Origin of the sequence: Actinophytocola xanthii (assembly GCF_001921205.1) — a bacterium.
Taxonomy (GTDB): Bacteria; Actinomycetota; Actinomycetes; order Mycobacteriales; family Pseudonocardiaceae; genus Actinophytocola; species Actinophytocola xanthii.
Genome location: NZ_MSIE01000043.1, coordinates 1 through 57,177, shown reverse-complemented (window position 1 = coordinate 57,177; position 57,177 = coordinate 1). Strand labels below are relative to the sequence as shown.

The 57,177-nt window shown below is 70.8% G+C and carries 52 protein-coding genes, 1 tRNA gene and 1 riboswitch (1 of these 54 only partly in view); of the genes, 21 read left to right on the top strand and 32 right to left on the bottom strand.

Annotated elements, in window-relative coordinates; genetic code table 11:
- Positions 1 to 1,145: the start of a transcription-repair coupling factor gene (gene mfd, locus BU204_RS22680; RefSeq protein WP_075127743.1), read on the bottom strand. It extends 2,407 nt beyond the left edge of the window; only the first 1,145 of its 3,552 coding nucleotides appear in the window; its start codon is at positions 1,143 to 1,145; the stop codon falls past the left edge of the window.
- A gap of 133 nt (positions 1,146 to 1,278) precedes the next feature.
- Entirely contained in the window at positions 1,279 to 2,070 is a 792-nt protein-coding gene (locus tag BU204_RS22675) for an enoyl-CoA hydratase/isomerase family protein (protein WP_233160485.1), read from the bottom strand.
- Between the two features lie 172 nt (positions 2,071 to 2,242).
- Here BU204_RS22675 and BU204_RS22670 point away from each other — a divergent pair, with 172 nt between their 5' ends.
- Complete coding sequence (locus BU204_RS22670; protein ID WP_075127742.1) at positions 2,243 to 3,457, top strand: PQQ-dependent sugar dehydrogenase; 1,215 nt, start codon at positions 2,243 to 2,245, stop codon at positions 3,455 to 3,457.
- Between the two features lie 39 nt (positions 3,458 to 3,496).
- Here the strand turns inward: BU204_RS22670 and BU204_RS22665 are convergent, their stop codons facing one another.
- Both BU204_RS22665 and BU204_RS22660 read right to left on the bottom strand, forming a co-directional pair.
- The gene (locus tag BU204_RS22665; RefSeq protein ID WP_075127741.1) at positions 3,497 to 4,096 is read right to left on the bottom strand and encodes a TetR/AcrR family transcriptional regulator; all 600 of its coding nucleotides are present in this window, start codon (positions 4,094 to 4,096) and stop codon (positions 3,497 to 3,499) included.
- A gap of 92 nt (positions 4,097 to 4,188) precedes the next feature.
- Positions 4,189 to 5,151: an acyl-CoA desaturase gene (locus BU204_RS22660; protein WP_075127740.1), complete on the bottom strand. Its 963-nt coding sequence runs from the start codon at positions 5,149 to 5,151 to the stop codon at positions 4,189 to 4,191.
- A gap of 234 nt (positions 5,152 to 5,385) precedes the next feature.
- Here BU204_RS22660 and BU204_RS22655 point away from each other — a divergent pair.
- The 7 genes from BU204_RS22655 to BU204_RS41980 all read left to right on the top strand — a co-directional run bounded on the left by BU204_RS22655 (position 5,386) and on the right by BU204_RS41980 (position 12,627).
- Positions 5,386 to 5,456, top strand: a tRNA-Gln gene (locus BU204_RS22655).
- A gap of 50 nt (positions 5,457 to 5,506) precedes the next feature.
- Positions 5,507 to 7,210 (top strand): GGDEF domain-containing protein, encoded by a 1,704-nt coding sequence (locus tag BU204_RS22650; protein ID WP_075127739.1) that lies wholly within the window; start codon positions 5,507 to 5,509, stop codon positions 7,208 to 7,210.
- A 54-nt stretch (positions 7,211 to 7,264) separates the two neighbouring features.
- A complete protein-coding gene (glmU, locus tag BU204_RS22645; RefSeq protein ID WP_075127738.1) occupies positions 7,265 to 8,752 on the top strand; it encodes a bifunctional UDP-N-acetylglucosamine diphosphorylase/glucosamine-1-phosphate N-acetyltransferase GlmU in 1,488 nt (495 codons plus the stop codon).
- Positions 8,749 to 9,729 carry a ribose-phosphate diphosphokinase gene (locus BU204_RS22640; RefSeq protein ID WP_075127737.1) on the top strand — a complete coding sequence of 327 codons (981 nt, stop codon included), beginning with the start codon at positions 8,749 to 8,751 and terminating at the stop codon, positions 9,727 to 9,729. Before glmU ends, BU204_RS22640 begins: the two co-directional genes overlap by 4 nt.
- Positions 9,730 to 9,911: 182 nt before the next feature.
- Positions 9,912 to 10,544, top strand: coding sequence for a 50S ribosomal protein L25/general stress protein Ctc (locus tag BU204_RS22635; RefSeq protein ID WP_075127736.1), 633 nt, complete (start codon positions 9,912 to 9,914; stop codon positions 10,542 to 10,544).
- Positions 10,545 to 10,598: 54 nt separating this feature from the next.
- Positions 10,599 to 11,186, top strand: coding sequence for an aminoacyl-tRNA hydrolase (gene pth, locus BU204_RS22630; RefSeq protein WP_075127735.1), 588 nt, complete (start codon positions 10,599 to 10,601; stop codon positions 11,184 to 11,186).
- Between the two features lie 13 nt (positions 11,187 to 11,199).
- Entirely contained in the window at positions 11,200 to 12,627 is a 1,428-nt protein-coding gene (locus BU204_RS41980) for a DivIVA domain-containing protein (protein ID WP_075127734.1), read from the top strand.
- On the opposite strand, the gene BU204_RS22620 is transcribed toward BU204_RS41980, so the two are convergent.
- The 5 genes from BU204_RS22620 to rsmA all read right to left on the bottom strand — a co-directional run bounded on the left by BU204_RS22620 (position 12,599) and on the right by rsmA (position 19,353).
- Positions 12,599 to 14,269: a fatty acyl-AMP ligase gene (locus tag BU204_RS22620; RefSeq protein WP_075127733.1), complete on the bottom strand. Its 1,671-nt coding sequence runs from the start codon at positions 14,267 to 14,269 to the stop codon at positions 12,599 to 12,601. The genes BU204_RS41980 and BU204_RS22620 overlap by 29 nt on opposite strands.
- Positions 14,270 to 14,289: 20 nt before the next feature.
- Complete coding sequence (locus BU204_RS22615) at positions 14,290 to 16,059, bottom strand: ABC-F family ATP-binding cassette domain-containing protein (RefSeq protein ID WP_075127732.1); 1,770 nt, start codon at positions 16,057 to 16,059, stop codon at positions 14,290 to 14,292.
- Between the two features lie 37 nt (positions 16,060 to 16,096).
- Entirely contained in the window at positions 16,097 to 17,059 is a 963-nt protein-coding gene (locus BU204_RS22610) for a 4-(cytidine 5'-diphospho)-2-C-methyl-D-erythritol kinase (RefSeq protein ID WP_075127731.1), read from the bottom strand.
- A gap of 38 nt (positions 17,060 to 17,097) precedes the next feature.
- The gene (locus BU204_RS22605) at positions 17,098 to 18,099 is read right to left on the bottom strand and encodes a methionine ABC transporter ATP-binding protein (RefSeq protein ID WP_075127730.1); all 1,002 of its coding nucleotides are present in this window, start codon (positions 18,097 to 18,099) and stop codon (positions 17,098 to 17,100) included.
- Positions 18,100 to 18,286: 187 nt separating this feature from the next.
- Positions 18,287 to 18,376, bottom strand: a riboswitch (SAM riboswitch).
- A gap of 77 nt (positions 18,377 to 18,453) precedes the next feature.
- A complete protein-coding gene (gene rsmA, locus BU204_RS22600) occupies positions 18,454 to 19,353 on the bottom strand; it encodes a 16S rRNA (adenine(1518)-N(6)/adenine(1519)-N(6))-dimethyltransferase RsmA (RefSeq protein WP_233160479.1) in 900 nt (299 codons plus the stop codon).
- Between the two features lie 78 nt (positions 19,354 to 19,431).
- Between rsmA and BU204_RS22595 the strand changes: the two genes are divergently transcribed.
- Entirely contained in the window at positions 19,432 to 19,851 is a 420-nt protein-coding gene (locus BU204_RS22595) for a helix-turn-helix domain-containing protein (protein ID WP_075127729.1), read from the top strand.
- Positions 19,848 to 20,693, top strand: a complete 846-nt coding sequence (locus tag BU204_RS22590) for an alpha/beta fold hydrolase (protein ID WP_075127728.1) — start codon at positions 19,848 to 19,850, stop codon at positions 20,691 to 20,693. Before BU204_RS22595 ends, BU204_RS22590 begins: the two co-directional genes overlap by 4 nt.
- Before the next feature lie 61 nt (positions 20,694 to 20,754).
- Here BU204_RS22590 and BU204_RS22585 read toward each other — a convergent pair whose 3' ends face one another.
- The 3 genes from BU204_RS22585 to metG form a co-directional block, all read right to left on the bottom strand.
- Positions 20,755 to 22,311, bottom strand: coding sequence for a resuscitation-promoting factor (locus BU204_RS22585; protein WP_075127727.1), 1,557 nt, complete (start codon positions 22,309 to 22,311; stop codon positions 20,755 to 20,757).
- 198 nt (positions 22,312 to 22,509) lie between these two features.
- The gene (locus BU204_RS22580; protein WP_075127792.1) at positions 22,510 to 23,367 is read right to left on the bottom strand and encodes a TatD family hydrolase; all 858 of its coding nucleotides are present in this window, start codon (positions 23,365 to 23,367) and stop codon (positions 22,510 to 22,512) included.
- Positions 23,367 to 25,163, bottom strand: a complete 1,797-nt coding sequence (metG, locus tag BU204_RS22575) for a methionine--tRNA ligase (protein ID WP_075127726.1) — start codon at positions 25,161 to 25,163, stop codon at positions 23,367 to 23,369. Before metG ends, BU204_RS22580 begins: the two co-directional genes overlap by 1 nt.
- Before the next feature lie 58 nt (positions 25,164 to 25,221).
- Here metG and BU204_RS22570 point away from each other — a divergent pair, with 58 nt between their 5' ends.
- Positions 25,222 to 25,827: a PadR family transcriptional regulator gene (locus BU204_RS22570; protein WP_075127725.1), complete on the top strand. Its 606-nt coding sequence runs from the start codon at positions 25,222 to 25,224 to the stop codon at positions 25,825 to 25,827.
- Here the strand turns inward: BU204_RS22570 and BU204_RS22565 are convergent, their stop codons facing one another.
- Both BU204_RS22565 and BU204_RS22560 read right to left on the bottom strand, forming a co-directional pair.
- On the bottom strand, positions 25,828 to 25,986 hold the full coding sequence (locus BU204_RS22565; RefSeq protein ID WP_083661530.1) for a DUF397 domain-containing protein: 159 nt from the start codon (positions 25,984 to 25,986) through the stop codon (positions 25,828 to 25,830). It abuts the gene before it with no gap.
- A 4-nt stretch (positions 25,987 to 25,990) separates the two neighbouring features.
- On the bottom strand, positions 25,991 to 26,806 hold the full coding sequence (locus BU204_RS22560) for a helix-turn-helix domain-containing protein (RefSeq protein ID WP_075127724.1): 816 nt from the start codon (positions 26,804 to 26,806) through the stop codon (positions 25,991 to 25,993).
- 145 nt (positions 26,807 to 26,951) lie between these two features.
- On the opposite strand from BU204_RS22560, the gene BU204_RS22555 reads away from it, so the two are divergent.
- Together BU204_RS22555 and BU204_RS22550 are read left to right on the top strand one after the other, a co-directional pair.
- On the top strand, positions 26,952 to 27,920 hold the full coding sequence (locus BU204_RS22555) for an ATP-binding cassette domain-containing protein (protein WP_075127723.1): 969 nt from the start codon (positions 26,952 to 26,954) through the stop codon (positions 27,918 to 27,920).
- A complete protein-coding gene (locus BU204_RS22550; RefSeq protein ID WP_075127722.1) occupies positions 27,910 to 28,677 on the top strand; it encodes an ABC transporter permease in 768 nt (255 codons plus the stop codon). Before BU204_RS22555 ends, BU204_RS22550 begins: the two co-directional genes overlap by 11 nt.
- A 40-nt stretch (positions 28,678 to 28,717) precedes the next feature.
- On the opposite strand, the gene BU204_RS22545 is transcribed toward BU204_RS22550, so the two are convergent.
- A complete protein-coding gene (locus tag BU204_RS22545; RefSeq protein ID WP_233160475.1) occupies positions 28,718 to 29,701 on the bottom strand; it encodes an aldo/keto reductase in 984 nt (327 codons plus the stop codon).
- A gap of 114 nt (positions 29,702 to 29,815) precedes the next feature.
- Complete coding sequence (gene rsmI, locus BU204_RS22540) at positions 29,816 to 30,655, bottom strand: 16S rRNA (cytidine(1402)-2'-O)-methyltransferase (protein WP_075127721.1); 840 nt, start codon at positions 30,653 to 30,655, stop codon at positions 29,816 to 29,818.
- Positions 30,656 to 30,813: 158 nt separating this feature from the next.
- Between rsmI and BU204_RS22535 the strand changes: the two genes are divergently transcribed.
- Complete coding sequence (locus BU204_RS22535) at positions 30,814 to 32,391, top strand: dolichyl-phosphate-mannose--protein mannosyltransferase (protein WP_075127720.1); 1,578 nt, start codon at positions 30,814 to 30,816, stop codon at positions 32,389 to 32,391.
- A 96-nt stretch (positions 32,392 to 32,487) separates the two neighbouring features.
- On the opposite strand, the gene BU204_RS22530 is transcribed toward BU204_RS22535, so the two are convergent.
- On the bottom strand, positions 32,488 to 34,326 hold the full coding sequence (locus BU204_RS22530) for a serine/threonine-protein kinase (RefSeq protein ID WP_083661529.1): 1,839 nt from the start codon (positions 34,324 to 34,326) through the stop codon (positions 32,488 to 32,490).
- A 208-nt stretch (positions 34,327 to 34,534) separates the two neighbouring features.
- Between BU204_RS22530 and BU204_RS22525 the strand changes: the two genes are divergently transcribed.
- Entirely contained in the window at positions 34,535 to 36,412 is a 1,878-nt protein-coding gene (locus tag BU204_RS22525; protein ID WP_075127719.1) for a propionyl-CoA synthetase, read from the top strand.
- Between the two features lie 17 nt (positions 36,413 to 36,429).
- On the opposite strand, the gene lpdA is transcribed toward BU204_RS22525, so the two are convergent.
- Both lpdA and BU204_RS22515 read right to left on the bottom strand, forming a co-directional pair.
- Entirely contained in the window at positions 36,430 to 37,815 is a 1,386-nt protein-coding gene (gene lpdA / locus BU204_RS22520; RefSeq protein ID WP_075127718.1) for a dihydrolipoyl dehydrogenase, read from the bottom strand.
- A 222-nt stretch (positions 37,816 to 38,037) separates the two neighbouring features.
- Complete coding sequence (locus BU204_RS22515; RefSeq protein WP_198942963.1) at positions 38,038 to 39,024, bottom strand: LLM class flavin-dependent oxidoreductase; 987 nt, start codon at positions 39,022 to 39,024, stop codon at positions 38,038 to 38,040.
- Positions 39,025 to 39,235: 211 nt separating this feature from the next.
- Here BU204_RS22515 and BU204_RS22510 point away from each other — a divergent pair, with 211 nt between their 5' ends.
- The 4 genes from BU204_RS22510 (at position 39,236) to BU204_RS22495 (ending at position 44,002) form a co-directional block, all read left to right on the top strand.
- Entirely contained in the window at positions 39,236 to 40,531 is a 1,296-nt protein-coding gene (locus BU204_RS22510) for an extracellular solute-binding protein (protein WP_075127717.1), read from the top strand.
- A complete protein-coding gene (locus tag BU204_RS22505; protein ID WP_075127716.1) occupies positions 40,531 to 41,508 on the top strand; it encodes a carbohydrate ABC transporter permease in 978 nt (325 codons plus the stop codon). The genes BU204_RS22510 and BU204_RS22505 overlap by 1 nt, the downstream gene beginning before the upstream one ends.
- Positions 41,505 to 42,335 carry a carbohydrate ABC transporter permease gene (locus BU204_RS22500; protein WP_075127715.1) on the top strand — a complete coding sequence of 277 codons (831 nt, stop codon included), beginning with the start codon at positions 41,505 to 41,507 and terminating at the stop codon, positions 42,333 to 42,335. Before BU204_RS22505 ends, BU204_RS22500 begins: the two co-directional genes overlap by 4 nt.
- 71 nt (positions 42,336 to 42,406) lie before the next feature.
- A complete protein-coding gene (locus BU204_RS22495) occupies positions 42,407 to 44,002 on the top strand; it encodes a beta-N-acetylhexosaminidase (RefSeq protein ID WP_075127714.1) in 1,596 nt (531 codons plus the stop codon).
- 47 nt (positions 44,003 to 44,049) lie between these two features.
- Here BU204_RS22495 and BU204_RS22490 read toward each other — a convergent pair whose 3' ends face one another.
- The 12 genes from BU204_RS22490 to BU204_RS22435 form a co-directional block, all read right to left on the bottom strand.
- Positions 44,050 to 45,300 (bottom strand): Gfo/Idh/MocA family protein, encoded by a 1,251-nt coding sequence (locus tag BU204_RS22490; protein ID WP_075127713.1) that lies wholly within the window; start codon positions 45,298 to 45,300, stop codon positions 44,050 to 44,052.
- Positions 45,301 to 46,128, bottom strand: a complete 828-nt coding sequence (locus BU204_RS22485; protein ID WP_075127712.1) for a putative RNA methyltransferase — start codon at positions 46,126 to 46,128, stop codon at positions 45,301 to 45,303.
- A 37-nt stretch (positions 46,129 to 46,165) separates the two neighbouring features.
- Entirely contained in the window at positions 46,166 to 47,164 is a 999-nt protein-coding gene (locus BU204_RS22480; RefSeq protein WP_075127711.1) for a zinc-binding dehydrogenase, read from the bottom strand.
- A gap of 46 nt (positions 47,165 to 47,210) precedes the next feature.
- Positions 47,211 to 47,576 carry a MerR family transcriptional regulator gene (locus BU204_RS22475; RefSeq protein ID WP_075127710.1) on the bottom strand — a complete coding sequence of 122 codons (366 nt, stop codon included), beginning with the start codon at positions 47,574 to 47,576 and terminating at the stop codon, positions 47,211 to 47,213.
- A 29-nt stretch (positions 47,577 to 47,605) separates the two neighbouring features.
- Positions 47,606 to 48,973, bottom strand: coding sequence for a pyridoxal phosphate-dependent decarboxylase family protein (locus BU204_RS22470; RefSeq protein WP_075127788.1), 1,368 nt, complete (start codon positions 48,971 to 48,973; stop codon positions 47,606 to 47,608).
- 27 nt (positions 48,974 to 49,000) lie between these two features.
- Positions 49,001 to 49,435, bottom strand: coding sequence for an SRPBCC family protein (locus BU204_RS22465; protein WP_075127709.1), 435 nt, complete (start codon positions 49,433 to 49,435; stop codon positions 49,001 to 49,003).
- A 34-nt stretch (positions 49,436 to 49,469) separates the two neighbouring features.
- Positions 49,470 to 50,264: a MerR family transcriptional regulator gene (locus BU204_RS22460; RefSeq protein ID WP_075127708.1), complete on the bottom strand. Its 795-nt coding sequence runs from the start codon at positions 50,262 to 50,264 to the stop codon at positions 49,470 to 49,472.
- A gap of 27 nt (positions 50,265 to 50,291) precedes the next feature.
- Positions 50,292 to 51,053 (bottom strand): ABC transporter permease, encoded by a 762-nt coding sequence (locus BU204_RS22455; protein WP_075127707.1) that lies wholly within the window; start codon positions 51,051 to 51,053, stop codon positions 50,292 to 50,294.
- A 9-nt stretch (positions 51,054 to 51,062) separates the two neighbouring features.
- Complete coding sequence (locus BU204_RS22450) at positions 51,063 to 51,896, bottom strand: ABC transporter ATP-binding protein (protein WP_075127706.1); 834 nt, start codon at positions 51,894 to 51,896, stop codon at positions 51,063 to 51,065.
- 249 nt (positions 51,897 to 52,145) lie between these two features.
- Positions 52,146 to 52,586: a VOC family protein gene (locus BU204_RS22445; RefSeq protein WP_075127705.1), complete on the bottom strand. Its 441-nt coding sequence runs from the start codon at positions 52,584 to 52,586 to the stop codon at positions 52,146 to 52,148.
- Between the two features lie 31 nt (positions 52,587 to 52,617).
- Positions 52,618 to 53,652 (bottom strand): nitronate monooxygenase, encoded by a 1,035-nt coding sequence (locus BU204_RS22440; protein WP_408608037.1) that lies wholly within the window; start codon positions 53,650 to 53,652, stop codon positions 52,618 to 52,620.
- A gap of 303 nt (positions 53,653 to 53,955) precedes the next feature.
- Entirely contained in the window at positions 53,956 to 54,663 is a 708-nt protein-coding gene (locus BU204_RS22435) for a methyltransferase domain-containing protein (RefSeq protein WP_075127787.1), read from the bottom strand.
- Between the two features lie 28 nt (positions 54,664 to 54,691).
- On the opposite strand from BU204_RS22435, the gene BU204_RS22430 reads away from it, so the two are divergent.
- Complete coding sequence (locus tag BU204_RS22430) at positions 54,692 to 55,087, top strand: MerR family transcriptional regulator (RefSeq protein ID WP_075127703.1); 396 nt, start codon at positions 54,692 to 54,694, stop codon at positions 55,085 to 55,087.
- Positions 55,088 to 55,097: 10 nt separating this feature from the next.
- On the opposite strand, the gene BU204_RS39265 is transcribed toward BU204_RS22430, so the two are convergent.
- A complete protein-coding gene (locus BU204_RS39265; protein WP_143229659.1) occupies positions 55,098 to 55,307 on the bottom strand; it encodes a hypothetical protein in 210 nt (69 codons plus the stop codon).
- Between the two features lie 292 nt (positions 55,308 to 55,599).
- Here BU204_RS39265 and BU204_RS22425 point away from each other — a divergent pair, with 292 nt between their 5' ends.
- Positions 55,600 to 56,844 carry a hypothetical protein gene (locus BU204_RS22425; protein WP_143229657.1) on the top strand — a complete coding sequence of 415 codons (1,245 nt, stop codon included), beginning with the start codon at positions 55,600 to 55,602 and terminating at the stop codon, positions 56,842 to 56,844.
- Positions 56,845 to 57,177 lie beyond the last annotated feature (333 nt).

Here is a 57,177-nt window from a genome sequence, read left to right as displayed (position 1 = left end):
TCGCCGCGGTAGCCCTCGACCGGCCTGATGTCGAGCTGGACGACGTGCTCGTCCGGAGTGGTGAGCTGGGACAGCGTCCACCACGGGTGCCCGGTCTCGCGGGCGTGCCGCGCGGTCTCGCCCAGCTCCCGGTAGGCCGACGCGCCAAGGTCCAGCGGGCTGCCGCCACCGCCGGCCGCAGCCATCCAGGCGGCCTCGAGGAACTCCTGGCCCGTGCGCACCAGGTCGTGGGCGCGGGTCCGGACCTTCTCCGGGTCGATCACCAGCACGTGCGCGCCGGCCGGGAGGACGTCGGTCAGCAGCTCGAGCTCGCCCTCGCAGAGCACCGGGACGAGGGCCTCCATGCCCTCGGTCGGGATGCCGTCGGCGAGCTTGGCCAGCATCTCCGCGAGGTGGGCGTCGGCGGCGTGCTCGGCCGCCAGCTCGAGCGCCCGTGCCCGGACCTCCTCGGTGAGCAGCAGCTCCCGGCACGGTGGCGCGGTGAACTCGGTGACCTCGCCGGGCAGCGAGCGCTGGTCGGCGACGGCGAAGGCGCGGATCTCGGTGACCTCGTCGCCCCAGAACTCCACCCGGACGGGATGCTCGCTCGTGGGGACGAAGACGTCGAGGATGCCGCCGCGGACGGCGAACTCGCCGCGCTTCTCGACCATGTCGACCCGGGTGTAGGCGAGCTGGACCAGGCGTTCGACCAGCTCCTCGAAGTCGTGCTCGACGCCGACGGCGAGCTGTACCGGGGCCAGCCGGCCCAGCCCCGGCGCCATCGGCTGAATGAGGCTGCGCACGGTCGCGACGACCACGCGCGGGCCGTTCCCGCTCGCCAACCGGTGCAGGATCTCCAGCCGGCGGGCGACCGTGTCCGCCCGCGGGGAGAGCCGTTCGTGGGGCAGGGTCTCCCAGGAGGGGAAGTTCGCGACCCGGTCCCTGCCGAGCAGGTCGGCGAGGGCACCGGTCAGGTCGTCGGCCTCGTGCCCGGTGGCGGTGACGGCCAGCACCGGGGCCTTGGCGGCAATCGCGGCGGCGACCAGCGGACGGGCCGCGGGCGGGCCCTCGAGCTCGAGGGTTGTCGTGCCGACGGCTTCGACGACGGTGGTCAGGGCGGGATCGGGCAGGACGGCTTCGAGCAGACCGGAGAGTGGACCGGACACGGCGTGTGAACCCCTCGGACGAGCGCGGCGACAGACCCCTGCCCGGGACGAGCCACCGGCCGGGGTTCTCGGGGTCGAGCCTACGCGCCGGGACCGACAGGTTTTTTCGCGCGCGACCCGATCGAGGTGCCGCTCAGAAGCGGGGTGTGCGCTTGTCCAGGAAGGCCCGGACACCCTCGGCGTAGTCGGCGCTGGTCACCGAGGCCTCGTACCAGGCCCGGACCTCGTCGTCCTCCTCGTACCGGCCGTCCCGGATCCGGGCGATGATCGTCTTCGACCCGCGCACCGACAGCTGGGCCCGGCTCGCGATCGTCGCGGCCAGCTCGGTCGCTCTCGCGACCACGTCCCGGTCCGGGTGCAGCTCGTTGACCAGGCCGATCCGCAGCGCGGTCGCGGCGTCGAGCAGCTCGGCGGAGAACAGGATCTGGCTGGCCCAGGCCGGCCCGACCACGTCCACGAGCTGCTTGGTCGAGGTGTGGTCGTAGACGATGCCGAGCTTGGCGGGGGTGATGCCGAACCGGGCGTCCTCGGCCGCGATCCGGATGTCGCAGGCCAACGCGATCTCGCAGCCCCCGCCGACACAGAACCCGGTCACGGCGGCGACCGTCGGCTTGCCGAGCCCCGCTATCGAGCGCACCCCGTCGTGCACCGCGGCGCTGTAGCGGCGGGCACTGTCGGCGTCGCCGCGCAGCGAGACGAACTCCCCGATGTCGGCCCCGGCGCTGAAGTGCTCGGCGCCCCGGACGACCAGGGCGCGGGTCGCGTCGTCGGCCTCGACCTGGCCGAGCAGGTCCGGCAGTGCCGCCCACATGGCGTAGCTCATCGCGTTGCGCTTGGCCGGCCGGTCGATGGTCAGCGTGGCGACCGCACTGCCGAGCTCGAGGGACAGGCCGGGGGTCGGAAAGTGGGTGGAAGCCTCGCTCACGCTGATCACAGTAGTGATCGCCGCTCCGAGTGCCGCTCGCAGCGCGGACAAGTCCTCGTCCACCGTGACTGCCGCGCGGCCAGCGCCGAGCGGGCGTGGACAGCTCGGCGTGCGACCGGCGCTGGGAGGACCTGGCCGCGGCGAGCGACGCACGACCAGGCATTCTTGACCCATGGCAAACCGGGCGAGCCTTCTCGTTGTCGCACTGGCCGCGACCGTGACCACCGCGTGTTCGGAGACCTCGGTCGGCGAGGTGCCGTCGCAGAGCGAGCCGAAATCGGCACCGACCACCGCGAGCAGCACGACCGGGACCCCGGGGCTCAAGGTCGAGGAGGTCGCCCGCGGAATGTCGCACGGGTGGGACATCGGGTTCCTGCCCGACGGCAAGGTGCTGGTGACCCAGCGGCCGGCCAAGATCGCGCTGCTGTCCAGCGCCGAGCCGGGCGCGACGGTCAGCGAGGTCAAGGCGGACCTGTCCGACGTGCTGGTCGAGGGCGAGGGCGGCCTGATGGGGATGGTCGTCCACCCCGACTTCGAGCAGACCCGGCGCTTCACGACGTGCCAGACGCACACCGAGAACGGCCAGGCCAACGACGTGCGGCTGGTGACCTGGCGGCTGGCCGAGGACGGGGCGACGGCGCGGCGGGAGCGTGAGCTGCTGACCGGTCTGCCGCTGGGCGGCGGACGGCACTCCGGCTGCCGCCCCACCCTGGCCGAGGACGGGAGCCTGCTGGTCGGCACCGGCGACATCGCCGACGGCTCGCTCCCCCAGGACCGCACCAGCCTCGGTGGCAAGGTGCTGCGCCTGGACCTCGAGACCGGCGAGCCGAAGCCCGACAACCCGTTCATCTCCTCGTCCAACGAGCGGGAGCGGTACGTGCTGTCCTACGGCCACCGCAACATCCAGGGTGTGGCCGTCCGGCCGGGATCGGGCCAGATCTTCACCGCCGAGCACGGCCCGGAGAAGAACGACGAGGTCAACCTGATCCAGGCCGGGCGGAACTACGGGTGGGACCCGTCCCGGGGCGGCACGGTCGGCGGCTACGACGAGAGCGTGCCGATGACCGATCTGGACCGCTTCCCCGACGCCGTCCCCGCGAAGTGGCAGTCCGGCCCGACCACGGAGGCGCTGTGCGCCGCGACGTTCCTCGAGGGCGACGAGTGGGGTTCGCTGGAGGGTGCGCTGGTGGTGACCGCGCTCAAGGGAGCCAAGGTGCTCCTGCTCACCCTGACCGACCAGGGTGACGTGGAGTCGGTGACGATCCCCGAGGAGATCCAGGACCAGTTCGGCCGCCTCCGCGCCGCCCGCATGGGCCCGGGCAACGCCCTCTACGTGACCACCACCAACGGCGAGGACGACAAGCTCCTGCGGATCAGCCCGGCGTGACCCGCTGGGTCGCGGACCAGCCGCGCTGAACCGCCACTACTAGTGGGACTCGCGCAGCTCAGGCTCGCTCTCCAGGTGCCGCAGCCCGTTCCAGGAGAGGTTGACCAGGTGCGCGGCGACCTCCTCCTTGCCGGGCCGTCGCACGTCCAGCCACCACTGGCCGGTGAGCGCGACCATCCCGACCAGGGCCTGGCTGTAGAGCGCGGCCAGCTTCGGGTCGTAGCCGCGCGAGCTGAACTGCACCCCGAGGATGCTCTCCACCTGCGAGGCGATGTCGTTCAGCAGGCTCGAGAACGTTCCCGTCGCCGAGGCCACCGGTGAGGCCCTGACCAGGATGCGGAATCCGTCGGCCGAGCTCTCGACGTAGTCGAGCAGCGCGAACGCGGCCCGCTCCAGCAACAGCCGCGGATGGGCGTTCTCGGCCAGCGCGGAGGTCATCTCGGCCAGCAAGGAGTGCATCTCGCGGTCGACGACGACCGCGTAGACGCCCTCCTTGCCGCCGAAGTGCTCGTAGACCACCGGCTTGGAGACGTTCGCCCGATGCGCGATCTCCTCGACCGACGCCCCGTCGAACCCCTTCTCCGCGAACAGCGACCGCGCCACGTCCAGCAGCTGCTGACGCCGCTCCTCGCCGGTCATGCGGACGCGCGGTACCGGGGTACCGCGTCGCTCCCGCCGCCTGACCGCCACGTGGCCACCCTACGGGCAACCACCGACGGTTCGTGACCCGATTACTCGACGCCGGCGCTGATCTTCGCCAGTCGCTGCGGCGTCGGCCACCGGACGTTGTGCACCCAGCCGAACTTCTCGAACAGCCAGATGATGCGCGCGGACGTGTCGATCTGCCCCTTCTTGACCCCGTGCCGGGCGCACGTCGGGTCCGCGTGGTGCAGGTTGTGCCACGACTCGCCGAAGCTCAGGATCGCCAGCGCCCAGACGTTCGCCGCCTTGTCCCGGCTCACGAACGGCCGGTCGCCGACCATGTGGCAGACCGAGTTGGTCGACCAGGTCACGTGGTGCAGGATCGCGACCCGCACGAAACCGGCCCAGAAGAACGCGGTCAGCGCACCCCACCAGGACCACGTGATCAGCCCGCCGAGCAGCGCGGGCAGCGTGAACGTGAGGATCGTCCAGAGCCAGAACAGGTTGTTCACCCGGACGATGTTCTTGTCGGCCAGCAGGTCGGGTGCGAAGCGCTGCTTGTTGGTCAGGCTGCGGTCGAACACCCAGCCCATGTGCGCGTGCCAGAAGCCCTTGGCGATCGCCAGCGGGCCCGTGCCGAACAGCCACGGCGAGTGCGGGTCGCCCTCGCGATCCGAGAACGCGTGGTGGCGTCGGTGGTCGGCCACCCAGGTGATCGGCGGGCCCTGCACCGCCATGCTCCCGGCGATGGCCAGGAAGATCTTCAACGGTCGCTTGGCCTTGAACGAGCCATGCGTGAAGTACCGGTGGTAGCCGACGGTCACGCCGTGGCCGGTGAAGTAGAAGAAGAACGCCGCCAACCCGACGTCCACCCAGCTCAGACCCCAACCCCAGGCAAGCGGAACAGCCGCTATCAGTGCCGCGAACGGCACCAGGATGAACACGTAGACACCGAGTTGGGTCCACCCGCTGCGGTGGCCCACCGTGATCGGCTTCGGCCCTCTGGGCGAGGCCTGATCTCCACTGGAGGTCTGCTCGAGGGTTGTCGTCATACGCTTGATACTCCTTCTAGCGATGGGTAAGGCGAGCCTCACCTACGCGGTCGTAACCTACGACAGCGTAAGTTCATCTCCTCCCGACGGTCCAGACCCCACGCGAGACACCTCGTTGGTGATCCAGATCACACTCGACCAGCCGTGCTTTGATCCTCTGGGCGGGTACCACTGCCCAGCGGGGGCCATGCATGCCACGATGTCCATTCGTGGGCGGTGTACGAGCGCCCGCGGTCCGCCGTGGTGTAAAGGCAGCACCTCAGATTTTGGTTCTGATGGTCCAGGTTCGATCCCTGGCGGCGGAGCTGCCTCACGGTGAACGGGAGAAACAACAGCACGAAGGTGGCAGCCAGGCGTGGACGGCGGCGAGGTCGACCTACCGGCGTTGGACGATCGATCGGACGCGTGGCTCGTGGGACGAGCCCGGGAACTGCTCGCCATCGCCCAGGTGAGCGAGCGCGGGGTACGGGCCCGGCACACGCACGAGGTCGACCGCCTGCTCGAGGAGGTCCAGCGGCGCGGCGACCCGCGCATGGTCGGCCAACTGCTCCGGGCGGCCGCGGTGATCCGGGTGAACGACGCCGGCGCCGAGGACACGCTGCGGATCATCGACGACTTCCTCACCCACTCCGAGCGCCACGACCTGCTCGTGCTCCAGGCCGACGCCCACGCGCTGCGGGCCAAGTGGCAGCTGCTGTCGGGCTTCGAGGACATGGCGCTCACCGAGGCGGCCGTGGGGCTCGCCATGCTCGACGAGAAGGTCCCGCCGGACGTGCTGTTCGGCCCACGGGTGTGGGACGTGCTGATGGCCTCCACGCTGATGGACCTCGGCCTGGTGCTGATGGAACTCGGCGTGTACGAGGTCGGCGACCAGGTGATGCGCCGGGCACACCGGCACATCCGCCGCGGCGCCGGGCCGCACGACATCGCCGTGCACCTGATCACCGTCTGCCGCATGCAGCTGATCTGGGGCCTGCGCCTCGAGCGGATCGGCGAGGACTCGGCACCCCGGTTCGCCACCGCGGCCGCCATGGCCGCCGACGTGGAGACCCCGTTTCGCGAGTCGCTGTTCCCGCGCCGGGCCGACCTGCCGGCGGCCGATCAGATCGCGGTGGTGGGCGCGGCGCACGCGCTGGCCCAGCCGAGCGAGGCCTACGTCGAGCGGCTGACCGGGCTGCTGGACATCGCCGCACCGCGTGAGGTGATCTTCGTCGCCATCGCGCTCGCCCGCTGCCTCGCCGCGGCCAACCGGTTCCAGGAGTCGGTCGAGGTGCTGGCCGGGGTGCAGAAGCGGCTCGACGACACGGCTGCCGAGCCCTCGCTGCTGCTGTGCCTGATCCGGGAGTTCGCCCGGCTCTCCGGCGCCGACGACGCCGAGCGCACGGCCAGCGCGCTGCGCCACTACGTCGCCGAGCTCGAGACCCAGCTGTGGGGCATGCGGGAGTCCCGGGTCGCCGCGCTGGACACCCGGCGCGAGCACGAGCGGCTGGCCAGGCGGCACGGCACCGTCGCCCGCCAGGCACTTCAGGACCCGCTGACCGGCCTGCCCAACCGCCGCGCCCTCGACGAGCGGCTCGCGGAGCTGTCCGGGGACGGGGGACCGCTCGCCATCGCGCTGGTCGACCTGGACGGGTTCAAGGGCGTGAACGACCGGCTCTCCCACGCCGAGGGCGACGACGTGCTGCGGGTCATCGCCAGCACGGTCCGCGACACCCTGCGCGGCAGCGACATGGTGGCCCGCTACGGGGGCGACGAGTTCATCGTGCTGCTGCCCGGAGCACCGCTGCAGCCGGCGGCCGCGGCGCTGCGCCGCGCGGCGATGGCGGTCGCCGAGCTGCCCGACGACCTCTCCCGCGGTGTGACGTTGTCGGTCGGCGTGGTGTCGCTGCGCGCGGACGAGACGGCGGCCCGCGCGCTCGCCCGCGCGGATGCCGCCATGTACCAGGCGAAACGCAAGGGCGGGAACGATGTCGTCGCCATCGCGACCACGGAGGGTGACGAGCTGATGCCGGCGCCCGGCGACCCCGACCCCGCGTGGATGCTCCCTGAGGCCACGTAGGATCGACTTCCTGAACTCTCAGGACTTGAACGATCACGCCAGAGGAGAAAGCTGATGCTCGAGGGCTCCACCGGGCTCGGCGAAGTCAGCACGATCATCCTCGCCGCCGGCGAGGGCACCAGGATGCGGTCCGCGACACCGAAGGTGCTGCACCGGCTGGCCGGCAGGTCGCTGGTCGAGCACGCCGTGCGGGCCGCGGCCGGTCTGTCCCCGCAACGCATGGCGGTGGTCGTCGGGCACGGCCGGGAGGCCGTGACCGAGCACCTGCACGAGGTCGCCAAGGCCATCGACACCACGATCACCGTCGCCGTGCAGCAGGAGCAGCACGGAACCGGGCACGCGGTGCGGTGCGCGCTGGACGAGCTGCCAAGCGGACTGAGCGGCACGGTCGTCGTCACCTACGGCGACGTCCCGCTGCTCGACACGCTCACCCTCTCCGCGCTGCTCGCCGAGCACGGCTCGGCCGGCAACGCGGTGACCGTCCTGTCCGCGACCGTCACCGACCCGACCGGCTACGGCCGGATCGTGCGCGACGCCGACGGGAGCGTCGCAGGGATCGTGGAGCAGAAGGACGCGACGCCGGAGCAGGCGGCCATCCGCGAGATCAACTCCGGGGTGTACGCGTTCGACGCCGCGGTACTCGCCGACGCGCTGGGCCGGCTGTCCACGGACAACGCCCAGGGCGAGCAGTACCTCACCGACGTGCTGGCCATCGCACGCGGCGACGGGCACCGGGTGGGCTCCTGGACCTGCGGGGACCCGTGGCTGGTCGAGGGCGTGAACGACCGCGTCCAGCTGGCCGCGCTGGGCGCCGAGCTGAACCGGCGGATCCTCGAGCGCTGGATGCGGGCCGGGGTGACGATGGTGGACCCGGCCTCGGTCTGGGTGGACGCCGCGGTGGAGCTCTCCCGCGACGTCGTCCTCGAGCCCGGTGTGCAGCTGCGGGGCGGGACCAGCGTCGGCGAGGGCGCCGTGGTCGGGCCGGACACCACGCTCACCGACGTCACGGTCGGGGCGGGGGCGAGCGTGGTCCGCACCCACGGCCGGGAGTCGGAGATCGGCGAGGGGGCGAGCGTCGGGCCCTTCGCCTACCTGCGACCCGGCTCGCGGCTGGGCGTCGGCTCCAAGATTGGGACGTTCGTCGAGGTGAAGAACTCCGAGGTGGGTGCCGGTTCGAAGGTCCCCCACCTGTCCTATGTGGGCGACGCGACGATCGGCGAGCAGTCCAACATCGGCGCCGCCAGCGTTTTCGTCAACTACGACGGTGTGGCCAAGCACCGCACGGTCGTCGGCTCGCACGTGCGCACCGGCTCGGACAACATGTTCGTGGCGCCGGTCACCGTCGGCGACGGCGCCTACAGCGGAGCCGGCACCGTGCTGCGGAACGACGTACCGCCGGGTGCGCTCGCTGTCTCGGCCGGTGCCCAGCGCAACATCGAGGGCTGGGTGCTGCGCCGGCGCCCGGGAACGGCGGCGGCCGAGGCGGCGCAGCGGGCACTCGGCGAGCAGGACCCCTCCGAACAGGGCCAGGAGGGCGCGTGAACGCCAAGTCCGGGACGCCGAAGAAGAACCTGATGTTCTTTTCCGGCCGGGCCCACCCCGAGCTCGCCGAAGAGGTCGCCAAGCACCTGAACGTCAGCATCACCCCCCAGTCGGCCTACGACTTCGCCAACGGCGAGATCTTCGTCCGGTTCGAGGAGTCGGTCCGGGGGTGCGACGCCTTCGTCATCCAGAGCCACAGCGAGCCCATCAACAAGTGGGTGATGGAGCAGCTGCTGATGGTCGACGCGTTGAAGCGGGCGTCGGCCAAGCGCATCACGGTGATCATGCCGTTCTACCCGTACGCGCGGCAGGACAAGAAGCACAAGGGCCGTGAGCCGATCTCCGCCCGCCTCGTCGCCGACCTGTTCAAGACCGCCGGCGCGGACCGGATCATGACCGTCGACCTGCACACCGCGCAGATCCAGGGCTTCTTCGACGGGCCGGTGGACCACCTGTTCGCCCAGACGCTGCTCTCCCGGTACGTCAAGGAGACCTACGGCAGCGACAACGTCACGGTGGTCTCGCCGGACGCCGGCCGGACGAAGCTGGCCGAGAAGTGGGCCGACGACCTGGGCGGGGTGCCGATCGCGTTCATCCACAAGACCAGGGACCCGTTACGACCCAACGAGGTGGTGGCCAACCGGGTGGTCGGCGAGGTGCGCGACCGGCTGTGCGTGGTGATCGACGACATGGTCGACACCGGCGGCACGATCGCCAAGGCCGTGGACCAGCTGCTGGCCGAGGGCGCGGGCGACGTGGTGGTGGCCGCGTCGCACCCGGTGCTGTCCGGACCTGCGCCGGAGCGGCTGTCCGAGTGTGGGGCGAAGGAGGTCGTGTTCACCAACACGCTCCCGATCCCGGACGAGAAGCGCTTCCCGAAGATGACCGTGCTGTCGATCGCCCCGCTGCTGGCCCGGGCGATCCAGGAGGTCTTCGAGGACGGATCGGTGACCAGTCTGTTCGACGGAAACGCCTGACGAGCCGAAACCCCGGCCCCGGCGCGTACGCCCGCCGGAGGCCAACGTAAACTGCTGAGGTTGCCTCGGCGAGGGCAGGCGTCACGCCTGGCGTGATCGACGCGGCGGCTTGATAGCCGCGCGTACGTCCGTCGCCGCTGGCCGCCGCCGCCCGAGTTAACCCCAGCAAGGAGAGCACCACCGTGTCCGAGGTCCGTCTCGCCGCCGAACCACGTACCGAGTTCGGCAAGGGCGCCGCGCGCCGCACCCGCCGCGACGGCAAGATCCCCGCGGTGCTGTACGGCCACGGCTCCGAGCCCAAGCACCTGGCCCTGCCCGCCATCGAGTTCGCCCGGGTCGTCCGGGAGCACGGTCAGAACGCCGTGCTCACGCTCGACATCGGGAACGGGACCGAGCTCGCGCTGACCAAGACGGTCACCACGCACCCGATCAAGAACTACATCGAGCACGTGGACCTGCTGCTCGTCCAGCGCGGCGAGAAGGTCACCGTGGACGTGCCGGTGGTGATGACCGGTGAGGCGCAGCCCGGCACCCTCGTCACCCAGGACGCCTCGGCGCTGCAGGTGGCGGTCGAGGCGCTGCACATCCCAGAGCAGTTCGAGGTCTCGATCGCGGGCGTCGAGGCCGGCACGCAGATCCTGGCGTCGGACGTCGAGCTGACCGAGGGCGCGGAGCTGCTGACCGACCCCGACACCCTGGTCATCGCGATCAACGTCGCGCCGACGGCCGAGGAGATGGAGGCCGGCGGGGAGGCCCCCGAGGGCGCCACGCCTCCGGTCGGTGGCGAGTCCGACGAGTCCGACAGCGAGAGCTGAGCCACCCGGGCGGCCCCGTGGGGCCGCCCGGTTCGCTTCTGGCGAGGTCCCCACATGCCGGATCCTTCGAACGACGCACCGATGTTGGTGGTCGGCCTCGGGAACCCGGGGCCGCGGTACGCGGCGAACCGCCACAACATCGGCTTCCTGGTAGCCGACGAGCTGGCCGCCCGGATGGGCGGCCGGTTCAAGGCGCACAAGGGTGGCGCGGACGTCCTCGAAGGACGGTTGGAGGGCCGGCGGGTGGCCCTGGCCAAGCCGAGGTCCTATATGAACGTCTCCGGCGGCCCGGTGGCCGGAACGGTCCGGTTCTACAAGGTGACGCCGGAGAACCTGATCGTCGTGCACGACGAGCTGGACCTGCCGTACGGCACCGTCCGGCTGAAGCTGGGCGGCGGCGAGAACGGCCACAACGGACTGCGATCGATCACGAAGTCGCTGGGAACCCGGGACTATCTCCGGGTACGTTTCGGCATAGGCCGCCCGCCGGGACGGATGGATCCGGCAGACTTCGTCCTGCGCGACTTCTCCGCAGCCGAACGCAAGGAGCTGGCGTTCACCATCGACCACTGCGCCGACGCCACCGAGGCGTTGGTGGGCAAGGGTCTGGAAGCGGCGCAGAACCTGTTCCACACACGCTGAGCCGGAGGCGGCCATGCAGCAGCCGGATGAGATCCCGCTGACCCCGATGGTGGTCGACTGTGTCACGTTCGACCGCGCGCCGCTGGGCCGCCGCGGCTACAACGAGGACCAGGTGGACGACTTCCTGGACCGGGTGCAGGCCACCCTGTCCGGCCAGGACAATCTGACGCCGCAGGACGTCCGCAACGTCGTGTTCGACAGCGCCCCGTTGATCCGCCGCGGCTACCACGAGGACCAGGTGGACGACTTCCTGGACCTCGTCGAGGCGGAGCTGGAGCGACGTTCCCGGGTGCGCCCGGCGGTGGCCCCGCGGCCGACGCCGGCGGAGCAGACCAGCCCCATGCTGTGGGCGGTGCCGCCGTCGATCCAGGGCGCGCCCGCCACCACGCCCCCACCCAACGGCCGCCACGCGAACGACCCGAAGCCGGAGCCGGCCAGCGAGACCGCGGTCGTGTCGGCCCCAGAGGCGAGCACCGACACAACTGTCGCGTCGCGAACGGGGGCGCCCGGCGAGGACGCTTCCGCCGACTCCCCCGCTCCCACGGATCACGCAGGCGAGTCCTCCGCAGGCGCAGCGGCCACTTCCCGCGCGGACTCCCCCGGCTCGACACCCACCCCCCGGGAAAGCCCGCCGGCGCCGCCCCTCACGGGGCGCAGCGGTACCGAGCCCACCACCCAGGACACCGAGCCGACCGGTGCACCGGAGACCCCAAGCGCACCCGCCGACGCGGACGCGGACGCCGGCGCCGTCACGCGGTCCCTGGCGCCCGCGCCAAGCCCGCGACCCACCGCCGCCCCCGAACCCACCGCGAGCAACTCCACGCCGTCCACAGGCCCGGACTCCGACCCACCCGCCCCGAGCCCGCAACCCACGGCGACCGCAACCAGCCCTCACACGCCGAGCCCCCCACCCACGGCGACCGCAACCAGCCCTGACTCCCCGAGCCCACAGCCCACGGTCACCGCTGTCCCCACCCCGAGCGCTCCGCCACCCACCGCCGGGACCGACGACGAGGCCGAGTCCAGCCCCACACCACCCGCGGATCCCGGCGCCGAAGCCCTGACCGCCGACACCGCGCCAGCCGGGAAGGACTCGCCGAGCTCGCCGGCGGCCTCACCGCCCAACGACCCCGAACAACAGCGAAAGCCCCTGACCCACACCCCCGCCAGCACGCTCCTCGACGCCTGGCGGGACACCAACGTCCTCGCCCTGCCGCTTCCCCCGGCCCCACCCAGCGAACGCGGCTACCGCCCCGGCGACGTCGAACGCCTCATGACCATGATCGCCTCCGCGATCAGCGACCCCGACGGCCCGACCGCCGAGAACCTCGCCACGCTCAAGCTCACCCGCACCTTCTTCATCGGGCAGGGCTATCACGCGGGCGTGGTCGAGGCCCTTCGGTTGGCCTGGGTCACGGAGCTTCGTCGGCGCGAGTTCTGATCTGGTCGGCGACCTGCTCGCCGGCCGCGGCGCGGCGGAGCTTGCCCGACGGGGTCTTGGGGAGCGTTCCCGGCGGGAGCACGACCACCGCCACCGGCCGGGCGTTGACGGCCTCGAACACCCGCGCGCCGACCTCCTTGCGCACGACCTTCTCCGCCGCCGGGTCACCGGCCAGCCTCGACTCGACGACCACGGCGAACCGCTCGCGCCGCGTTCCGGCGTCCAGACGGACGGCCACCGCGTTTCCGGCGCGCACACCGTCCACAGCGGACGCGGCGCGCTCGATGTCGGTGGGGTAGATGTTCCGGCCGGCGAGGATGATCACGTCCTTGGCCCGGCCGCAGATGACGACCTCACCGTCCACCGTGTACCCCAGGTCCCCGGTGTGCAGCCAGCCCTGGTCGTCCTGGGTGGGCACGGGACCGTCGACGGTGAGGTAGCCCGGCGTCACGGACTCGCCGCGCACGCGGATCTCGCCCACCTCGCGGTCGCCGAGTACCTCGCCCTCCAACGACACGATCGAGACCTCGAAACCCGACAGCGGCGGCCCCAGCAACGCGAACGACCGCGTGGCGGTCGCCGGGTCGACCGGCACGGCGCGGTTCTCCGCCTCCAGCTTCTCGGCGTCCACGTGGTCCAGGCGCAGCCCGATGAACGGCCGGGCGAAGGAGATCGCCAACGTGCCCTCGGCCATTCCGTAGGCCGGGAAAACGCATTCCGCAGGCATCCCGAACCGCGCACCGGCCGAGACGAACGACTCCACGGCCTTCTCGTCGATCGGCTCGGCGCCGTTCAGGGCGATCCGCAGTGTCGACAGGTCGAAGTCCTCGTCGGCGCCCGCCAGCCGGCGGCCGAGGAGGGCATAGGCGAAGTTCGGGGCGGCGGTAATCGTCCCCCGGTAGTTGGAGATCAGCCTGGCCCAGAGCAGCGGCGCGGACAGGAAGTCCACCGGCGTCACCTTGACCAGCTCGATCCCCATCAGCATGGGCGTGGTGTAGAAGCCCACCATGCCCATGTCGTGGAACATCGGCAGCCAGGACACCATGATGTCCTTGTCCTCGTCCAACTCCGCCCGCTCGGCCATCGCGCTGATGTTCGCCAGCAGGTTGCCGTGGGTGATCCGGACCGCCTTCGGGTCGGCCGTCGAGCCGCTGGTGAGCTGGAGCAGCGCCGGCGCGTCCTCCTCCACCTCGACGATCGAGGACAACGGTGTGCCCGAGGCGAGTCCGTCGATGAGCTGGTAGCCGATGCCGTGCTCGTCGAGCAGCGGGGCGAGCTGGTCGAACGGGGCGCCGAGCAGAACCAGCTTCGAACCAATCATATTCAGCACGCGCACGGTGTCCTCGGCCCACACGGCCAGGTCCGACCGCGGCGTCGGCTGGTGCAGCATCGTCACGCTGCCCCCGGCCAGCCAGACTGCCTGCACCGCCGGCCCGATCGCCGCCGGCTGCGCGGCCAGCACCGCGACCGCGTCGTGCCGGGCGAGGCCACCGGTCACCAACGCGCCGGCCATCGCCCGGGCCTGCTCGTGGACCTGCGCCCACGTCGTGTGCAGGGGTTCGGTCGGCTCCCCGGTGGTGACGCCGCGCCGGCGCCCGCCCGTGTTGGCGGTCTCGACCAGCTTGTCGACGAAACGGCTCATAGCCTCAACTCTAGATGGGCCTACTCCGCCGCATCCGCCACCTCGAGCCAGCGCTGTTCCACGGTGGTCTTCTCCGCCAACACCTCGCGCAGCTCGGCGTCCAGCGCGAGCAGCCGCTCGGCGTCGGTCGCCGCCGCGGCGAGCGCCTGGTGCAGCGACTCCTCCTGCTCGGTCAGCGCGTCGAGCCGGCGTTCGAGCCGGGCCAGCTCCTTGCGTGCCGCGCGCTGTTCGGCGGCGACGGAGCGGGTGGCGGGCGCGGCCGTGGCGCGGGGCGCCGGCGCCGGAGCGACCATGGTGTCCCGACGGGCCAGGTACTCCGCGATCCCGCCGGGCAGGTGCGTCACCCTGCCGTCGCCGAGCAGGGCGTAGACCGCGTCGCAGACCCGCTCCACCAGGTACCGGTCGTGCGAGACCACGACCAGGGTGCCCGGCCACGTGTCGAGCAGGTCCTCGAGCTGCTGCAGGGTGTCGATGTCCAGGTCGTTCGTCGGCTCGTCGAGCAGCAGCACGTTCGGCTCGGCCATCAGCAGCCGGGCGAGCTGTAGGCGTCGGCGCTCGCCGCCGGAGAGGTCCGAGACGGGCGTCCACTGCCGCGCCGCCTGGAAGCCGAACCGCTCGGCCAGCTGCGAGGCGGACATTTCCTGCTTGCCGAGCGTGACCCGGCGCGCGACCTCCTCGACGGCCTCCAGCACGCGTTGCGTGCCCGCCAGGTCGTGCAGCTCCTGGCTGAGATACGCCAGCCGCACGGTCTGTCCCTGGATCCGCCGGCCGGACTCCGGCTCCAGCTCGCCGGCGAGCAGCCGCAGCAGCGTCGTCTTGCCCGACCCGTTCACGCCGACCAGGCCGATCCGGTCCCCCGGGCCGACCCGCCAGGTCAGCCGGTCGACCAGGGTGCGGTCGCCGACCGACACCGAGGCGTCCTCCAGCTCCAGCACGGTCCGGCCGAGCCGGCGCTTGGCGAACGCCAGCAGCTCGACCGAGTCACGCGGCGGCGGGACGTCGGAGATCAGCGCCTCGGCGGCCTCGATCCGGTAGCGGGGCTTGGACGTTCGCGCCGGCGGGCCGCGCCGGAGCCAGGCGAGCTCCTTGGCGGCGAGGTTGCGGCGCTTCTCCTCGAGCGTCGCGGCCAACCGGGCGCGCTCTGCCCTGGCGAAGACCCAGTCGGCGTAGCCGCCCTCGTACTGCTCGACCCGCCCGCCGACGACCTCCCAGGTCCTCGTGCAGACGGTGTCGAGGAACCAGCGGTCGTGGGTGACCACCACCAGCGCGGTGCCGCGGCCGGTCAGGTGCTCGGCCAGCCAGCGCACGCCCTCGACGTCGAGGTGGTTGGTCGGCTCGTCGAGGATCAGCAGATCGAGCTCCTGGACGAGCGCGGCGGCGAGCGCCACCCGGCGCCGTTCTCCGCCGGACATCGTCGCGACCGCGCTGTCCACGCCGAGCGCGGTGATGCCGAGCCCGGTGAGGATGGCCCTGGCCCGCGGGTCGGCCGCCCACTCGTGCTCGGCGGTGACGCCGAGCGGGTCGAGCACCGCGTTGCGGACCGTCGAGCCAGCTGGGAGCTCCGTGCGCTGGGTGACGACCGCCTGGCGCAGGTCGCGGCCGCGGCTGACGCGGCCGCCGTCCGGCGGCTCGATGCCGGCGAGGATCTCCAGGAGCGTGGTCTTGCCGCCGCCGTTCAGGCCGACGACGCCGATCCGGTCCCCAACGCCCACGCCGAGCGAGACGGCGTCGAGGAGCGGGCGCATGCCGTAGCTCTTGCCGACCGCTTCGAGGTTGACCAGGTTGACCATGACGGCCTCACCGTACCGGGCGCCTCCGACAGCCCGGTCAGGCGTGCACCTGGGGCGGCGCGCGGTGGGGCTCGTCGTCGTTGACCACGCGGGCGCCCGGGACCGGGCCGTGCACGACGCGGACCGTGCGGCACACCCCGGCTCCGGAGAGCTCCGCCGCGACCCGCACCGCGTCCGCGGCGTCGGCGCAGAGGAACGCGCAGGTAGGCCCGGAGCCGGAGACGAGGCCGGCCAGCGCACCCGCGTCCACCCCGGCCCGCAGCGTCCTGCGCAGCCCCGGCCGCAGGGACACGGCCGCGGCCTGCAGGTCGTTGCCGAGCAGCAGGGCGAGCTGGCGGGCGTCCCCGGCGGCGAGCGCCTCGAGCACGGGCTCGGCGGAGCCAACCCGCGGCGGGTCGCCGGTGTCCCGGAGCCGGTCGAGCTCGGCGTAGACCTTGGGCGTGGCCAGTCCCCCACGGGCGAAGGCGAGAACCCAGTGGAAGGTGTGCCGGGTGAGCACCGGGACGATCCGCTCGCCGCGGCCGGTGCCCAGTGCGGTCCCGCCGTGCAGCATGAACGGCACGTCGCTGCCGAGGGTGGCGGCAACCGAGGCCAGCTCGTCCCGGCTGACCTCCAGCTTCCACAGGTTGGCCAGGCCCACCAGGGTCGCGGCGGCGTCCGCGCTGCCCCCGGCCATGCCACCGGAGACCGGGATGCCCTTGCGGATCAGCACCCGCACCTTGGGCTCGTCGGTGTCCTTGCCCACGTACCGGGAGAGCTCCTCGACAGCGCGCCAGGCGAGGTTGGCCCCGCCGGTCGGCACCGCCGAGGCGCCCTCGCCCTCCACCTCCACGCCGGGCTCGTCCGCGACGGCCACCGTCACCTCGTCGGTCAGCGACAACGACTGGAACACGGTGGACAGCTCGTGGAAGCCGTCCTTGCGCACCTCGCCGACCGCGAGGTGCAGGTTCACCTTGGACGGGACCCGGACGGTCACCGGGCGGGGCACGACAGCCAGCACCTCCCCAGCCTACGGCGCCCGGGCACCCTCCCCGGAAGTCAGGCGGCGCGCGGCCGCGGCACGGGGTGCCGGTGCACGGCCCCGCCGCGCTCGGCAAGCCAGCCCAGCGCCGCCTCCGCCCCCGCCCCGAGCAGGGCGAGGCGGAACCGCGCGACCGGCGTCTCGCCGATCTTGGTGACACCGCCGCCGGTCACCGAGATGTCGGTACCGAAGCGGCTCGCGGCCTCGGGCAGCAACGAGCCGACGGCCGCGAAGCCGACCAGCACGACGTCCGCCACGCCCGCGTAGCCGTCGGGCACCGGCCCGTCGATGGCCGGCAGCACGGCCTTGGCGACCGTGCTCTCCTGGTCGCGGACGAGGTCGAGCAGGCGGCCCGCCTCGAGCAGCCGACCGTTCTCGAGCACCGCGACGTCGTCTGCGATGCGCCGCACGACGCTGGCGTCCTGGGTGGCGACCAGCACCGTCGCGCCGAGCTCGGCGCGGGCGCGGTCGAGCACGGCCAGCACCCCGGCCGCTCCGTCGGCGTCCAGCGAGGCCGTCGGGTCGTCCGCGAGGACCACCGCCGGGTCACCGATCAGGGCCCGGGCGACGGCCACCCGCTGGCGCTGGCCCGGGGACAGCTCGGCCGGGTAGGTGGCCGCCTTGTCGGTCATCCCGATGAGGTCGAGCACCTTGCCCACCCGCTCACGCCGCTGCGGGCCGTCCATGCCGGCCTGTTCCAGCGGCAGCGCGATGTTGCCGGCGGCCGTGCGCTGGCCGAGCAGCGAGTCGCCGGAGGGGACGACGCCGATCCGGGACCGCGCGACGCGCAGGCTGCGCTCGTCCAGCGCACTGGTGTTGCGCCCGTCGAGGCGGAAGACGCCGCTGTCCGGCCGTTCGCGGAGGGACAGGACGCGCGCCAGGGTCGACTTGCCGGCCCCGGCCGGGCCGACGACGCCGGCGATGACGCCCGCCTGGACGTCGAAGGTGACGTCGTCGAGGGCCACGACGGACCCTGACGTACTTCGGAAGGTCTTGCTGAGGTTCTCCAGGGTGATCACGATGTGCTCCAGGGTGTCCAGGCGCGCGCGCCGAACCCGCCCAGCTCGAGAATTGGGCAGATGGTGGTCGGGGGATGTCGGTTGCTCGGAAGATCAGCTAGCTGAGCAGTTGGGACGACAGCCCGTGACAGTGCGCCGGCACTGATCGATGACCCGCCTGGTGGTGAGCATGACCATCGCTCTCACTCCTCCATCGCTCCTGGCGGTAGCACCTGCCCGCGGTGGGTGGTTGCTGCGGCGTCTCAGAGCCAGGTCTCTCGGCCGCTCGGGATGGATTACCTCAGACAGTGAACCTGACCTTCACTGTTGATCGCAACTACCTCACCTGCCAGATTAGGGCGGATATCCGCCAAATCACACGGCTGGCCCATCGGTGGTCGAGGGTTGGTCGAGGGCGACTCCAGCGAGCCGGGCGAAGTCGGCCACGGTGAGCTGCTCGCCACGGGTACTCGGGTCCACCCCGGCACGCTCGAGCAGCGCGCCAGCGCGGGCGGCGGAGCCGGCCCAGCCGGCGAGCGCGGCCCGGAGGGTCTTCCGCCGCTGCGCGAAGGCGGCGTCGACGAGCCGGAACACGTCCTCCCGGCGGCCGGGCGGGGTGTCCCGGCGGGTGAGCAGGACGAGTGCCGAGTCCACGTTGGGCACCGGCCAGAAGACCGTCCGCGGGACCGTGGCCACCCGGCGGGCCTCGGCGTACCAGGCGATCTTCACGCTGGGCACGCCGTACACGCGCGAGCCGGGTGCGGCGGCCATCCGGTCCGCGACCTCGGCCTGGACCATCACCAGCGCCCGGCGCAGGCTCGGCAGCTCGGCCAGCAGGTGCAGCACGACCGGCACGGAGACGTTGTACGGCAGGTTCGCGACCAGGGCGGTCGGCGGTGGCCGCAGCCGGTCGGCCGAGACGCGGACGGCGTCGTCCTGGATGACCTGGAGCCGCTCGGCCAGTGCCGGGGCCCGCTCGGCCGCGGTCTCGGGGAGCCGGCGGGCGAGTACGGGGTCGATCTCGACGGCGAGCACGCGGCGGCAGGCCGGGAGCAGGGCGAGGGTGAGTGAGCCGAGCCCCGGACCGACCTCGAGCACGACGTCGTCCGGGGTCAGCCCAGCCGCGACGACGATGCGGCGGACGGTGTTCGGGTCGTGCACGAAGTTCTGGCCGAGCTTCTTCGTGGGCCGCACGTCGAGCTCGGCGGCCAGTCGACGCACCTCGGCAGGCCCGAGCAGCGACGCGCCGTCGAGGTCAGTCCCGCCCTGTTCCACCCCGCGAGCCTAGTCGGCGCTGCCCGCCGATCTATAATTCCCTAAACAGACGTATATGTCTCTGTGTAAAGTGCGTATGTGACCAAACAGCTCTACTCGACGGAAGAGGTGGCCGAGCAGCTCGGGCTGCACGTGCGCACGGTTCGCGGCTACGTGCGGGACGGTCGGCTGAAGGCGGTTCGGATCGGGAAGCAGTACCGCATCACCCGCGAGGACCTGGAGGCCTTCCTCGGCGCACCCGTCGAGGACCCGCCCGAGGTTCGGCGGCACCGGCACGTCGAGGTGTCGAGCGTCGTCGAGATCACCGCGGTGAGCCCGACGACGGCCCACCGCGTCAGCACCCTGCTCACCGCCATGCGCAACCAGGCCGCCGATCAGCCCCTGCGGGTGCAGGCGGTCTACGACGAGGAAAGGGCCCAGATGAAGATCATGATCTTTGGCGGTCTGACCGACACCACGCAGCTTCTCGAGTACCTGCCGGCGGTGCTCGAGCCATGATCTACAAGACCGAGACCGGGGAGCGGGAGATCCTGCGCCGCTACGAGCAGACCCTGGCGAGCTGGCCCGTCCCGGCCGAGCAGCGTCGGCTGTCCACCCGGGAGGGCGAGACGTTCGTCCTCGTGTGCGGGCCCGAGGAGGCGCCACCCCTCCTGCTCCTGCACGGGTCGGGCACCAACGCGGCGATGTGGCAGGGCGACGTCGCCCTATGGGCCCAGCACTTCCGCGTCCATGCCGTGGACATGATCGGCGAGCCGGGGCTCTCCGCGCCGGCGCGCCCGCCGTTGGACTCCGCCTCCTACGCCGAGTGGCTCGACGACGTCCTGGACGCCCTCGGCCTGGACCGCGTCGCGGTTGTCGGGGCCTCGCTCGGGGGTTGGCTCGCGCTCGACTACGCGACCAGGCGAGTGGACCGGGTGGAGCGGTTGGCCCTGCTCTGCCCCGGCGGCGTGGGCCGCCAGAAGGTCGGGTTCCTCCTCAAGGTCCTGCTGTACAAGCCGTTCGGGCGATGGGGCATGTTCCGCTCGATCAAGGCGGTCGCCGGCGTCGACCCGCGGGCCACGCCGGAGGTCGCCGAGTACCTGGCGCTGACGTTCACCCACTTCCTGCCCCGCCGCGACCGGCTACCCGTGTTCTCCGACGAGGCCCTGCGGAAGCTGACCATGCCGGTACTGGTGATCGTGGGCGGCCGCGACGCCATGTTCGACTCCCACGACACGGCCGAGCGCGTCAGGCGGACCGTGCCGCACGCGACGGTGACCCTGCTGCCCGAGGTCGCGCACTCGATCATCGGCCAGACTCGGCCGATCCTCGAGTTCCTCCGAGGTGGACCGGCGCACTAGCCCTACTCATGCCTCGAGCCCGGACCACGGGGTCCGGGCTCGAGGCATGAGTAGGAAGGCGTTACTGGGGCAGGCCCAGCTGCTGCGAGCAGTGCGGCCAGGCGCCGTAACCGCCGTTGGCGTCGCGGAGCTTGGTGGCGATCGCGATCTGCTGCTCGCGGGTGGCCTGGTGGGCGAACGGGGCGTACTCCTCGCCGCCGTAGGCGTCCCAGGTGGGGTCGCTGAACTGGAGACCGCCGTAGTAGGTGTTGCCGGTGTTGATGGCCCAGTTGCCGCCGGACTCGCACTGTGCGAGGGCGTCCCACACACCGGCGTCGCTGACCGGCGGGGTCTCGGGCTCCGGGGGCTCCTTGGTGCCGATCCGGACGATCTTCGGCTTGGCCTTCTTGGTGATCTTGGAGCCGATCTCCTCGCGGGCGATCTCGACGCCGTTCTTGACCGTGATCCGGTAGGTCACCATGCGCTCGCCGGCGGCCCCCGGGTCGAGCACGACCTCGGTGCCCTCCTCGGCGTTGGGGTCCTCGACCTCCTGGACCGGCGGCTCGACCGCCTCGGTCTTGTTCACCACGGTGACGCCGTTGCGGGTGATCCGCACCTCAGCGCCGTTGGTGATCTTGAGGTTGGCGCCGGGGGTGATCGTGTCGTCCTTGCCCAGCGTGAGCTTGAGCTCCGCGAGCAGTTCCTGGACGGTGACCGCGTTGGTCTTCATCGCCTTGGGGGCGTTGCCGCCGTCGAACAGCGTGATGTTCTTGACGGTCTTGATCTCCATGGCCAGGCCGTTGAGCGGTACGGCCTTGCTCATGTCGTGGGACATCCACGCGCCGTCGGCGGAGAAGTTGATCGCCTTGAGGGCGTCCTCGACGGTGGTCGCGCGGACCCAGAAGTCCTTCTTCTCGCCGTCGATGGTCAGGTGCAGCTGCCGGCCGCGCTGCAGCACGATCGTGCTGCCGTCGTCGACGCTGGCGTTGGGCGAGGGGGACAGGGCGTCATGCGAGCCGACGTCCAGGCCCTGGTCCTCCAGCACCTCACCGACCGTGTCGGCGTAGGTGTTGACCTGCTGGGTCTTGCCGTCCACGGCGACCGTGACCGACTTGTTCATCGCGATCGCGGCGGCGCCACCGCCGATCAGCGACACCAGGATCGAGGCGAGCGTCGCCTTGAGGACGTTCTTCTTCCACCGCTTGACGCCGGTGACGAGGCCGGGGTCCTCCTCCTCGTCCTCGGGCGGCAGGGCCCGAACGCGGGGCATGCCGGGCACGGAGGACAGGTCGTCCGGGATGACCGGCAGGACCGTGGTCTCGGCGTTGATCAGCCGAATGAGCTCGTCGACATCGACGTTGGCGATCGCCATGAGCTCCTCGGCCTGCGCACCGAGGGCGACCCGCACATCGTCCGGGGTGATCGCGAGCGACCCGGAGTAGGCGTTCTCGTCGACGTCGGGCAGCTGGCCGTAGGCCGGGCTGCCCTGGTCGTAGAAGCTGGGGAACTCCGAGCGCCAGGCACGGAAGTCCTCGTCGATAACCGCTGTCGCGGGTCCGCCCGGCACGGCGACCGGGGTGAACCAGTCGGTGTCAGCGAAGCCGGCGTCGTCGTGGGCGCCGGATCTGTATCCGCTCACAGGGTCGATACCTCCACCAGAAAGGCCATAGGACTAACCCGACTACTGCGCATCGCGGGCTCTCCGGGACCGCTTCGTCCCAGCTACGGTCACGGGACAGTAACGGTGAAGGGCGGGTTGTGCAAACACATCCGTGAGTGTCGTGACATCGATCACTCCCCGAACGGAGTAACAACCGCCCCCGGTTCTACGCAAAGTTCACGCCTCGCGTGCGTCTTGTTCACTGGCGGTGACGGTCGACAGCCCGAAGACGCGGTCCGCGGTCGCCGCCACCTCCGCCGCCAGCTCCCCCACATCGACCCCTCTGAGCTGCGCAAGGTCGGCGAGCGTGTAGGCGGCGCAGTACGGCTCACCCGGGCGACCCCGGAACGGGTGGGGTGTCAGAAACGGCGCATCCGTCTCGACCAACAACTGGTAAGTGGGAATCTGAACCGCGGCCTCACGAAGCGCCCGCGCGTTGCGAAACGTCACGGTTCCGGCGAGCGAGAGGACGTACCCGCGATCGACACACCGCCGGGCGAACTCGAGGTCGCCGGAGAAGCAGTGGAACACCACGGTCTCCGGCGGGCCCTCCTCCTCGAGGACCCGCCAGATGTCCTCGTGGGCGTCCCGGTCGTGGATCATCAGCGGCTTGCCGAGCCGTTTGGCCAGGTCGATGTGCCAGCGGAAGGCCTCCTGCTGGGCGGCCGGTGGCGAGTAGTCCCAGTAGTAGTCCAGGCCGGTCTCGCCGACCGCCACCACCCGCGGGCGGGCGGCCAGCTCCTCGACGACCGCCCGGTCCGCGTCGGTGAACGTCGCGGTGCGGGTGGGGTGGACGGCGACCGCGGCGAACACCCGCTCGTCCCAGGTGGCCGCCTGCGCCGCCCAGCGGGCCGAGGCGAGGTCGTCGGCGACGGTCACGACCCGGGTGACGCCCACGCCCGCCGCGCGATCCACCATCGCCGTCACGTCGGCCGCGTCGCGTGCCCCGCAGGCGTCCAGGTGGGTGTGGGCGTCCACGACGGGCACGGGGAGCGGCGCCGGCAACGGCGGCCGCTCCCCCGTCCGTGGCGCCATCAGGACCGCACGACCGGCGCCCACTCGGGGCCGGTCTCGCCGAGCTCGGGGTCGAGCTTGGCGAACAGCGGCGTCGGCTTGGCCAGCGGCCGGCCCACCTCGATCGGCGTCGACTCCCATTTCGCCTGCTCGGCCGTGTAGTCCCCGGTGAGGATCGGGTTGACCTTGCCGGCGATGTCGAGGTCGTCGACCTCACGCAGCTCCGGCTGGGACGCCCAGACCCCGGTCGCGCCGAGCTGCTCGTGCACCTTCTGGGCGCTGTGCGGCAGGAACGGCGTCAGCAGCGTGTTGGCGTCCTGGACGACCTGCAGGGCGGTGTGCAGGATCGTGTCCCGCCGCTCCGGGTCGTCCTTGCGCTTCCACGGCTCCTGGTCGGAGATGTACTTGTTCGCGGCGCTGACCACCCGCATGGCCTCGCTGATGCCGGCCCGGAACCGCGAGCGCGAGAGGTGCTGGCCGACCGTGGTGAAGGCGTCCCTGGCGAGCTTCTTCAGCTCCTCGTCGGCCTCGGTCGGCGCGACCGGGGCGGGCACCGCTCCGACGTTCTTGTGCGCCATCGAGACGGACCGGTTGACCAGGTTGCCCCACTCGTTGGCCAGCTCGAAGTTGATCCGGCGGACGAACTCCTCCCAGGTGAAGTCGACGTCCTGGGTCTCCGGCCCGGCCGCGGAGATGAAGTACCGCAGCGTGTCGGGCCCGAACTCGCGCAGGAAGTCGTTGAGGTAGATGACCGTCCCGCGCGAGGTGGAGAACTTCGAGCCGCTCATCGTCAGGAACTCGCTCGAGGCGATCTCGGTCGGCAGGTTCAGCGTGCCGTAGGGGCCGGGCTTGCCGCCGAGGTCGCCCGCGCCGTTGTGGCCGAGCAGCAGCGCCGGCCAGATCTGGGCGTGGAAGGTGATGTTGTCCTTGCCCATGAAGTGCACGACCTGCGCGTCCGGGTCGTTCCACCACTGCTGCCAGGCGTCCGGGTCGCCCGAGCGGCGGGCCCACTCCACGCTGGCCGAGAAGTAGCCGATGACCGCGTCGAACCAGACGTAGAACCGCTTGAGCGGCTGGTCGCGCCAGCCGTCGAGCGGGATCGGGACACCCCAGTCCAGGTCGCGGGTGATCGGCCGGGGACGCATGTCCTCGACGAGGTTGCGGGTGAAGTTGAGGACGTTGGGCCGCCAGTCGGTCTTGGTGGAGAGCCACTCGCCGAGGGTCCGGGTGAACGCCGGCAGGTCGAGGAACAGGTGCTCGGTCTCGACGAACTTCGGCGTCTCGCCGTTGATCCTCGACCGGGGGTTGCGCAGGTCGGCGGCGTCGAGCTGGTTGCCGCAGTTGTCGCACTGGTCGCCGCGGGCGCCGTCGTAGCCGCAGATCGGGCAGGTGCCCTCGATGTAGCGGTCGGGCAGGGTACGGCCGGTCGACGGGCTGACCGCGCCGGTGGTCTTGCGTGCCTGGACGTAGCCGTTGCGGTGCAGGGCGAGGAAGATCTGCTGGACGACCTCGTAGTGGTTGCCGGTCGTGGTGCGGGTGTACAGGTCGTAGGTGACGCCGAGGCCGCGGAGGTCCTCCGAGATCACCCGGTGGTACTTGTCCGCGGTCTGCTGCGGGGTCAGCCCCTCCTTGTCGGCCTGGACGAGGATCGGCGTGCCGTGCTCGTCGCTGCCGGAGACCATCAGCACCCGGTTGCCCGCCATGCGCATGTACCGGGAGAACACGTCCGAGGGGACGCCGATACCGGACACGTGGCCGATGTGGCGGGGGCCGTTGGCATAGGGCCAGGCCACCGCGGTCAACACGGGGATGCTCATGGCGGCTTAGCCTACGGAGGACGGTGCGGGACGGATAACCGAGTATTCGGAGGCAGGGGTGTCGGCCACACGGCTGCTGGTGCTGGGTGTCGTGCGGATGTACGGGCGCGCACACGGGTACCAGGTCCGGCGCGAGCTGTTGACGTGGTCGGCCGACCGGTGGGCGAACGTGGCGCCGGGGTCGATCTACCACGCGCTGAAGAAGATGGCCGCCGAGAAGCTCCTCGAGGAGGTCACGGCCGAGGACGACGGGGAGGCCCGCGGCCCGGACAAGACCGCCTACCGGTTGACCCACGACGGTGAGACCGAGTTCCAGCTGCTGCTGGCCAAGAGCCTCTCGGAGAGCGACGACTCGGTCCAGGGCGCGCACCGGCTGTCCGCGGCCGTGACGTTCCTGCCGACCCTGCCCAGGGCCAGGGCGATCGGCCTGCTGCGGCACCGGATCACCCAGCTGCGCGGGACCGAGGCGACGACCCGGGACATGATCGAGCGGCATGACGAATGGGGCCAGCCCGAGCACGTGGATGAGCTGTACCGGCTGTGGCTGGTGAACACCCAGGCGATGCTGACCTGGCTGGAGGACCTGGTGGCCCGCCTGGAGGCCGGCAAGTACGTGATGGCCGACGACCCCGGAACCGAGTTCGGCGCCCCTCCGGCGGAGTAGCTAGACCGGCCGCTTCGCGAACCTGGTTAACCCAGCCACAGCCACCCTGCTGATTGGCATGACCACCTCGGGCTGCTTGCTGTCCCGGATGGCCGCGAGATCGCCCCGGACCTCCACGCAATTAGCCGATTCGGTGAATGAGGACTTGCGCCACGTCATGCGTTCACCCCTCCAGCAGGTCTCTGATGAGCCTACGACTTCCGTCCCTCGAAAGGGCGACGTGTTCGAGCCGGCTCAGGAGGTCGGTGTACGCGTTGGCCTCGTGGATGAAGGTCGCGCCAGCTGCCAGCTCGACGTACACAACGGGTGGCGAGTGGTGGAACGCCATCCAGTGCCAGGAGTGCAGGAGGAGCACCTCGGTCTGGTACGGCGGGATCACCCGAACACCGATGCCTCTGTCCTGGCAGTCCAGCAGGTGTTTCAGCTGCGCCCGATGTACCTCTCGTCCGCCCCATGGGGTGCGCAGCACGTTGAACGTGATGAAGGTCTTGTACTCCGCCTTCACCAGGATCTGCTGCCGGCGCAGCCGAGCCATCCAGATCGTCTCGATGTCCTCCCGCGGAATCCCGCCCGCCGTCAGGATGTTCGCGGCCGTCTCGTAGGTCTGGAGCAAGCCAGGAACTAGGCCGAGGGCGACCGTGACCAACTCCTCTGCTTCGGCTTCATAGCCGGCCAGTGTGCCGAGATCGCTCGGGACGCCCGGGATGGGGCGGTCCCACCAGCCACTCGACGAGCCGGCGGCCATCTCGGCCAGGAGCGGCTCCCGCTCCTTGGGCGGCAGGCCCCACGCCGTGATCAGCGTGGCGAAGTCCTCGATGGTCACCTTGCGAAGTCCTCTCTCGGTACGGCTGAGCTTGGCCAGGTACCAGCCGGCCATCTCCGCCGCTTGCTCCAGCGAGAGTCCGCACCGCTGCTTGCGGATCACTCTCAGCCGGGTTCCCCTCATCCGGTCCTGCGGGCGCGGGGTGTGTACAGGCATTGGCCGTCCTTCCTCGGCGAGACCTCCCGCAAAGAACCTAGGGGGACCATGACACGACCGCGTGGTCAAATTTGACTACCGGTCCCGCCGTGCGGCATGCTGCTCTCGCTAGTCAAACTTGACTATCTTCGAAGGGGAGCTTCCGATGATCGAGGCACGAGGCCTCGCCAGAACCTTCAAGTCCAGGAGCCGCACGGTCGAGGCCGTCCGAGGTGTCGACATCGACGTCGCCGCCGGCGAGTTGGTCGGCTTCCTCGGCCCCAACGGCGCGGGGAAGACCACCACCCTGCGCATGCTGACCACGCTGCTGCGCCCGAGCGCCGGCAGCGCCACCGTCGCCGGCCGGGACCTGCTCACCGACTCGCTCGGCGTCCGCCGCCAGATCGGGTACGTCGCCCAGGGCGGCGGCAGCGCGCCCGAGTGCCGCGTCGTCGAGGAGATCGAGATCCAGGGGCGCTTCTACGGCCTGTCCAAGGCCGAGTCCATCCGCCGCGGCCGCGCGCTCGCCGAACACCTCGACCTCGACGGCCTGGAGCAACGCCTGGTGCGCACCCTCTCCGGCGGCCAGAAGCGCCGGCTGGACATCGCACTGGGCCTGATCCACTCGCCGCGCCTGGTCTTCCTCGACGAGCCGACCAGCGGCCTGGACCCGCAGAGCCGGGCCAACCTCTGGCAGCACATCCGCTCGCTGCGCGACGAGCACGGCGTCACCGTGTTCCTCACGACCCACTACCTCGACGAGGCCGACGCGCTGTGCGACCGCGTCCTGGTCATCGACGACGGCACGATCGTCGCGGCCGGCTCACCCGACGAGCTGAAGTCGACGGTCTCCGGGGACGGCGTGACCGTCGGGGTGCCGGCGGAGTCGACCGTCGACGCCGCCGAGATCGCCGGCCACCTGCCCGGCGCCCACGAGGTGAGCACCACCGAGGACACGGTCAGCTTCCGGGTGCCGCGCGGAGACACCGCCCTGCCCGAGCTGCTGCGTGCCCTGGAGGCCAAGGGCATCGCGATGACCTCGATCCAGGTGCAGCGGCCCTCGCTGGACGACGTGTTCCTGACCGTGACCGGCCGGAGCCTGCGTGACGCCCAGGAGGTGCCCGGTGCTGCGTGAGACCTGGCTGGTGTTCCGCCGGCACACGGCGGTCTCCCTGCGCAGCCCGGCCTGGGTGATCATCGGCATCATCCAGCCGGTGCTCTACCTGGTCCTGTTCGGACCGCTGATGGAGAAGATCGTCGCCAACACGCCGGGCTTCCCGCCTGGCGACGCCTGGCAGATCCTCACGCCGGGGCTGCTGGTCCAGCTCGGCCTGTTCGGGAGCATGTTCGCCGGCTTCGCGCTGCTGGCGGACATCAGCACGGGCGTGCTCGAACGCATGCGGGTCACGCCGGTGCGGCGGCTCGCCCTGCTGCTCGGCCGCGTCCTGCACGACATGGTGCAGCTGCTGGTGCAGGCGGTGCTGCTGGTCGTGCTGGCAGCGCTGGTGTTCGGCCTGCGCGCGCCGCTGGCCGGGGTGGCGCTGTGCCTGGTGATGGTGGCCCTGCTGGGGATCTGCCTGTCGTCCTGCTCCTACGCGGTGGCCGCGATCCTGCGCAGCGAGGAGACCTTCCCGCCGGTGCTGACCAGCGTCTCGGTGCCGCTGCTGCTGCTCACCGGGATCCTGGTCCCGATCACCATGGACCTGGCCCCGAGGTGGCTGTACGTGCTGTCCCGGATCAACCCGTTCGCCCACGTCATGGACGCCGAACGGGCCGCGTTCCGGGGCGAGTACTCGGTGGACGCCCTGCTCACCGGCAGTGTCGTGCTGTGCGTGGTGACCGTGCTCGCCGTGTGGTGGGGTGCGCGCACCTTCCACCGCGAGAACGCCTGAGTTCCCGGGGCCGGCCCTCCCCCGGCCGGCCCCGGGCGGATCACCGGTTGACCGCGGCCAGGCCTGCCTCGGTGTAGCGGGCACCGGAGACCGAGCCGCCCGGTAGCGCGGAGTCGATCTCGGCCAGCTGCTCCGGGGTGAGCCGGACGTCGGCGGCTGCCGCGTTCTCCTCCAGGTACCTGACCCGCTTAGTGCCCGGGATCGGCACCAGGTGCGCGTGCTGGGCGAGCAGCCAGGCCAGCGCCACCTGGACCGGCGTGACGCCGAGCGTCTCCGCGAGCCCCTGGACGCGCCGGGCCAGGGCGATGTTGGCGTCCAGGTTCTCCCCCTGGAACTGCGGCAGCCCACGCCGGAAGTCGCCCTCCGGCAGGTCCCGCAGGGCGTCGACGTTCCCGGTCAGGAACCCCCGTCCCACCGGCGAGTACGGCACGACGCCGATCCCCAGCTCGGCACAGGTCGGCAGCACCGAGTCGGCGAGGTCGCGGTTGAACAGCGAGAACTCCGACTGCAGCGCCGTGATCGGGTGGGCCGAGTGCGCCCGCACCAGCGTGTCGACACTCACCTCGGAGAGCCCCAGGTACCGCACCTTCCCGGCGTCGACCAGGTCCGACATCGCGCCGACCGTGTCCTCGATCGGCACGTTCGGGTCGCGCCGGTGCAGGTAGTAGAGGTCGATGGTGTCGACACCGAGCCGCGTCAGCGACCGCTCCACCGCGGCCCGGACGTACTCCGGACTCCCGTCGACGCGGACCTCGCCGCCGCCCACGACCTCCCGGATCCCGAACTTGGTGGCGAGCACCACCTCGTCCCGGCGGTCCCGAATGGCCCGCCCGACCAGCTCCTCGTTGTGCCCGGTGCCGTAGACGTCGGCCGTGTCGAGGAAGGTGACCCCGAGGTCCAGCGCCCGGTGCACCACCCGGATCGACTCGTCGTCGTCGACCGGCCCGTAGACCGGCGACATCCCCATGCAGCCCAACCCCAGCGCGGAGACCTCGAGCTGCCCCAGCGTGCGCTTGTCCATCATTCCTCCTGTGTTGCCTGTCGAGCTCCACCCAACACGCTGGAGCACACTCCAGGTCAAGCCCGAAAACCGTCGGTCCCCCCGCGTAAGCTGGTTACCGGGGGCCGGAGGCCAAGATCACTCGCGCCGCGCCGCCAGCACCGCGTCGTAGAGCTGCTTGCGGCTGACGCCCGCGGCCGACGCCACGTCGCTGGCCGCCTCCTTGAGCCGAGCCCCGCCCTCGACCAGCTCCGCGACCCGCTCGACCAGCGTGTCCAGGTCCACCTCCGCAGGCGCCGCCCCGGCCACGACCACGGTGATCTCCCCGCGCACCCCGCCGGCCGCCCACTCGGCCAGCTCACCGAGCCCGCCCCGCCGGACCTCCTCGTACGGCTTGGTCAGCTCCCGGCACACCGCGGCTCGCCGGTCCGCCCCCAGCACCGACGCCGCGGCCTCCAACGTCGCCGCGATCCGGTGCGGTGACTCGAAGAACACCGCCGTGCGCGGCTCGGCCACCAGCTCGCCGAAGAACCGTCGGCGCTCCCCCTCCTTGCGCGGCGCGAAACCCTCGAAGCAGAACCGCTCACACGGCAGACCCGACAGGACGAGCGCCGTGGTCACAGCCGAGGGTCCGGGCAGGCAGGTGACCGGCAGGCCCGCCGCAACACACGCGGTGACCAGCCGGAACCCGGGGTCGGACACGCTGGGCATTCCGGCGTCGGTCACCAGCAGCACGGTCTGTCCCCGCTCGACCGCGCCGACGAGCCCGGACAGGCGCGCGGTCTCCACGGCGTCGTAGAAGCTGACCACCCGGCCGGTCGGGGTCGCGCCGAGCGCGGCGGCCAGCGCCCGCAGCTTGCGCGTGTCCTCGGCGGCGATCACGTCGGCGGTGCCGAGCGCCTCTACCAGGCGCGGAGAGGCGTCCCGCGAGTGGCCGAGCGGGGTGGCGGCCAGAACGAGCAGGCCGTGAGTGTCCATCTACCCAAGTGAACACTCACGGCCGCCCACACCGACACTCAGCCCCTGCCGGTGTTACCCAACTCCACACCCCCACAATAGTCGGAAACGACGGTTGATGGGTCTTTCGTTGCCATCCCGACGCGGACCGCACACGGCGGCGCCTACGATCAGGCGCCGTGAGTCTTCTCGTCGACCGGGACGAGGCCGTCCGGCCAAGGGAGTCACCCAACTCGACGGGTGGCGCTCCGCTGTCGGAGGCCGAGCTCGCCGAGCTGCAGCTGATCGGCAAGCCGATGCCGACTGACCGGCTGCGCGGCTGGCTGGTTGCGCTGTTCCTGGGGCTGCTCGGCGGCGTGGTCCGGTTGCAGAACCTGGGCTTCCCGACCGACAAGGGCGCCCCGGTCTTCGACGAGAAGCACTACGTGCCGCAGGCGTGGGAGATGCTGCGCAACGGCGGCTACGAGGACAACCCCGGCTACGAGCTGACCGTCCACCCGCCGCTGGGCAAGCAGCTGATCGCGGTCGGCGAGTGGCTGTTCGGCTACAACGGCTGGGGGTGGCGGTTCACCGCCGCGGTCGCCGGTGCCCTGATGATCCTGATGATCGTCCGGATCGCCCGCCGCCTCACCCGCTCGACCCTGCTCGGCGCGATCGCCGGCGTCCTGCTGATCTGCGACGGCCTCTCCCATGTGCAGAGCCGCATGGGCATGCTGGACATCTACCTGGCGTTCTTCGTGCTGCTGGCGTTCGGCTGCCTGCTGCTCGACCGCGACCAGGTCCGTGCGCGGTTGGCCGCCTCGGTACGCGAGGGTTGGGCGGACGAGTCGCCGTTCGGACCGCGGCTCGGCTTCCGCTGGTGGCGCTTCGCGGCGGGCGTCTCGCTCGGGCTGGCCTGCGGGTCGAAGTGGTCCGGCATCTTCTTCATCGCCGCGTTCGGCATCATGACCGTCGTCTGGGACGCCACGGCTCGGCGCGCCGCCGGAGTCGCCCAGCCCTGGGCCGGTGCCGCCGTCCGTGACCTCGCGCCGGCGCTCTGGGGCCTGCTGATGGTGCCGCTGCTGGTCTACCTGGCCACGTGGTGGGGCTGGTTCGCCAGCGAGACGGCGGTCGACCGGCACCTGGGCGAGGCCGCCAACCACCACGGCTGGTACGACATCCTGCCGACCGCGCTGCGCTCGCTCTGGCAGTACTCCGGCAACGTGCTGGACTTCCACGAAAACCTGAAGACGCCGGTCCGCGACCAGCACCCGTGGGAGTCCAAGCCCTGGACCTGGCCCATGGGCCTGCGCCCGATGCTCTACTACTACGACGGCGACACCACGTCCTGCGGCGAGGACAAGTGCGTCTCGGCGACGATGCTGATCGGCACGCCCGCGCTCTGGTGGCTGTCGCTGCCGATGCTGGCGTGGGGCCTGTGGCGCATGTTCGGCCGCCTCGACTGGCGCTACACGGCGGTGCTGGTGGCCTACGGTGCCGCGTTCCTGCCCTGGTTCACCAACCTCGACCGCCAGATGTACTACTTCTACGCGACGCCGTTGGCCGCGTTCCTGGTGCTGGGCCTGGTGCTGGTCCTCGGCCAGATCCTGGGGCGATCGGAGGACGGCCGCGAACGTCGGGGCACCGGTCTGCTGGTCGTGGCCCTCTACCTGGGGGCGGTCGTGGCGAACTTCGTGTGGCTGTGGCCGGTGCTGAACGGGGACTCGATCACCCAGGGCCACTGGCAGGCCGAGCTCTGGCTGCCGTCCTGGCGCTGACGCGCCGCGGCTCGGCCGGGGGCCGTACGCCCGCACCACCGGCCTGACCCGGACGTCGCGCTGGGAGCGGTCAGCGCCAGCCGCAGTGCCGAACGGTCAGCGCAGCGGTCGGGTCCCGTCCATCACCCGGGTCACCGGGCCCTCGGCGACCTGACCGGCCCGGCTGAGCCAGGCGTTCATCTCGCGGGTGACCGCGGCCAGGGTCGGTCGGCGGCTCGGGTCGGTGTCCATGGAGGCGGTGAGCAGGCGCAGATGCGAGCTGCGCCGCGGCAGCTGGGTCAGGGGCTCACCCTTGGCGGCGGCCATCAGCGACGCCATCGCGTTCTCACGGACGCCGCGCGGGGGCTGGCCGGTGAGCGCGAAGCTGACCGTCGCCGCCAGCTGCCAGGCGTCGGAGGCGGGCGTGGCGGAGTGGCCGCTTGCCGTCTCCGGGGCCAGGAAGTCCGGGGTGCCGACCATCATGCCGGTCGCGGTGAGGGTCGAGTCGCCCTTGGCGCGGGCGATACCGAAGTCGATCAGGTGCGGGTTGCCGTTGGGGTCCACGATCACGTTGGCCGGCTTCACGTCGCGGTGCAGCACACCCTTGCCGTGGGCCGCGGTCAGCGCGCCGGCCATCGTCACCCACAGCCGGGCGGCCTGCAGGTCGCCGAGCACCCCGCCCTCGTGGACGGCGTCGGCCAGCTGCTGGCCCTCGATGTACTCCATGATGATCCCGAGCCCGTCGGGGTCGGCGATGATGTCGTACACGCGCACACAGTGCGGGTGGTGCACGGCCGCGAGCGCCCGCGCCTCGCGCAGCATCCTGGCCTCGGTCTCGGCGTCCGGCGCGTGCGCGAGCTTCACCGCGACGGTCCGGTCCAGCTGGGTGTCCTTGGCCAGCCAGACCGTGCCGAACCCGCCCTGGCCGAGGGGCTTGATCTTCTGGAAGCGGCCGCCGTGGTTCTGCCAGAGACCGGTGGGCGCCGTCGGGGCCGGTCCCTTCGGGGCGAACGGCAGCGGGCCCGGGTCGGCGGCGAGCTTGGCCAGCGCCGCGCGGTCCGGCTCCGGCTCGGCCAGCGGCGGGGCGACGCGGGTGGGCGGAGGCGTCCTGTGTCCGGCCGGCGGCTGGTAGGGCGGCAGCGGCGGGGGCGGTTCGTAGGGCGGCGGCTTCTGCTGGGACAGCTGTTGGCGCTGCGGCTGGGGCGGCGGGCCCACCGGCTGGTGGGCCGGCGGCGGCGTCGGCTTCTGGTGTGAGCGCTCGATCACCGACCAGCTGGGCGCGCCGACGAACAGCACCGGCAGCAGGCCGAGGATGCTGGCCGGCAGGAACCCGAGCCAGAGGAACGACAGGAGGTTGGCCGAGACGCCCATCGTCAGCAGGAACAGCAGCGCGTACGGGATCCACAGCAGCCGGGCCGGCCACTTCGGGCCGCGGCGCATGGCGGCGCGGGCCTGCAGCCAGACGAACACGAGGATCAGCGCCGGCACACCGACCAGCATCGTGATCCGGAGCAGCAGTATCGGCGTGCCCTCGCTGGGGTGGACCAGCGTCTCGTAGACGGTGGAGCCCCGACCGAAGTGCTGCGACTCGGCGCCGACCCAGCAGGTGGAGCTGGCCTGGTTCATGGTGGCGACCTCGGCGCCGCTCATGGGCGTGGGATTCTTCAGCGCGACGCTGTGGAAGACCTCCGAGATCCCCATGACGAACAGCCACGGCATCAGGAAGACGAAGAAGCCGCCCGAGGCCGCGATGACCGTCAGCGTCGCCGCGTTGTAGGTGTTCCCGGTCCCCTTGCGCACCAACGCGACCAGCAACGACCCGGCCACGGGGAGTAACCCGATGACCAGACCGGCGGCGAGCGTCGCCCACGCCCAGTCGCCCGGGCAGAGGTCCGGCGAGAACAGACCGTAGGCGAACGACAACAGCGAACTACCCAGATTGACCAGGAAGTCCACGAACCACCCTCCTCAAATGCCCCCGACAACACCGGTGAGACCAGTCGCACGGGGTTCTGGATCCACCCTATGCCGAGCCGTTACCGAGAGCAGACCGCCGTTACGTCCATGATGACGTGCGGCCGGCGGGTAGCGTTGCGCGTGCGTCTCCACCGTCACCTGTTCTGCGATGGTGGCCGGAGGTCTCGTTTCTGTCTAGGTTTCCTCCATGGGCACGTACCAGGACGCGTACCGGCACAGCCTCGCCGACCCCGACGGGTTCTGGCTCGACGCCGCGGGGGCGATCGACTGGATCACCCCGCCGACCCGGGCCCTGGACGACAGCTCCGCGCCGCTGTACCGCTGGTTCCCCGACGGGGAGCTGAACACCTGTCACAACGCGCTGGACAGGCATGTCGACGGTGGCCGGGCGGAGCAGCCGGCACTGGTCTACGACTCCCCGGTCACGGGCACCAAGGCGAGTTTCACCTACCGCGAGCTGCGGGACGAGGTCGCCCGGTTCGCCGGGGTGCTCGCCGGGCTGGGCGTCGGCAAGGGCGACCGGGTGATCGTCTACATGCCGATGGTGCCGCGTGCGGTGGTCGCGATGCTCGCGTGTGCGCGCCTCGGCGCCGTGCACTCGGTGGTGTTCGGCGGCTTCGCCCCGCGCGAGCTGGCCAGCCGGGTCGAGGACGCGAAGCCGAAGGTGATCGTGTGCGCGTCCTGCGGCATCGAGCCGACCAGGATCGTCGAGTACAAGCCGATCATCGAGGAGGCGTTGGGCGCGACGACGCACCAGCCGGACGCGGTGGTCGTGCTGCAGCGCGAGCAGGCCAGGGCGACGCTGGGCGAACGCGACGTCGACTGGGACGAGGCGCTGGCCGGCGCGGAGCCGGTGGGCTGCGTGCCGGTCGCCGCGACCGACCCGCTGTACATCCTCTACACCTCGGGCACCACCGGGCGGCCCAAGGGCGTGGTGCGGGACAACGGCGGACACGCTGTGGCGCTGGCCTGGTCGCTGCCCAACGTCTACGACATCCACCCCGGTGAGGTGTTCTGGACCGCCTCCGACGTCGGGTGGGTGGTCGGCCACTCCTACATCGTCTACGCGCCGCTGCTCGTCGGCGCGACCACGGTGCTCTACGAGGGCAAGCCGGTCGGGACGCCGGACGCCGGCGCGTTCTGGCGGGTGATCTCCGAGCACGGTGCCAAGGCGCTGTTCACCGCGCCCACGGCCTTCCGCGCGATCAAGCGCGTCGACCCCGACGCCGCCGAGCTGGCGAAGTACGACCTGTCCGGGTTCCGGACGCTTTTCCTCGCCGGTGAGCGGCTCGACCCCGAGACCTACCACTGGGCGGGCGAGAAGCTCGGCGTGCCGGTCGTCGACCACTGGTGGCAGACCGAGACCGGCTGGCCGATCTGCGCGAACCTCCGCGGCCTCGAGCCGATGCCGATCAAGCCGGGCTCACCGAGCGTGCCCGTGCCCGGCTACGACGTGCGCATCCTCGACCCGGACGGCGAGGAGGTGCCGCGCGGCCAGGAGGGCGCGATCGCCATCGCGCTGCCGTTGCCACCCGGCACCCTGCCCACGCTGTGGGGCGACGACGACCGCTACGTCGAGTCGTACCTGTCGCGCTACCCCGGCTACTACCTCACCGGCGACGGCGGGTACGTCGACGAGGACGGCTACGTCTTCGTCATGGGCCGGACCGACGACGTGATCAACGTCGCCGGGCACCGCCTGTCGACAGGGTCGATGGAGGCCGTGCTCGCCGCGCATCCGGCGGTGGCCGAGTGCGCGGTGATCGGCGTGCGCGACTCGCTAAAGGGGCAGCTGCCGCGCGGCTTCGTCGTGCTCAAGGCCGGAGTGTCGATCACCGAGGACACGCTCCGCGAGGAGCTGGTCGCAGCCGTGCGCCGGGAGATCGGCCCGGTCGCGGCGTTCCGCGACGTGTCCGTCGTGGACGGCCTGCCCAAGACCCGGTCCGGCAAGATCCTGCGCAAGACCATGCGCGGGATCGCCGACGGCCGCGACGAGCCGGTGCCCTCGACGATCGAGGACCCGGCCGTGCTCGACGCCCTGCGATCGGTCCTGCGTGCCGACTAGTTTCCTTGTCGCTTTGTCTACATATTGATCATGTGGCCGGCCAGGCCGTGGATCGCCTCCTTCACCGCTTCGCCCAGGGTGGGGTGGGCGTGCACGTTGCGGGCCAGCTCGTGGACGGTGAGGTCCCACTGCTGGGCCAGGGTCAGTTCCGGGAGGAGCTCGGTGACGTCGGGGCCGATCAGGTGGCCGCCGAGGAGCTCGCCGTACTGCTTGTCGGAGATGAGCTTCACGAAGCCGCGGGCGTCGCCGAGCCCGTGGGACTTGCCGTTGGCCGTGAACGGGAACTTGGCGACCTCGACGTCGAAGCCGGCCTCGCGGGCCTGCTCCTCCGTGTAGCCGAAGCTCGCGATCTGCGGCTGGCAGTAGGTGGCGCGCGGGATCATGCGGTAGTCGAGCTCCATGGTCTCGGCACCGCCGATGGTCTCGGCCGCGACGATGCCCATGGCCTCCGCAGTGTGGGCGAGCATGAGCTTGGCCGTGACGTCGCCGATGGCGAAGATGTGGTCGACGCTGGTGCGGCAGCGCCCGTCGACGTCGATGGCCCCGCGCTCGGTGAGCTTGACGCCGGTCTTGTCCAGCCCGTAGCCCTCGACGTTCGGCTGGAACCCGATGGCCTGCATGACCTTGTCGGCGTGCAGGGTCTTGCGCTCGCCGTTGGCGGAGACCTCGACCGCGACCTGCTCCCCCGAGTCGTCGATCGACTCGACCCGGGTGGAGGTCATCACGGTGACACCGAGCTTGCGGTAGTGCTTCGCGAGCTCCTTGGAGACCTCCGGGTCCTCCAGCGGCACGAGCCGGTCGAGGAACTCGACGATCGTGACGTCGACCCCGTAGTTGGCCATGACGTAGCCGAACTCGACGCCGATGGCCCCCGCGCCCGCGATGATGATGCTGCCGGGGAGCTCGGAGGTGAGGATCTGCTCCTCGTAGGTGACGACCCGCTCGGAGAGCGAAGTTCCCGGGAGCAGGCGCGTCGAGGCGCCGGTGGCGATGATGCAGTTGTCGAACGTGACCTCGTCGTCACCCACCTGGATGGTGTTGGGCCCGGTGAACGTGCCTCGCCCGTTGAACTCGGTGATCGAGTTCTTCTTCATGAGGTAGTGCACGCCCTTGACGCGCCCCTCGGCCACGGTGCGGCTGCGGGCATGGGCGACCCCGTAGTCGAACCTGACCTCCCCGTCGACGCTGATGCCGAAGGTCTTCTGCTCGTTGTGGAAGATGTGGGCGAGCTCGGCGTTGCGCAGCAGCGCCTTGGAGGGGATGCAGCCCACGTTCAGACAGACCCCACCCCAGTACTTCTCCTCCACGACGGCGACCGACTGCCCCAACTGGGCAGCCCGCACCGCGGCCACGTACCCGCCGGGACCGGCCCCCAGAACCACGACGTTGAAATGTGTGCTCACGACATCCACCCTAGTCCGCCCGCCACCGCCCACCCGCCCCGAACGGGGGCGGAGGAGGGGGTTGTCCACAGGTCCGGGAGCTGTCCACAGAAAACCTTCACGCCGCCCCACCACCCCTCCACGCCGATACGCTGGCAAGGCGGGACGCCCCCGGGAACGGGTGGGGGTTGTTCATCACGGGGCGGCATTGCTAGTCACGGCGGGCGGGGAGTGCGCCGGCGCTCACCTGACGAGAGACAGCACCGCGCGTATGAGCAAGGCGGACTGGTGATCCGGTAACGGCGCCGGCAGCGCGAGCACGACCGCGTCAGCTCCGGCCTCACGCAGCTCGTCGATCCTGGCAGCGCACTCTGTCGAGGTGCCCACGATCGTCAGCCGGTCGATCCACTCGTCGGGAAGGCGCTGGGCGAACTCCTCGGGCGAACCACACTTCTCGAGCAGCCGGGAAACCTCCTCCCCCAGTCCCAGCGGCTCGAGGTGCGCCCGGCTGGACGGCATCGCCAGCTCCGTCGCGACCTTCGGACGCAGGCGGGCCCGCGCGACGGCCGGGTCCGCATCCACACTGATCGGGCTGTTCGCGACGATCACCGGTGACCCGGAGCGACCAGCAGCGGCCCACGCCTCACCGACCAGCGCACGGGCATGCCGGACGTAGGACGGCGCGGCGGGCCACGCCAGGACCACCCCGTCCGCCCGCTCCCCCGCGACGCCCAGCGACTTCGGCCCGCGCACCCCGGCGAGCACCGGGGGAACAACCGCCGGCGGGTGGTCGAGACGTACCTGGTCGAGCCGCACGTAGCCACCCTCGACCGTCACGACCCGCCCGGCCAACAGGTCGCGAACCGCCCCCAGGTGCTCGCCGAGCGCGGTCAACGGCGACCGGGGCGAGGCACCGATCTGGCGCATCCAGTCGGCCATCCCGTGACCCAGCCCGGCCACGACCCGCCCGGGGTACATCTCGGCCAGGGCCGCGAGCTCCATCGCCGTGAACGCGGCGTTGCGGGCCACCGCCGGGAGGATGCCGAGGCCTACCGTGGCGCGCTCCGTGGCCGCCAGGGCGGCGGCCGCCGCGGCGACACCGCCGGCGAAGAAGCAGTCCTCCGCCAGCCACAGCTCGTCGACGCCGATCTCCTCGATCCAGGCGGCCACCTGGCCAAGTCGTGGCGGGGGAAGCTCAGGTCCGACGCTGACACCGATGCGCACGTTCACGTGAGAAGTTTCCCAGACCGGAAGCGCAACGCGTGAGAACTTGGCGAAAACCCTTGCGCCACCAGGATTTCGGATCCGGTTTACAACGTCTTCCGCAACTGTCTTGACAGGGACGCCAGCCGGGCCCAGAGTGCTCCCATTGGTCTATACCACTAGGTCTAAACCACCGGTGCGGGCCCGGTGATCCGGGCACGGAGAGGACGGCAGACAAGTGAAGCGCTGGACGAAGGCGATCACCGGCGTCGCCGCGGTCGCTCTTGCGACCGCCGGGTGCGCGGGCTCGGGCGGCAGTGGCGGTGGCGGCGACGACGCCGGGCAGAACGAGGACCGCACGCTCACCGTGTGGCTGATGAACGGCTCCGCCCCGGAGACCCTCACCGACGCCCTCCACAAGGAGTTCGAGCAGACCCACGACGGTGTCACCGTCAAGTACGAGGTCCAGGAGTGGAACGGCATCCAGGACAAGCTGACCACCGCCCTCGGCGGCCAGAACCCGCCCGACATCATCGAGCTCGGCAACACCCAGGCACCCGCCTTCGCCTCGCAGGAGGTACTCACCGACCTCTCCGGCGACGTCGGCGACCTGAACGGCGACCAGTGGCTGGAGAGCCTCAAGGCCTCCGGCGAGTGGGACGGCAAGCAGTACTCCACCCCCTTCTACGCCGCCAACCGTGAGGTGCTCTACCGCACCGACATGTTCGAGCAGGCCGGCATCACCGCGCCCCCGACCTCCCGGCAGGAGTGGCTCGACGCGATCACCAAGCTCAAGGCGAAGTTCGGCTCCGACCCCCAGTTCCAGGCGCTCTACCTCCCCGGCCAGAACTGGTACACGCTGCTGTCCTTCATCTACGACGAGGGCGGCGACATCGCCGAGAAGGACGGCACGAAGTTCACGGCCACGCTGACCAGCGACGAGGCCAAGGCCGGCCTGGAGTTCTACAAGCAGCTCGTCGAGGCCTCCGGCACCACCGCGCCCAAGGACAACGACGAGCAGACCCCCGAGCAGGCCGGCATCTTCGGCCAGGGCAAGGTCGCCATGATGATCGGGCTTCCGTGGGAGGTCGACACCGCGACCAAGGACGCCCCCGACCTGAAGGCCAAGATCTCCGGCTTCCCCATCCCGTCGAAGAACGCGGGCGAGACCGCGCCGGTCTTCCAGGGCGGCTCGAACCTCGCCATCCCGGTGAACAGCGCCAACGCCGACCTCGCCAAGGACTACCTCAAGCTGATGCTCAGCTCGAAGTACCAGACGATGCTGGCCGAGGCGGGCATGGTTCCGGGCGCGTCCACCGACCTCTCCCCGCTGGAGAAGAACCCGGTGAGCAAGGCCATGGCCGACGCCTCGCAGAACGGCCGGGCCGTCCCCGCCACCCCCACCTGGGCGACGATCGAGGCCGGGCAGAACCCGCTCAAGGACATGCTGACGGCGTACCTCACCGGCGCCAAGGACCTGAACCAGGCGACGGCTGACGCCAACGCCGCGCTGGACGCCGCCTTCTCGGGCTGATGACGGCGACCGCGCAGATCGTGGTGCCGGCGGGCTCACCCCCGCCGGCACCGCCGCGTGCCGGCCGGCCCCGTCGGGCCGGTCTCGGGGAGCGCACGATCCCGTACCTGCTGCTCGCGCCCGCCGTCGTCACCATGCTGGTGCTGCTCGGCTGGCCGATGGTGCAGGTGATCGGGATCAGCTTCCGCCGGCTCGACCTCGGCGAGCTCGTCCGCGGCGAGGTCGTCTGGATCGGCCTGGAGAACTACCGCGAGGTGCTGGCCGACCCCGAGGTGTGGACGGTCGTGGCCCGCACGGTGCTGTTCACCGCCGCCGTCGTGGCCGCGACGGTGCTGGCAGGGCTGCTGCTCGCCGTGCTCATGCGGCACCTCTCCGGCGGGGTGCGCGTCGCCCTGCAGGTCACCCTCGTCCTCGCGTGGGCCACCCCGATCCTGGCGACGACGACCGTCTTCCAGTGGATCTTCGACCAGCAGTACGGGATCCTCAACAAGACGCTGGTCAAGCTGGGTTTCGACAGCTTCGCCGGCTACTCCTGGTTCTCCAGCGGCACCAGCACGCTGACCGTGATCGGCATGCTGATCATCTGGCAGGCGGTGCCGTTCGTCTGCTTCACCATCTACGCCGGCCTGCTCGGCACGCCCCAGGAGCTCTACGAGGCGGCCAGCATGGACGGCGCCAGCCCGTGGCAAGCGTTTGCGAACGTCTCCTGGCCGTCGATCCGCCCGCTGGTCACGCTGGCCACGTTCCTCTCGGTGATCTGGGACTTCAAGGTGTTCGCCCAGGTCTGGGCGATCCGCCAGGGCGGACCGGACGGCGGGAGCACCACGCTGCCGCTGCTGCTCTACCTCAAGGGTGTCGCCGGGCGCCACTTCGGCGTCGCCTCCGCGATCGCCGTGCTGATGATCCTCGTGCTGCTCGTGCTCACCGCCCGTTACCTGCAGCTGCTGCTGCGCTCCCGGGAAGCGGACCTCTCATGAACAAGACCAGGGGCCAGCGGATCGCGCTGAACACGATCGGCGTGGTCGTGGCCGTGCTGTTCGCCTTCCCGACGTACTGGATGATCACCAGCGCGTTCAAGCCGTCCAACGCCCTGCTCAGCCTCGACTACGACCTGGTGCCGCTGTCGGTCACGCTGGACAACTTCGTCTCGGCGCTGGAACAACCGGGGTTCACCGTCCACCTGACCAACAGCCTGATCGTGACGCTCGGCGCGGTGGCCTGCTCCCTCGTGGCCGGCGTGCTCGCCGCGTTCCCGCTCGCCCGGCTGCGCTTCCGCGGGCGCAAGGGGTTCCTGCTGCTGGTGCTGATCGCGCAGATGGCGCCGATGGAGGCGCTGTTCATCCCGATGTTCCTGCTCATGCAGGACGCCGGGCTGCTCAACCAGCTGCCCTCGCTGCTGCTGGTCTACTTCGCGATCACGCTGCCGTTCACCGTGTGGGCACTGCGCGGGTTCGTCCAGGGCATCCCCTACGAGCTCGAGGAGGCGGCCATGGTCGACGGGTGCGGGCGGTTCGGGGCGTTCCGCAAGGTCGTCCTGCCGCTGCTCGGCCCTGGCCTGGTGGCGACCTCGGTGTTCGCGTTCATCACCGCGTGGAACGAGTTCCTGTACGCGTTGGTGTTCATGCGCGACTCGGACAAGCAGACGCTGCCGGTGTGGCTGTCGACGTTCAAGACGGTGTTCGGCACCGACTGGGGCGGGATCATGGCGGCCTCGGTGCTCTACGCCCTGCCCGCGCTGATCTTCTTCCTGCTCGTCCAGCGCAAGCTGGTGTCGGGTGCCACTGCCGGGGCACTCAAGGGCTGACGGGTTGTGGTCTGGACCACCGTGGTTTATACCTGGTTGACCTGATCCATCGGCCGTCCCAGGAGGACCCCGTGTCCAGGCTCCCTGCACTCCGACGACGCACGACGACGGTTCTGACCGCCACGGCGCTGGCCGTCGTCGGCGCCGGCGCGCCGGCCCCGGCCGCGCCCGACCACCACGCCAAGGAGTCCCGCATGACGCAGGTGATACCGGCCCCCGTGTCGGTGACGCCTAACCGCCACGGCGGTGAGTTCCGGCTGACGCCGGCGACCGTGATCGACACCGACCGCGGCGCCCGGCGGGTCGGCGAGTACCTCGCTCGGGTGCTGCGCCCGTCGACCGGCTACCGCATCCCGGTGGTGGACGACCGCCGGCACGGCGGGGGCGGGATCTCGCTCGAGCTCGGCCGGGTCAGCCCGACGCTGGGCGAGGAGGGCTACGAGCTCGAGGTCGACCGCCGTGGGGTGGAGGTCAAGGCCGCCACCGCGGCGGGCCTGTTCGCGGGGGTGCAGACGCTGCGCCAGCTGTTCCCGGCCCGGATCGAGGCCCGGACCGAGCAGCGCGGGCCGTGGACGGCGCCGGCGGGCAGGATCGTCGACTACCCGCGGTTCGCCTACCGCGGCGCCATGCTCGACGTTGCCAGGCACTTCTTCTCCCCCGATGAGGTGAAGCGCTACATCGACCAGATCGCCCTGTACAAGATCAACCGACTGCACCTGCACCTCGCGGACGACCAGGGCTGGCGGATCGAGATCGAGAGCTGGCCGCGGCTGGCGACCTACGGCGGCAGCACCGAGGTCGGCGGCGGTCCCGGCGGGTACTACACCAAGGCGCAGTACCGCGACCTGGTCGCCTACGCCGCTGAGCGGCACATCGAGATCATCCCGGAGATCGACATGCCGGGGCACACGAACGCCGCGCTGGCCTCCTACCCGGAGCTGAACTGCAACGGCGAGGCACCGCCGCTCTACACCGGCATCGAGGTCGGCTTCAGCTCGCTGTGCATCGAGAAGGAGATCACCTACCGGTTCGTCGAGGACGTGCTCACCGAGCTGGCCGAGCTGACCCCGGGTGAGTACCTGCACGTCGGCGGGGACGAGGCGCAGGCGACGACCGAGCCGGACTACCTGAAGTTCTTCCAGCGGGTGCTGCCCATCGTCGAGGGCCTCGGCAAGAAGGTGGCCGGCTGGCACGAGTTCCTCAAGGCGACCCCGTCGACCTCGGCGTTGCCGCAGTTCTGGGGCACGACGACGTCGAACGCGCTGGTGGCGGAGGCCGCCGAGCGGGGTCACAAGATCCTGCTGTCGCCGGCGAACAAGGCCTACCTGGACATGAAGTACGACGCCAACACCCCGCTCGGCCTGGCCTGGGCCGGCTTCACCGAGGTCGACGACGCGTACGCGTGGAACCCGGGTGAGTACGTGCAGGGCGTGCCCGAGGCGGCGGTGCTCGGCGTGGAGGCCCCGCTGTGGTCGGAGACGCTCGAGGTCAGCGACCACATCGAGTTCATGGCGTTCCCGCGCCTGCCGGCGATCGCGGAGCTGGGCTGGTCCCCCTGGTCCACCCACGACTGGGAGTCCTTCCGCACCCGCCTGGCCGCCCAGGGACCACGGTGGACCGAGCTGGGCATCGACTTCTACCGCTCACCCCAGATCGACTGGCAGTAGCCCCGTCCCGGCGGGCGTCGGCCATCCCGGCCGGCGCCCGCCCGGTCTCAGCGGAGCGACTCGACGGTGCCCGCGAGCCTGGCCCGTTCGGCCGCGAACACCGCGCGGTGGGACTCCAGCGACTCGGCCGGGCCGGACAGGATGTGCGAGCCGTCGCGGGTGGCGACGGCGGTGGTGAAGGCGTCGAGCAGACCGGCGTCACCGCCGCCGTGGCCGGCGCCGGCGTCCTGGCCGGTGCTGGGTACGTGCAGTACCGAGGTCTCCCCCGTGGTGAAGTCGTGCAGCCGCACGGTCTCCCCGTCGCCCTCGAGGCTGCCGCGGGTACCGAAGATCTGCGTACGGCGGTCGACGTGCGGGGTGAACCCGGTCATGGTGAACGTCGCCGTCACCCCGCCGATGAACTCCAACGCCACCACCTGGTGATCGACCACGTCGTTGTCGCAGGCGTAGACGCACCGGCCGTACGGGCCCTCGGCCAGCGCCGCGCGGACGCCCTCCTCGTCGCCCCGGTCGGTGAGCACGTCGACCGGCCAGCCCGTCCGGCCCTCCGCCAGCATGCCCAGGTAGAGCCGCGGCGCGGAGTACGGGCAGTCGGGTTCCACCGCGCAGGACAGGCAGCGGTCGGCGGCGCCGGCCGGCTGGGACTCGCGCCGGAAGTGGCTGAGCGACCCGAAGCTCGCCACTCTGGCGACGGGCCGCCCGACGATGTAGCGCAGCCAGTCGACGTCGTGGCCGGACTTGGCCAGCAGCATGAACGAGGCCTGGTCCGCCCGCCGCCAGTTACCCCGGACGAACGAGTGCGCGTAGTGCCAGTACCCCACGGGCTCCAGGTGCGCGACGCTCATCACCTCGCCGATGCGGCCCTCGTCCAGCAGCGACCTGACCAGCCGGGTGTACGGGCGGTACCGCATGACGTGGCAGACCGCGAACAGCACGCCGGCGGCCTCGACCGCGTGCACCAGCTCGGCGCACTCCTGCTCGGTCGGCGCGAGCGGCTTCTCCACCAGCAGGTGGTAGCCGTTGTCCGCGAGCGTGATCGCCGGCCCCACGTGGTCGGCGTCCTGGGTGGCCACGATCGCGGCGTCGGCCAGGCGCGGCGCGGAAGCCAGCTGCTGCCAGGAGCGGAACGCCCGCTCCGGCGGCACGCCGTGCCGACGGGCCAGCTGCTCGCGTCGTCCGTCCAGGGGTTCGGCCACGGCGACCACGCGGGCGCGGTCCGGGTGTCCGGCGATCCACTCCGCGTACCCGCTGCCGCGCTGTCCCGCACCCACCACCGCGTACGTGACCGGGCGGTCCATTCAGGCCCTCCTGAAGGCGGTCACCAGCACCGAGGCGGTCACCCGAACGGGATCGGGCAGTGCGGCCATCCGTTCGCGGAGCGTGGCCGCGCCGACGTGCCAGGCGCTCGGGCCCATACCGACCAACGACAGCACGTCCTCGTGCGGCAGCTCCATGTCGAACTCGCACTCTTCCTGAGTAGACAGTCCAAAGTAGGGGGACAGCGCGGCGGCCGTCCGGCTGGACTTGTCCGGTGCAACGGTGAGCAGGCCGAGCTCCTGGACCAGCCCGGCCAGGTGCGCGACCGTCGGCGTGACCACCACGAGCCCGCCGCCCGGCCGGACGACGCGGGCCAGCTCGGCCGGATTCCGCGGGGCGAACACGTTGAGCACCAAGGAGACCGTCTCGTCCCGGACCGGGAGGGCCGCCCACACGTCGCAGCCGACCGCGCCCAGCCGGGGATGCGCGCGGGCGGCCCGCCGCAGCGCCGCCTTGCTGACCTCCAGGGCCAGCCCGACCCGGTCGGGTCCGGCGTCGAGCACCGCCGCCAGGTAGTGCCCGGTGCCGGCGCCGAGATCGACCACGCAGCCGCCGGCCGCAGGCGAGGCCGCCGCGACCACGGCGTCGGTGATCGGCCGGAAGTGCCCGGCCGCGAGGAAGGCCGACCGCGCGGCGACCATCTCGGCGCTGTCCCCGGCAACCGGCGCCGACCCCGCCACCAGGTTCACGTAACCCTGCCGGGCGATGTCGAACACGTGCCCCGACGCGCAGCGCAGCTGGCCGCCCGCCTGGTCGAGCGCCGCCCCGCAGTGCGGGCAGGCCAGGTGGGGCAGAACATCGACGAGCACCGCCCAACTGTAGTTCGCGCTGGACGTCGGCAGGTTCCTAGCGCCAGGGGTCGAGGGCGTGCTTGCCGCGGGTCAGGCCTGCTTCCAGGTCCCGCAGTACCGCCGGTCCGTCGGCCAGGGGGTGGACCTGGGGAGAGCCCGGCGGATAGACGCCGTCGGCGATGAGTGTCTCGAGCTCGACGAGCAACGACGCGTAGACCGACGGGGCCGCGGTCGCCAGCGCACCGATGTGCAGGCCCATGACCTGTACCTGGTGGGTGAAGACCAGGTCGTACGTGTTGAGGCTGGCATCGCCGGAAGCGGCGCCGAACACGACGACGCGGCCGACGAAGGGTTTGGTGACCGACAGGCTCACCTCGAACGTGGCCCGGCCCACCGACTCCAGGACCAGGTCGACCCCGCCGGTCAGGCGCATGATCTCCGCGGCCAGGTCGGCGCGCCGGCTGTCCAGGACCTCGTCGGCGCCGAGCGCTGTGACGGTGTCGTGCTTGGCCGGCGACGCCGTGGCGACCACGCGCGCCCCGTAGTGACGGGCGAGACGGACAGCGGCCTGCCCCACACCTCCGGCCGCGGCGTGAACGAGCACCACCTCGCCCGTCCTGATCTCGCCCAACGGCTTCAGCGCCGCCAGGGCGGTTGCCCAGTTCAGCACCAGCCCGAGAGCCTGCGCGGCGCTCCAGCCGGAAGGCACGGGAAGGACACCGGCGGCCGGCATCGTCATGTACTGCGCGAAGGCGCCCCGACCAGCTCCGACGACGTGGGTGCCGACCGGCAGCGGCCGGTCGACCCCCGCACCGCCGCCCACGATCTCGCCGGCGGCTTCGAAGCCCGCCACGTAGGGGGCCCGCGGGCCGCCCCCGTAGGTTCCGTGGGACTGCATGACGTCGGCGAAGTTGACCCCGGCGACGCCGACGCGGACCAGGTACTCGTCAGGCCCCGGGGTGGGGCGGTGATGGTCGGTCGTGAGGGTCAGGTCCTTCGGTCCTCGGTGCGATCTCTGGACCAGTGCTCGCACCGTCTGCTCGTTGATCTCCACGCGCCGACCGTAGAAAGCTGACACTTGCGTCAAGGTCAAGCACCTGTCATGGATCGGTGCGACGGGCCTTCCGCAGGTAGGCGTCGAGCGCGGACTGCTGCTCGACGAGAACGGCGATGCGTGCGGCCAGCCGATCACGGTAGCTCCGCACCTCGTGCAGGAACTCCTCGCACACGACGTCCGTGCCGCGATCGGTTCCCTCGGCGAGGTGGGGAAGAGCTTCCCGGACCAACCGCACGGGCAGCCCGGACTCCAGGAGAGAGCGGACGACGAGCACCCGGTCGATCGTGGACTGGCAGTAGTCGCGGAACCCGTTGCCACAACGGCCGGGGACGATCAAGCCCTCATCCTCGTAGTACCGCAGGGATCTCGCGCTCACGCCGCTGACCCGCGCAGCTTCACCGATCTTCATACCGGCGACAACCTCCTGTCCAGCAACACTCAGTCGCCAGCGGCGAGGCGCTCCACCCGTCCGTGCAGCCGGTCCACCCGATCCTGCGACTCGGGCTTCATCAGCACGCTGCGCAGCACCCGCGCGCCGTCGGCGTCCGGACGCACCCAGGGATGCCGGCGGCCCAGCTCGGCGGCAGAGACCCGGATCGTGCTCAGGAACACCGGGTCCTCGGGGTCGTTCATCCCCTCGGCGAACACCCGCGCCGAAGCCGCGTCGAGGGCCGAGAGCGTGTCCCGGCGCGGGAAGTAGGTCACGATGTCCAGCTCGGGCCGCTGGTACAGCGCGAGGTGCGGGGAGTCCTCGAGCCGGGCGGCCCAGTTGAGCGCGGCGCGCCGCCCGGCCGCGAGGAAGCGGCCGAGTCCGTCGGGGGTCGGCGGGATCACCTGGAAGGTGAGCCACAGCGCGGCCGCCGCCGCACCCGCGCGGGAGCACTCGAGGCTGATCTCGCCGAGGTGCAGGTCCGCGTCGGTGTAGTAGGTGTACGGCGAGTCGTGCTGGTAGAACCGCGCGACCTCCGGGTCGGCGAACAGGACCGCGCCGCACCCGTAGGGCTGTAGCCCGTGCTTGTGCGGGTCGATCACCACCGAGTCGCAGGACGCGATCGCCCGCCACGGCGCGGGGTCGATCGGCTCCGGCGAGCCCTCGGCGGCCAGCAGCGCGAAGAACCCGCCGTAGGCGGCGTCCACGTGCAGCCGCACGCCGTACCGCTCACGCAGCGCGAGCGCCTCGTGCACCGGGTCGACCGCCCCCAGGCCCGTGGTACCCGCGGTCAGCACGACCGTGCCCACCTCGCCGCGGGCCAGCAACGCCTCGAGCGCGTCAAGGTCCATGCGACCGGCGGCGTCGACCGGCACCGCGTGCCCGGACATGCCCAGCACATGGCACATGCGTGCATGCGTGTAGTGGCTCTCGGTGCTGAACGCCACGCCCCGTCCCGGGTGCGACTCGCGGGCGACGAACAACGCCTCCAGGTTCGCCACCGTGCCGCCGCCGGTGAGGTGCCCGAGGTGGTGCTCGCCGAACCCGAACATCGCCGCGAGCGCCGCGACGGCCTCGCGCTCCATCCGTGCGGTGGCCGGTCCGCCGTCCATGGCGTGGTTGTTCGGGTTGACCAGCATCGTGGTCAGGTACCCGGCGACCGCCACCGGGTGCGGCGGCTTGAGCATCTGCCCCGCGTAGTCCGGGTGGAAGTACGGGTAGTTGTTGGTCAGTCGCTCGGTCAGCTCGGCGAACGCGGCGCGGAACCGCTCGGGATCGACCCGCTGGGCCGGGTGCCCGGACCAGGAGGCGAAACCCCGCTGCCAGGACTCGACGGCCTCGACCCCGGCACGCAGCCACGCGGACAGATCACTCATGCCCACCACGATCGCACGGCGCGGCACCTATGTGGACGGCGCGTACTCCGCGAGCCCGTTCACGTTGTCCCGGATGAACCCGTCCAGCGAACGGCGCACCAACCAGCCGGTGCCGGGGTACTTGGCGTCGAAGGTGACGTGCCAGGTGATCTCGGTGCCGCCGTCGACGGGTGCGAGGTCGATCCGCGCCTCGTAGTCGCGTACCGGCAGCCCTTCGAGGTGGACGTACCGGAACTGGCGGTCAGGCTCGAACCCGGTTATCCGGTCGCGCCCGCGGACCCGTCCGCTGGTCAGGACCCGGATGGCACCGACACCCTCTCGTTCGCCGTCCCCCTCGCGCTCGAGCTCCACCGCGTCGATCCTGGACCACGCCGGCCAGGTCGAGCCGTCCCGCAGCAGCCGGTAGACCTGCCCGGGCGCGGCGGTGGACGGTGCCGTCTTCTCGATCGTGTAGCGACCCACCGGAAAAGCCTATAGCCCACTGCGGTCGCGAGGGTCAGTCCGGCTGGGTGTTGAGCCTGTCGGCGGGCACGCGTTCGATGCGGGTCCAGCCCTTCCAGCCTCGCTCCTCCAGAATCGCCACGATTCGCCTGCCCAGCGGGGTGGACTCGACCAGGGCGTCCAGCAGGGCGACGAACGGGTCGTCGGACGGGACGTCGTCGCCGTCGACGTCCACAGCACCCGCCCTGATCGCGCGAACCAATATGCGCTCCACGAGGTCGGCGATCTCGACGACCCGCGGATCGTCGGCGGGACAGTCAATGGCCGCGCTGATCAGGCCGTAGAGCGTAGTCATGTCCGGATCGTCCAGTTGCTCGTGCTTGCTGGCGATCACGGCGTCGATCTGGTGCGGTATCTGGGCGGCGATCATGATCCAGCCGTCCCGCTCCAGCTCGATGTACTGCTCTTCGACGCCGAGACCGCGCAGCCGGTCGAGGTAGTCCACGACGCTCTGTGGGAGCGCCAGGTGCTCCCCAGCGGCGAGCCGGGCCAGCCGTTTGCGGGTGCCCTGCAGTCGCCGGATCTCGGCACGGAGGTTCTTGTCGATCTCCTGGACGCCGTCGGCGAACTCCTCCGGGCCGGCGTCGAGGAGTTCCTGCACTCGGGCCAGCGGTACGCCGGCGTCCGCCAGGGTGTGGATCCGGATCAGTCGTACCACCACGGCCGCGTCGTAGGTCCGGTACCCGGAGCGATCGCGCTTGGGCTCCGCCAGCAGCCCGATCTTGTGGTAGTGGCGAACTGCCCGCACCGTCACCCCGGCGTATGCCGCGAGCTGGCTGATGGTGAGCATGAATCCCAGCCTGCCACTCTGATTGGCTCAGGCGACTTTCCGGCGATAGGCGATCATCGCGAAGATGTACGCCACGACAAGGATCCCGACGCACCAGGCGAGGGCGACCCAGATGTCGTCGCCGACTGGCTGCTGGGCAAACAGGCTGCGGATCGTGTTGACGATGGCGGTCACCGGCTGGTTCTCGGCGAAGGCGCGCACCGCGCCAGGCATCGTCCCCGTGGGCACGAACGCCGAGCTGACGAACGGCAGGAAGATGAGCGGATAGGCGAACGCGCCCCCGCCTTCCGCCGTTTTCGCGGAGAGACCGGCGATCACGGCAATCCACGTCAACGCCAGGGTGAACAGGAGCAGGATGCCCGCGACCGCGAGCCAGGCCGACACACCTGCCCCCGAGCGGAAGCCCATCAGCAAGGCGACGCCCACGACGACCATGAGCGAGATCAGGTTGGCGACCAGCGACGTCAGCACATGTGCCCACAGCACGCCCGACCGTGCGATCGGCATGGACTGGAATCGCTCGAAGATCCCGCTCGTCATGTCGGTGAACAGCCGCAGCGCGGTGTAGGCGACGCCCGACGCGATCGTGATCAGCAGGATGCCGGGCAGCATGTAGTTCACATACTTGTCCGACCCGGTGTCGATCGCGCCGCCGAACACGTAGACGAACATCAGCATCATGGCGACCGGCGTGATCGCGGTCGTGATGACGGTGTCCACGCTGCGCGTGACATGGCGCAGGGTGCGGCCGGTGAGCACGGCGGTGTCGCCGAAGAAGTAGGTGGTCATCCTCGTTCCCTAGTTGCTCGTGCCGGTGGCGTCGCTCGTGTCACCGCTCTTGGCGGCCCCGTTGTCGCTCCTCTTGTGGCTACCGCCGACGATCGCGAGGAAGACCTCCTCCAGGGTCGGCTGCTTCTCGACGTACTCGACCGTGGCGGGCGGCAGGAGCTGCTTGAGCTCGGTGAGGGTGCCGTTCGCGATGATCCGGCCCTGGTGCAGGATCGCGATCCGGTCGGCCAGCTGTTCGGCCTCGTTGAGGTACTGCGTGGTGAGCAGCACCGTCGTGCCGTCGCCAGCGAGCTGCTTGACCGTCTCCCATACCTCGACACGTGCCTCGGGGTCGAGCCCGGTGGTCGGCTCGTCCAGGAAGATCACCGGCGAATTCCCGATGAGGCTCATCGCGATGTCCAGCCGCCGGCGCATGCCACCCGAATAGGTCGACACCCTGCGGGTGCCCGCGTCGGTCAGCGAGAACCGCCCGAGCAGGTCATCCGCGACCGCGTGCGGGTTTTCCAGGTGCCGCAACCTGGCGACCAGAACGAGGTTCTCCCGACCGCTGAGGATCTCGTCGACGGCGGCAAACTGTCCGGTGAGGCTGATGGACTCGCGCACGTCCGCGGCCTGCGTGGCGACGTCGAAGCCGTTGACGCTGGCCGTCCCCGCATCAGCCTTCAACAACGTCGACAGGATGCGCACGACCGTCGTCTTGCCCGCACCGTTGGAGCCGAGCAGAGCGAAGATACTGCCCCGCGCCACGTCAAAGTCGACGCCGCACAGCACCTCCACCTTCCCGTACGACTTCTCCAGACCCCGCACGCGAATCGCCGCCTCGGTCGCCGGATGGGCGGTCATGAGCGGGACCGTCCGTCGTGTACTTCAGCGCGCTCGACGGCGTGGCCCGCGGAAAGCGCGCTGACGGGCGCCCGGTACGCCCACCACCGACGCTTGGCGCCGAGAATCCTCTCGATGAACGTCGTCACCGTGTGCCTCCTTCGTGGAGCCATCGCGGTCGTTCCGCAAGGAGGCTCCCACCAGAAGGATCGAGGGTTGACCCAGCGTCAAGGTCAAGTGGGATCGGCGAGGACGTGCCCTAGTGACCGGTCACACCACGCAGAACTCGTTGCCCTCGGGATCGGCCAGCACGAAGTGATCGCCGCGGCCGTCGGCGCCGTCGAAACGCTGGACGACGGTGGCACCGGCCGCGGTCAGCCGCTCGACCTCGGCCAGCACCCGCGGCCATCTCTCCTCCCACGGCTGGTCCCGGCCGCCGCCGACCTTCAGATCCAGGTGTAATCGGTTCTTGACCGTCTTGGGCTCGGGCACCTTCAACAACGACAACGTCGGCCCGACGTCGTCCGGAGGGGTGAGCAGGGCGCCGTCGTCCCACTCCTCCTCGGGCACGTCGTGGTGGCGGAACCACTCCTCCCACGACGCGAAGCCGGGCGGCGAGGCCGGCTCGACGTAGCCGAGCGCGAGCGCCCAGAACTTCGCCAACTCGCCGGGACGGGCGCAGTCGATGGTCAATCCCCACGTGGTCGTCATGAGACGAAGCTAGCCGGGGGCACCGACAAAACTAGTTCGGCCAGCGTGCGGCGGTCTCCGCGAGAGCGACGCGGGCCTGCGCGCCGAGCTCCCGGACCAGGTCGGCGGCCGGGACCTCCCTGGCGAACTCGTGCGCCTGGCCGGCCCACAGCGACATGGCCTCCGGGTCGCCGGCGCGACGCAGCCCCTTGGTGAGGTGGTGGAGGTGGGGGTAGGCGGCCGGCGCGGCCGCCGAGTGCTCGGTCATGAACCGGTTGACCAGGCCACGAGCGGGGCGGCCGGTGAACGCGCGGGTCACCGCGGTCCGGCGCTCGCCGGCGACCGCAGCCCGGTGAAGGGGGTTCGTTCCCGCCTCCGCGCAGGTCAGGAACAACGTGCCGAGCTGCGCGGCGCGCGCGCCGGCGACCAGTACGGCGGCGACGTCCCGCCCGCCGGAAAGCCCGCCGGTCGCGATCAGCGGAACGGCCACCGCAGCGGACACCTTGCGCAACAACGGGAGCAGAGCGGTGTCGTCGATCGGGTCGGTGTTGTGGAAGGTGCCGCGGTGCCCGCCGGCCTCGGCGCCCTGTACGCACAGTGCGTCCGCGCCGGCGGCCACCGCGGCCAACGCCTCGCCCGCCGAGGTCACGGTGACGACCGTGGTGCACCCGGCCTCCCGCAGTTCGGCCAGGACAGCGGGGTCGGGGCAACCGAAGGTGAAGCTCACGACGGCGACCCGCTCCTCGCGCACCACGGCCAGCTTGCCGAGCCAGCCGTCGTCGTCGTCCGCCGGTTCGCCCAGCGCGACACCGTACCGGCGTGCCTCGACATCGAGCCGGTCCCGGTACCCCGCCAGCTCCCTGCCGTCCACAGTAGACGTGTCGGGGACGAAGATGTTGACGCCGAACGGCTGGTCGGTCAGCTCCCGGGTGGCCCTGATCTGCTCGCGCACGGCCTCGGGGGTGAGGTACCCGGCGGCCAGGAAGCCGAGCCCACCCGCCGCGGAGACGGCGGCGGCCAGTGCCGGGGTCGACGGTCCACCGGCCATCGGCGCCTGCACGACCGGTTGGGTCAGCTCATCGAGAATCATTCACAGGGCTCCCGGGTCTGGCAGGGTGGGCAACGGGCCACCGCCCCCACCACGGCCTCGGCGATCTCACCGTCCGGTTCGGACAGCGTGATGACGGCTCCCCCGGTACGTGGCGGCGCCGCCGAGCGAGAAGTACCCAGGGCCGCCAGCGTACACACCGCTGCCGGGTTCTCAGTCGTCAGACATGGAACTGACCGGCGACGTGGGCCAACGCGCCCGTCACCGGCCAGGTGACTCCATGGTGGGGCGGGAGGGACCCCCGAACAACGACACTCGACCCGCCCTCGACGCCACCCACGATCAGCGGCGAGCCGCAACGAGGAACAGCGGCACGGCAACGAAGGCGCGGTTCGCCGCGACCCGTTCCCGTTGCTCGGCCATCCAGTCGTCGGTCAGCTCCGGCGCGCCGCTGGTCAGCGAGACCAGCACGGCGAGAGCGGTGTCGTCGGTGAAGACGACGGTACGCACCTCGACGACCGGGTCGACGAACCCGGCGTCCACCAGCAGGGTCCGGTAGGCGCGAGCGACCCGCGGCGAGGGGACGGTGTCCGCCCTGGCCCGGACGAGGCGGCGGGTCAGCGCGGGCCGGTCGGAGTCGATGACGATGGTGTCCCAGTCCTGGCCGAGCAGGACGGCCCGGCCGCCGGGGGTGAGCACCCGCCGGGCCTCACGCAGGGCGTCGGCCGGCTCGGCGAGCGTGTGCAGCACCTTGTCGGCGCGGTAGCCCACCACCTCGCCGTCCTCGAACGGCAGCTCGAGGGCGCTGCCCACCCGGAAGTCCCCGTCCCACCGGCTCCGTGCGGCACGCACCATCTCCTCGTCCAGGTCGACGCCCACGGCTCGGGCACCGAGGTCGCCCAGCTCGGCGACCGCGCGTCCACCCCCACACCCCACGTCCACCACCAGCCGGCCGGTGACGTCGCCGAGCAGCTCGTAGGAGCGTCTGCGCAGCTCAGCCGCACCGGGTAGCGAGTCGACACGATCGAGAAGATTCAGCAGGTTCGACATGCCGCCCATGCTCGGACTTAATGTCCACATGAAGTCAAGCGAGCTGACGATCGGGGAGGTCGCGGGTCACTTCAGCCTGCCGACCCATGTCCTGCGCCACTGGGAGTCGGTCGGGCTGCTCGAGCCGGCCCGGGTGTACGGCTCCCGCCGCCGCTTCACCCCGGCCGATCTCTACCGCGTGGCGGCGATCCTCCGGGCGAAGGAGGCCGGGTTGTCCCTGGCCGACATCCGGACGATGTTCGCCGCCTCCGGTCCGGGCACTCGTCGGGAGGTCCTCACCCGCCACCACGAGACCCTGACCACGAGAATCGCCAGCTTGACGGCGGCGAAGGCCCTCCTGGAGACCGCCCTGTCCTGCGAGCACGAGGACCTCGCCACCTGCCCGCACTTCCAGGGGCACCTGAAGGACCTCTACTCGCTGTGAATTCCACAGCTCACGAACGGCGCGATAAAAGCAGGTACAGCCCGGCCAACGCCGTCGCGGTGATCGCACCGACAGCCGCTACGGCAATGGACTTGGTGGCCAGATAAAGCGTACCCACACCGACCAGGGCTCCGTTGATGATCCCCATTACCGCCTGCGTGCCTCGCCCGGGCGACGGCGGGCCGCCTGCTGACCTCACCAGGTTCTGATCTTCACTCATGGCGTGTCCTTTCTTCTGGCCGCGCTGTCAATTGGACACGTCGCGCTCCGTAACACGCTTCGGCTATTGTTCGACGTATCTCAAGTCTGACGAGGGCGTGGCGGCCGGGGTAGGCGCAAGTCCACGGTAAGGGGCGGAGGTGCTCAGGGAAGTTCGGCGTAGTCTGGCTTTTGCTGTCGCGGTCTGGTTTCTGGTCGCCAGGGCTTTGCCGTAGCGTGTTGGACCGTCTCCGCTTCCTGTTCATCCGTCGCCGACCGTGTCCACCTGTCGCCGACGTCGGGGCGGAGGAGCGGTGGCCGAGAAGCTGATATCGAACCGCGACGATCTTGACAAAAGAAGGTCATTGATCGAGGGATCTCTGCGATGGCTCGCGACCAGGAGATACGCCAAGCCGTTCGGCCTGCTCCTCGATGCCGTCGAGAAGCCGGACAGCGACTCGGCCGCGGAACTCAAGGCTCTGATCGTCCCCATCATGTCCGTGCCGTGTGACACGGCGGAGACGCGAGCGCTCCTACTGTGGGGCCTGATAGTCGACCTGATCAACGCGGTCGGCTCGTCGGCTGACTCCCGCCGCAGGAACACCTTGATCGCCGCGTTTCGACTCCCACGCCGACCCGAGATCACGGAGCCGTGGAAGTCGTCCCTCGGTGACCGATTCCGTCAACTCATGGCGGTCCCCGGGATCTTCGGCGATCCGACACCGACCACGACGACCCCCATGCACAGAGCGTGGAACCGAGGTCTGACCGAAAGGTTGGTTCCCGCCCTGACCGAGCGCCTCGAGGTCGTCGCGGCCGGCGGCTCTGACTGGCAGCAGTATGTCAAGCTCGCCCGAAAGACTGAGGTGACGCTCGCCCGAGAACACACTGCGACCAGCGAGCCGCGCGATTCCGCTATCGGCTATCGGCGCCCTTCCAAGAGCGCACAGCCGGTTTTCCTTGATCTCTTCGTCACCACGGTCTTCATGCGCGCGCGGACGGTCTACCGGCGGATCACCGAACGCCTCGTCACCGCTCGTGAGGACAATGTGGATGCGTACATGGCGACAGCGCTCGGCGGGTCCGTAGATGAAACAGGACTAACGGACATTCCAGTGCGCCCACTGTGGGGTTGCCGAGCCGAAATACTGGCGCCGACACGGCCCGGGGACCCCGTGTTGACGAGGCTCGTCTTTCCGACTACTTTGCACCGAGGACAGAAGCACTACTTCTCCTCAGAGGCAGTGAACGAAGGGTCAATCGAAGAACGAGTTGGGGTCAATGTCGAGGTTGACCACCACGGCATAGCCCCCGGGAAGCTTCTCCATGGCCACGTCCCGATCAGCGGGTTGACGATCCGAGTCCGGTTCGACGAGCACCACGTTCCAGAAACAACCTGGTGGTACGCGGAACAGACGGAACGAGAACGGCGAGAGCCACCGCCCGACAAGGACCCGCGCCTGCTCACCATCGTGGACGGGGCCGTCGAGCACACGTTCATGGGGAAGTGTCAACCCCGCGAGAACTACGGTATCCGTTTCCTGTGGCCGGAGCCCTGATCGCGGCCACACCAGCACGAGAGGGTTTACTCATGGCGTTCCACGGCGGCGAGGACACGGGAAACTGACGTCACAAGCCGACTCACCGAATATTCAGAATAAAGCAATCGCCTGAAAACGACCGCGGCGCCGCCCTCGTGGGCGGCGCCGCGGTTTCTGCCTCGATCAGAGCTCCACCGTCAGATGGTGAAGCGGCTGACCTGGGACTGGAGGCTGGTGGACAGCTTGGCCAGGTCCTGGGAGGCCTTGGTGGTGTCGGTGACGCTTATCGTGGTCGCCTGGGAGGCGTCGGCCACCCCGGCGATGTTCGAGGCGATCTCCGAGACACCGGTC

Excerpts from the sequence above, each read along its gene's own strand:
- BU204_RS22670 (WP_075127742.1), top strand. The coding sequence starts at position 2,243 with ATGGCAAACCGGGCGAGCCTTCTCGTTGTCGCACTGGCCGCGACCGTG.
- BU204_RS22665 (WP_075127741.1), bottom strand. The coding sequence starts at position 4,096 with ATGACCGGCGAGGAGCGGCGTCAGCAGCTGCTGGACGTGGCGCGGTCG.
- BU204_RS22660 (WP_075127740.1), bottom strand. The coding sequence starts at position 5,151 with ATGACGACAACCCTCGAGCAGACCTCCAGTGGAGATCAGGCCTCGCCC.
- glmU (WP_075127738.1), top strand. The coding sequence starts at position 7,265 with ATGCTCGAGGGCTCCACCGGGCTCGGCGAAGTCAGCACGATCATCCTC.
- pth (WP_075127735.1), top strand. The coding sequence starts at position 10,599 with ATGCCGGATCCTTCGAACGACGCACCGATGTTGGTGGTCGGCCTCGGG.
- BU204_RS41980 (WP_075127734.1), top strand. The coding sequence starts at position 11,200 with ATGCAGCAGCCGGATGAGATCCCGCTGACCCCGATGGTGGTCGACTGT.
- BU204_RS22620 (WP_075127733.1), bottom strand. The coding sequence starts at position 14,269 with ATGAGCCGTTTCGTCGACAAGCTGGTCGAGACCGCCAACACGGGCGGG.
- BU204_RS22615 (WP_075127732.1), bottom strand. The coding sequence starts at position 16,059 with ATGGTCAACCTGGTCAACCTCGAAGCGGTCGGCAAGAGCTACGGCATG.
- BU204_RS22590 (WP_075127728.1), top strand. The coding sequence starts at position 19,848 with ATGATCTACAAGACCGAGACCGGGGAGCGGGAGATCCTGCGCCGCTAC.
- BU204_RS22580 (WP_075127792.1), bottom strand. The coding sequence starts at position 23,367 with ATGGCGCCACGGACGGGGGAGCGGCCGCCGTTGCCGGCGCCGCTCCCC.
- metG (WP_075127726.1), bottom strand. The coding sequence starts at position 25,163 with ATGAGCATCCCCGTGTTGACCGCGGTGGCCTGGCCCTATGCCAACGGC.
- BU204_RS22565 (WP_083661530.1), bottom strand. The coding sequence starts at position 25,986 with ATGACGTGGCGCAAGTCCTCATTCACCGAATCGGCTAATTGCGTGGAG.
- BU204_RS22560 (WP_075127724.1), bottom strand. The coding sequence starts at position 26,806 with ATGCCTGTACACACCCCGCGCCCGCAGGACCGGATGAGGGGAACCCGG.
- BU204_RS22555 (WP_075127723.1), top strand. The coding sequence starts at position 26,952 with ATGATCGAGGCACGAGGCCTCGCCAGAACCTTCAAGTCCAGGAGCCGC.
- BU204_RS22545 (WP_233160475.1), bottom strand. The coding sequence starts at position 29,701 with ATGATGGACAAGCGCACGCTGGGGCAGCTCGAGGTCTCCGCGCTGGGG.
- rsmI (WP_075127721.1), bottom strand. The coding sequence starts at position 30,655 with ATGGACACTCACGGCCTGCTCGTTCTGGCCGCCACCCCGCTCGGCCAC.
- BU204_RS22525 (WP_075127719.1), top strand. The coding sequence starts at position 34,535 with ATGGGCACGTACCAGGACGCGTACCGGCACAGCCTCGCCGACCCCGAC.
- BU204_RS22505 (WP_075127716.1), top strand. The coding sequence starts at position 40,531 with ATGACGGCGACCGCGCAGATCGTGGTGCCGGCGGGCTCACCCCCGCCG.
- BU204_RS22500 (WP_075127715.1), top strand. The coding sequence starts at position 41,505 with ATGAACAAGACCAGGGGCCAGCGGATCGCGCTGAACACGATCGGCGTG.
- BU204_RS22490 (WP_075127713.1), bottom strand. The coding sequence starts at position 45,300 with ATGGACCGCCCGGTCACGTACGCGGTGGTGGGTGCGGGACAGCGCGGC.
- BU204_RS22475 (WP_075127710.1), bottom strand. The coding sequence starts at position 47,576 with ATGAAGATCGGTGAAGCTGCGCGGGTCAGCGGCGTGAGCGCGAGATCC.
- BU204_RS22470 (WP_075127788.1), bottom strand. The coding sequence starts at position 48,973 with ATGAGTGATCTGTCCGCGTGGCTGCGTGCCGGGGTCGAGGCCGTCGAG.
- BU204_RS22460 (WP_075127708.1), bottom strand. The coding sequence starts at position 50,264 with ATGCTCACCATCAGCCAGCTCGCGGCATACGCCGGGGTGACGGTGCGG.
- BU204_RS22455 (WP_075127707.1), bottom strand. The coding sequence starts at position 51,053 with ATGACCACCTACTTCTTCGGCGACACCGCCGTGCTCACCGGCCGCACC.
- BU204_RS22450 (WP_075127706.1), bottom strand. The coding sequence starts at position 51,896 with ATGACCGCCCATCCGGCGACCGAGGCGGCGATTCGCGTGCGGGGTCTG.
- BU204_RS22445 (WP_075127705.1), bottom strand. The coding sequence starts at position 52,586 with ATGACGACCACGTGGGGATTGACCATCGACTGCGCCCGTCCCGGCGAG.
- BU204_RS22435 (WP_075127787.1), bottom strand. The coding sequence starts at position 54,663 with ATGTCGAACCTGCTGAATCTTCTCGATCGTGTCGACTCGCTACCCGGT.
- BU204_RS22430 (WP_075127703.1), top strand. The coding sequence starts at position 54,692 with ATGAAGTCAAGCGAGCTGACGATCGGGGAGGTCGCGGGTCACTTCAGC.
- BU204_RS39265 (WP_143229659.1), bottom strand. The coding sequence starts at position 55,307 with ATGAGTGAAGATCAGAACCTGGTGAGGTCAGCAGGCGGCCCGCCGTCG.